The 48,518-nt window shown below is 71.7% G+C and carries 52 protein-coding genes and 1 tRNA gene; 28 read left to right on the top strand and 25 right to left on the bottom strand.

Features of this window, described 5'->3' with window-relative positions:
• Positions 1 to 633 precede the first annotated feature (633 nt).
• A complete protein-coding gene (locus tag QSK10_RS30165) occupies positions 634 to 1,827 on the bottom strand; it encodes an FAD-dependent oxidoreductase (protein ID WP_285666774.1) in 1,194 nt (397 codons plus the stop codon).
• Positions 1,824 to 2,411 carry a PadR family transcriptional regulator gene (locus QSK10_RS30160; RefSeq protein ID WP_285666773.1) on the bottom strand — a complete coding sequence of 196 codons (588 nt, stop codon included), beginning with the start codon at positions 2,409 to 2,411 and terminating at the stop codon, positions 1,824 to 1,826. Before QSK10_RS30160 ends, QSK10_RS30165 begins: the two co-directional genes overlap by 4 nt.
• Positions 2,412 to 2,714: 303 nt before the next feature.
• On the opposite strand from QSK10_RS30160, the gene cpt reads away from it, so the two are divergent.
• Positions 2,715 to 3,260: a chloramphenicol phosphotransferase CPT gene (gene cpt, locus QSK10_RS30155; RefSeq protein WP_285666772.1), complete on the top strand. Its 546-nt coding sequence runs from the start codon at positions 2,715 to 2,717 to the stop codon at positions 3,258 to 3,260.
• A gap of 496 nt (positions 3,261 to 3,756) precedes the next feature.
• On the opposite strand, the gene serS is transcribed toward cpt, so the two are convergent.
• On the bottom strand, positions 3,757 to 5,013 hold the full coding sequence (gene serS / locus QSK10_RS30150) for a serine--tRNA ligase (protein ID WP_285666771.1): 1,257 nt from the start codon (positions 5,011 to 5,013) through the stop codon (positions 3,757 to 3,759).
• A 59-nt stretch (positions 5,014 to 5,072) separates the two neighbouring features.
• On the opposite strand from serS, the gene QSK10_RS30145 reads away from it, so the two are divergent.
• Positions 5,073 to 5,420, top strand: a complete 348-nt coding sequence (locus QSK10_RS30145) for a metallopeptidase family protein (RefSeq protein ID WP_285666903.1) — start codon at positions 5,073 to 5,075, stop codon at positions 5,418 to 5,420.
• A 139-nt stretch (positions 5,421 to 5,559) separates the two neighbouring features.
• Here the strand turns inward: QSK10_RS30145 and QSK10_RS30140 are convergent, their stop codons facing one another.
• Positions 5,560 to 6,003 (bottom strand): VOC family protein, encoded by a 444-nt coding sequence (locus tag QSK10_RS30140; protein WP_285666770.1) that lies wholly within the window; start codon positions 6,001 to 6,003, stop codon positions 5,560 to 5,562.
• Between the two features lie 109 nt (positions 6,004 to 6,112).
• Positions 6,113 to 6,598 carry a cupin domain-containing protein gene (locus tag QSK10_RS30135; protein ID WP_285666769.1) on the bottom strand — a complete coding sequence of 162 codons (486 nt, stop codon included), beginning with the start codon at positions 6,596 to 6,598 and terminating at the stop codon, positions 6,113 to 6,115.
• A gap of 115 nt (positions 6,599 to 6,713) precedes the next feature.
• Here QSK10_RS30135 and QSK10_RS30130 point away from each other — a divergent pair, with 115 nt between their 5' ends.
• On the top strand, positions 6,714 to 7,277 hold the full coding sequence (locus QSK10_RS30130; protein WP_285666768.1) for a TetR/AcrR family transcriptional regulator: 564 nt from the start codon (positions 6,714 to 6,716) through the stop codon (positions 7,275 to 7,277).
• 1,058 nt (positions 7,278 to 8,335) lie between these two features.
• On the opposite strand, the gene QSK10_RS30125 is transcribed toward QSK10_RS30130, so the two are convergent.
• Complete coding sequence (locus QSK10_RS30125; protein ID WP_285666767.1) at positions 8,336 to 8,983, bottom strand: trimeric intracellular cation channel family protein; 648 nt, start codon at positions 8,981 to 8,983, stop codon at positions 8,336 to 8,338.
• 399 nt (positions 8,984 to 9,382) lie between these two features.
• Between QSK10_RS30125 and QSK10_RS30120 the strand changes: the two genes are divergently transcribed.
• Positions 9,383 to 10,786, top strand: coding sequence for a peptidoglycan DD-metalloendopeptidase family protein (locus QSK10_RS30120; RefSeq protein ID WP_285666766.1), 1,404 nt, complete (start codon positions 9,383 to 9,385; stop codon positions 10,784 to 10,786).
• 121 nt (positions 10,787 to 10,907) lie between these two features.
• On the opposite strand, the gene QSK10_RS30115 is transcribed toward QSK10_RS30120, so the two are convergent.
• A complete protein-coding gene (locus tag QSK10_RS30115) occupies positions 10,908 to 11,456 on the bottom strand; it encodes a GyrI-like domain-containing protein (protein WP_285666765.1) in 549 nt (182 codons plus the stop codon).
• Between the two features lie 4 nt (positions 11,457 to 11,460).
• A complete protein-coding gene (locus tag QSK10_RS30110) occupies positions 11,461 to 12,570 on the bottom strand; it encodes a MerR family transcriptional regulator (protein WP_285666764.1) in 1,110 nt (369 codons plus the stop codon).
• 53 nt (positions 12,571 to 12,623) lie between these two features.
• On the opposite strand from QSK10_RS30110, the gene QSK10_RS30105 reads away from it, so the two are divergent.
• A complete protein-coding gene (locus tag QSK10_RS30105; RefSeq protein ID WP_285666762.1) occupies positions 12,624 to 13,418 on the top strand; it encodes an enoyl-CoA hydratase-related protein in 795 nt (264 codons plus the stop codon).
• A gap of 11 nt (positions 13,419 to 13,429) precedes the next feature.
• A complete protein-coding gene (locus QSK10_RS30100) occupies positions 13,430 to 14,059 on the top strand; it encodes a bacterial proteasome activator family protein (RefSeq protein WP_285666761.1) in 630 nt (209 codons plus the stop codon).
• A gap of 1,478 nt (positions 14,060 to 15,537) precedes the next feature.
• On the opposite strand, the gene QSK10_RS30095 is transcribed toward QSK10_RS30100, so the two are convergent.
• Entirely contained in the window at positions 15,538 to 16,488 is a 951-nt protein-coding gene (locus QSK10_RS30095; protein ID WP_285666759.1) for an alpha/beta fold hydrolase, read from the bottom strand.
• A 527-nt stretch (positions 16,489 to 17,015) separates the two neighbouring features.
• On the opposite strand from QSK10_RS30095, the gene QSK10_RS30090 reads away from it, so the two are divergent.
• The 6 genes from QSK10_RS30090 (at position 17,016) to QSK10_RS30065 (ending at position 21,107) form a co-directional block, all read left to right on the top strand.
• Entirely contained in the window at positions 17,016 to 17,162 is a 147-nt protein-coding gene (locus tag QSK10_RS30090; RefSeq protein ID WP_285666758.1) for a hypothetical protein, read from the top strand.
• A 445-nt stretch (positions 17,163 to 17,607) separates the two neighbouring features.
• On the top strand, positions 17,608 to 18,075 hold the full coding sequence (locus QSK10_RS30085) for an ASCH domain-containing protein (RefSeq protein ID WP_285666756.1): 468 nt from the start codon (positions 17,608 to 17,610) through the stop codon (positions 18,073 to 18,075).
• A gap of 21 nt (positions 18,076 to 18,096) precedes the next feature.
• Complete coding sequence (locus tag QSK10_RS30080) at positions 18,097 to 18,906, top strand: HAD family hydrolase (RefSeq protein WP_285666754.1); 810 nt, start codon at positions 18,097 to 18,099, stop codon at positions 18,904 to 18,906.
• Positions 18,907 to 19,201: 295 nt separating this feature from the next.
• Positions 19,202 to 20,017 (top strand): HAD family hydrolase, encoded by an 816-nt coding sequence (locus QSK10_RS30075; protein WP_285666752.1) that lies wholly within the window; start codon positions 19,202 to 19,204, stop codon positions 20,015 to 20,017.
• Positions 20,018 to 20,818: an HAD family hydrolase gene (locus tag QSK10_RS30070; RefSeq protein ID WP_285666750.1), complete on the top strand. Its 801-nt coding sequence runs from the start codon at positions 20,018 to 20,020 to the stop codon at positions 20,816 to 20,818.
• 28 nt (positions 20,819 to 20,846) lie between these two features.
• Positions 20,847 to 21,107 (top strand): hypothetical protein, encoded by a 261-nt coding sequence (locus tag QSK10_RS30065; protein WP_285666749.1) that lies wholly within the window; start codon positions 20,847 to 20,849, stop codon positions 21,105 to 21,107.
• A 689-nt stretch (positions 21,108 to 21,796) separates the two neighbouring features.
• Here the strand turns inward: QSK10_RS30065 and QSK10_RS30060 are convergent.
• Genes QSK10_RS30060 through QSK10_RS30050 form a run of 3 tightly spaced genes read right to left on the bottom strand, consistent with a single transcriptional unit; the run spans position 21,797 to position 24,153 of the window.
• Positions 21,797 to 22,732 carry an alpha/beta hydrolase gene (locus QSK10_RS30060; RefSeq protein WP_285666748.1) on the bottom strand — a complete coding sequence of 312 codons (936 nt, stop codon included), beginning with the start codon at positions 22,730 to 22,732 and terminating at the stop codon, positions 21,797 to 21,799.
• A gap of 24 nt (positions 22,733 to 22,756) precedes the next feature.
• A complete protein-coding gene (yidD, locus tag QSK10_RS30055; RefSeq protein ID WP_285666747.1) occupies positions 22,757 to 23,347 on the bottom strand; it encodes a membrane protein insertion efficiency factor YidD in 591 nt (196 codons plus the stop codon).
• Complete coding sequence (locus QSK10_RS30050; RefSeq protein ID WP_285666746.1) at positions 23,344 to 24,153, bottom strand: DUF1028 domain-containing protein; 810 nt, start codon at positions 24,151 to 24,153, stop codon at positions 23,344 to 23,346. The genes yidD and QSK10_RS30050 overlap by 4 nt, the downstream gene beginning before the upstream one ends.
• Positions 24,154 to 24,325: 172 nt before the next feature.
• On the opposite strand from QSK10_RS30050, the gene QSK10_RS30045 reads away from it, so the two are divergent.
• Both QSK10_RS30045 and QSK10_RS30040 read left to right on the top strand, forming a co-directional pair.
• Positions 24,326 to 25,786 carry an N-acetylmuramidase domain-containing protein gene (locus QSK10_RS30045; protein WP_285666745.1) on the top strand — a complete coding sequence of 487 codons (1,461 nt, stop codon included), beginning with the start codon at positions 24,326 to 24,328 and terminating at the stop codon, positions 25,784 to 25,786.
• Positions 25,787 to 25,900: 114 nt separating this feature from the next.
• Positions 25,901 to 26,287 (top strand): hypothetical protein, encoded by a 387-nt coding sequence (locus QSK10_RS30040; RefSeq protein ID WP_285666744.1) that lies wholly within the window; start codon positions 25,901 to 25,903, stop codon positions 26,285 to 26,287.
• Here QSK10_RS30040 and QSK10_RS30035 read toward each other — a convergent pair.
• A complete protein-coding gene (locus QSK10_RS30035; RefSeq protein WP_285666743.1) occupies positions 26,284 to 26,649 on the bottom strand; it encodes a DoxX family protein in 366 nt (121 codons plus the stop codon). The genes QSK10_RS30040 and QSK10_RS30035 overlap by 4 nt on opposite strands.
• Before the next feature lie 92 nt (positions 26,650 to 26,741).
• Here QSK10_RS30035 and QSK10_RS30030 point away from each other — a divergent pair, with 92 nt between their 5' ends.
• Positions 26,742 to 27,560, top strand: coding sequence for a sigma-70 family RNA polymerase sigma factor (locus QSK10_RS30030; protein WP_285666741.1), 819 nt, complete (start codon positions 26,742 to 26,744; stop codon positions 27,558 to 27,560).
• On the opposite strand, the gene QSK10_RS30025 is transcribed toward QSK10_RS30030, so the two are convergent.
• Genes QSK10_RS30025 through QSK10_RS30015 form a run of 3 tightly spaced genes read right to left on the bottom strand, consistent with a single transcriptional unit; the run spans position 27,557 to position 30,125 of the window.
• Positions 27,557 to 28,429 (bottom strand): formylglycine-generating enzyme family protein, encoded by an 873-nt coding sequence (locus tag QSK10_RS30025; protein WP_490246405.1) that lies wholly within the window; start codon positions 28,427 to 28,429, stop codon positions 27,557 to 27,559. The two genes, QSK10_RS30030 and QSK10_RS30025, sit on opposite strands and share 4 nt — an antisense overlap.
• A complete protein-coding gene (gene galE, locus QSK10_RS30020; protein WP_285666740.1) occupies positions 28,426 to 29,388 on the bottom strand; it encodes a UDP-glucose 4-epimerase GalE in 963 nt (320 codons plus the stop codon). Before galE ends, QSK10_RS30025 begins: the two co-directional genes overlap by 4 nt.
• A complete protein-coding gene (locus QSK10_RS30015) occupies positions 29,385 to 30,125 on the bottom strand; it encodes a CDP-alcohol phosphatidyltransferase family protein (protein WP_285666739.1) in 741 nt (246 codons plus the stop codon). The genes galE and QSK10_RS30015 overlap by 4 nt, the downstream gene beginning before the upstream one ends.
• A 211-nt stretch (positions 30,126 to 30,336) precedes the next feature.
• Here QSK10_RS30015 and QSK10_RS30010 point away from each other — a divergent pair, with 211 nt between their 5' ends.
• The 3 genes from QSK10_RS30010 (at position 30,337) to arfB (ending at position 32,906) form a co-directional block, all read left to right on the top strand.
• Positions 30,337 to 30,747 (top strand): CBS domain-containing protein, encoded by a 411-nt coding sequence (locus QSK10_RS30010; protein WP_285666737.1) that lies wholly within the window; start codon positions 30,337 to 30,339, stop codon positions 30,745 to 30,747.
• A gap of 148 nt (positions 30,748 to 30,895) precedes the next feature.
• Complete coding sequence (locus QSK10_RS30005) at positions 30,896 to 32,398, top strand: glutamate-cysteine ligase family protein (protein WP_285666736.1); 1,503 nt, start codon at positions 30,896 to 30,898, stop codon at positions 32,396 to 32,398.
• An 85-nt stretch (positions 32,399 to 32,483) separates the two neighbouring features.
• Positions 32,484 to 32,906 (top strand): alternative ribosome rescue aminoacyl-tRNA hydrolase ArfB, encoded by a 423-nt coding sequence (gene arfB, locus QSK10_RS30000; RefSeq protein WP_285666735.1) that lies wholly within the window; start codon positions 32,484 to 32,486, stop codon positions 32,904 to 32,906.
• A 20-nt stretch (positions 32,907 to 32,926) separates the two neighbouring features.
• Here arfB and QSK10_RS29995 read toward each other — a convergent pair whose 3' ends face one another.
• Positions 32,927 to 33,553: an FMN-dependent NADH-azoreductase gene (locus tag QSK10_RS29995; protein ID WP_285666734.1), complete on the bottom strand. Its 627-nt coding sequence runs from the start codon at positions 33,551 to 33,553 to the stop codon at positions 32,927 to 32,929.
• Between the two features lie 125 nt (positions 33,554 to 33,678).
• Positions 33,679 to 34,023, bottom strand: coding sequence for a hypothetical protein (locus tag QSK10_RS29990; RefSeq protein WP_285666733.1), 345 nt, complete (start codon positions 34,021 to 34,023; stop codon positions 33,679 to 33,681).
• A gap of 130 nt (positions 34,024 to 34,153) precedes the next feature.
• Here QSK10_RS29990 and QSK10_RS29985 point away from each other — a divergent pair, with 130 nt between their 5' ends.
• Together QSK10_RS29985 and QSK10_RS29980 are read left to right on the top strand one after the other, a co-directional pair.
• Positions 34,154 to 35,281: a hypothetical protein gene (locus QSK10_RS29985; protein ID WP_285666732.1), complete on the top strand. Its 1,128-nt coding sequence runs from the start codon at positions 34,154 to 34,156 to the stop codon at positions 35,279 to 35,281.
• Between the two features lie 40 nt (positions 35,282 to 35,321).
• Positions 35,322 to 36,203, top strand: coding sequence for a GNAT family N-acetyltransferase (locus QSK10_RS29980; protein ID WP_285666731.1), 882 nt, complete (start codon positions 35,322 to 35,324; stop codon positions 36,201 to 36,203).
• On the opposite strand, the gene QSK10_RS29975 is transcribed toward QSK10_RS29980, so the two are convergent.
• Positions 36,200 to 36,931, bottom strand: a complete 732-nt coding sequence (locus QSK10_RS29975; protein WP_285666730.1) for a PIG-L deacetylase family protein — start codon at positions 36,929 to 36,931, stop codon at positions 36,200 to 36,202. The genes QSK10_RS29980 and QSK10_RS29975 overlap by 4 nt on opposite strands.
• Positions 36,932 to 37,053: 122 nt before the next feature.
• Between QSK10_RS29975 and QSK10_RS29970 the strand changes: the two genes are divergently transcribed.
• Positions 37,054 to 38,037, top strand: a complete 984-nt coding sequence (locus QSK10_RS29970; RefSeq protein WP_285666728.1) for a serine hydrolase — start codon at positions 37,054 to 37,056, stop codon at positions 38,035 to 38,037.
• A 51-nt stretch (positions 38,038 to 38,088) separates the two neighbouring features.
• Here the strand turns inward: QSK10_RS29970 and QSK10_RS29965 are convergent, their stop codons facing one another.
• A complete protein-coding gene (locus tag QSK10_RS29965; RefSeq protein ID WP_285666726.1) occupies positions 38,089 to 38,502 on the bottom strand; it encodes a hypothetical protein in 414 nt (137 codons plus the stop codon).
• Between the two features lie 88 nt (positions 38,503 to 38,590).
• On the opposite strand from QSK10_RS29965, the gene QSK10_RS29960 reads away from it, so the two are divergent.
• On the top strand, positions 38,591 to 39,025 hold the full coding sequence (locus tag QSK10_RS29960) for a MarR family winged helix-turn-helix transcriptional regulator (RefSeq protein ID WP_285666724.1): 435 nt from the start codon (positions 38,591 to 38,593) through the stop codon (positions 39,023 to 39,025).
• Here the strand turns inward: QSK10_RS29960 and QSK10_RS29955 are convergent.
• Together QSK10_RS29955 and QSK10_RS29950 are read right to left on the bottom strand one after the other, a co-directional pair.
• A complete protein-coding gene (locus tag QSK10_RS29955) occupies positions 39,014 to 39,955 on the bottom strand; it encodes an RNA polymerase sigma-70 factor (protein WP_285666722.1) in 942 nt (313 codons plus the stop codon). The genes QSK10_RS29960 and QSK10_RS29955 overlap by 12 nt on opposite strands.
• 84 nt (positions 39,956 to 40,039) lie before the next feature.
• Positions 40,040 to 41,035 (bottom strand): NADP-dependent oxidoreductase, encoded by a 996-nt coding sequence (locus QSK10_RS29950; protein WP_285666721.1) that lies wholly within the window; start codon positions 41,033 to 41,035, stop codon positions 40,040 to 40,042.
• 103 nt (positions 41,036 to 41,138) lie between these two features.
• On the opposite strand from QSK10_RS29950, the gene QSK10_RS29945 reads away from it, so the two are divergent.
• On the top strand, positions 41,139 to 42,017 hold the full coding sequence (locus tag QSK10_RS29945; RefSeq protein WP_285666720.1) for a LysR family transcriptional regulator: 879 nt from the start codon (positions 41,139 to 41,141) through the stop codon (positions 42,015 to 42,017).
• On the opposite strand, the gene QSK10_RS29940 is transcribed toward QSK10_RS29945, so the two are convergent.
• Both QSK10_RS29940 and QSK10_RS29935 read right to left on the bottom strand, forming a co-directional pair.
• On the bottom strand, positions 42,010 to 43,059 hold the full coding sequence (locus QSK10_RS29940; protein ID WP_285666719.1) for a winged helix DNA-binding domain-containing protein: 1,050 nt from the start codon (positions 43,057 to 43,059) through the stop codon (positions 42,010 to 42,012). The two genes, QSK10_RS29945 and QSK10_RS29940, sit on opposite strands and share 8 nt — an antisense overlap.
• A gap of 38 nt (positions 43,060 to 43,097) precedes the next feature.
• Entirely contained in the window at positions 43,098 to 43,274 is a 177-nt protein-coding gene (locus tag QSK10_RS29935; protein ID WP_285666718.1) for a hypothetical protein, read from the bottom strand.
• A 110-nt stretch (positions 43,275 to 43,384) separates the two neighbouring features.
• Between QSK10_RS29935 and QSK10_RS29930 the strand changes: the two genes are divergently transcribed.
• Both QSK10_RS29930 and QSK10_RS29925 read left to right on the top strand, forming a co-directional pair.
• Complete coding sequence (locus QSK10_RS29930; RefSeq protein ID WP_285666717.1) at positions 43,385 to 44,524, top strand: sensor histidine kinase; 1,140 nt, start codon at positions 43,385 to 43,387, stop codon at positions 44,522 to 44,524.
• Entirely contained in the window at positions 44,521 to 45,132 is a 612-nt protein-coding gene (locus QSK10_RS29925) for a response regulator transcription factor (protein WP_285666716.1), read from the top strand. The genes QSK10_RS29930 and QSK10_RS29925 overlap by 4 nt, the downstream gene beginning before the upstream one ends.
• 410 nt (positions 45,133 to 45,542) lie before the next feature.
• Here QSK10_RS29925 and QSK10_RS29920 read toward each other — a convergent pair.
• Positions 45,543 to 45,628 (bottom strand) — tRNA-Leu (locus tag QSK10_RS29920).
• 310 nt (positions 45,629 to 45,938) lie between these two features.
• Here QSK10_RS29920 and QSK10_RS29915 point away from each other — a divergent pair.
• The 3 genes from QSK10_RS29915 to QSK10_RS29905 are packed head-to-tail and all read left to right on the top strand — an operon-like array spanning position 45,939 to position 48,472.
• A complete protein-coding gene (locus QSK10_RS29915) occupies positions 45,939 to 46,670 on the top strand; it encodes an FHA domain-containing protein (RefSeq protein WP_285666715.1) in 732 nt (243 codons plus the stop codon).
• 15 nt (positions 46,671 to 46,685) lie between these two features.
• A complete protein-coding gene (locus QSK10_RS29910; RefSeq protein WP_285666714.1) occupies positions 46,686 to 47,153 on the top strand; it encodes an FHA domain-containing protein FhaB/FipA in 468 nt (155 codons plus the stop codon).
• On the top strand, positions 47,150 to 48,472 hold the full coding sequence (locus tag QSK10_RS29905) for a PP2C family protein-serine/threonine phosphatase (RefSeq protein ID WP_285666713.1): 1,323 nt from the start codon (positions 47,150 to 47,152) through the stop codon (positions 48,470 to 48,472). The genes QSK10_RS29910 and QSK10_RS29905 overlap by 4 nt, the downstream gene beginning before the upstream one ends.
• Positions 48,473 to 48,518 lie beyond the last annotated feature (46 nt).

Genomic DNA, 48,518 nt, shown 5'->3' with positions numbered 1-48,518 from the left:
CACCACTCACGCGGGCCGCCGCCGAGGATCTGCTCACCCTGGCCCATCCCGCATGCGCTGGACCGGAGCCAGGGCCGGATCCCGGCAACCACGTCTCACCACTCACGCGGGCCGCCGCCGAGGATCTGCTCACCCTGGCCCATCCCGCATGCGCTGGACCGGAGCCAGGGCCGGATCCCGGCAACCACGTCTCACCACTCACGCGGGCCGCCGCCGAGGATCTGGTCACCGTGCCCCATCGCTCATGCGCTGGGCCGGGGCCGGGGCCCGCGCCACGCCACACGCGCGGGCAGCCGCCGAGGATCTGCTCACCGTGGCCCATCGCTCATGCGCTGGACCGGGGCCAGGTCGCCGCGCTTCGCCGTTCGCGCGCTCCGTCGCCCGGCCGTACTCGGCGCGGTGGGCGGAGGTTCGGTGTACTCGAAGCACTCCGACCGCCCCGGGGATGTGCCGGCCTGCTGTCGGCCTCATGCGTCATCCCCACTCGCACGCCAGAGGGCATGGCACACGGCCGGGCCGTCCCCGTCCCCGCCCGCGTCCCCGTCCCCGCCACAGCTGAGCCGCGTGGCTTCGGCGCCTCCATCCCGAGCCCACCAGGCCGGGCCCGCCCCCGCCGAGCTCCACCCCGTCCCCCTAAACCCCCGCCACCGCCGGCGCCTCGAAGTCCACCGTGTGCTCGAACTGCCAGGTGAACCGCTTCGGGTCCGCCCGGCGCATCAGCGGCGGCATCACCAGGTCGCGGATCACGCGCGCCACCGGCCCGGCCGCCTTGTTCTGGTTGGTGCGGGCGGCCATGGCGATGATCCGCTCGACGCGCTCGCGCCGCATCCGCTCGAACACCGGGAACGCCCGCTCGTAGGGCAGGTCGCGGAGGCAGCGGGCGATCATCACCGCCGACTCCGCCGCCAGCGACGCGCCCTGACCCGAGCTCGGGGACGTCGCGTGCGCGGCGTCCCCGATGAGCACCACGCGTCCCTTGTGCCAGGTGGGGACGGTCGGGACGTCCTCCAGCGCGCCGGTGACGAGAAGGTCCTCCGGCCGGGTGCGGCGGACGAGTTCGGGCCCGGGCGTGCGGTCGTCGGCGACCGCGGCGGCGAGGTGCCTCAGCCACTCCGCGGGCGGCACGGCCTTCGCCTCGGCGGCCGACATCGGCCGCTTCCACGGCAGGTTGATGAAGTAGCCCGCCTCGCCGTCCTCGGTGACCGACCAGCCCAGGAACGCGCGCTTCCCGAAGGCCATGTGCATCTTGCGGCGGGTGGAGTCCAGGCCCTCCCCGGGCACGCGCGCGCCGAACCCGAGCAGCCCCGAGTAGCGCGGTGCCGGCGCGTGCGGGTCGATGAGCGCGCGGACGGCCGAGCGGATCCCGTCGGCGGCGATCAGCACGTCCCCGCGCTCGGTGGTGCCGTCGGCGAACGCGGCGGTGACGCCGTCGGCGTCCTGAGTGAGCCCGGTCAGGCGCTTGCCGTGGACGATGGGGACGCCGCGCTCGGCGGCGGTGTCGTAGAGCAGGCGGTACAGGTCGGTGCGCCACAGCATCCGCTGCTTGGGGAGGTCCGGCGGCGGGGCGAACTCGCCGAGGACCTTGCCCGTCCAGCTCAGCATCACGAAGGCGTCCATGTCCTCCGCGATGGGTTCGATGTCGATGCCGACGGCCGCTAAGGCCTCGCGCCCGTTCGGGGCGAAGCCGAGCGCGCCGCCCACGCCGTCGGCGGTGGCGTCGTAGGCCTCGAAGACGGCCGCGTCGATGCCGGCGCGTTCGAGGGCGATGCCCGCGACGGGCCCGGCGATGCCGCCGCCGATGACCAGGGCTTTCATGCTGCGGTTCATGGGTTGTCTCCTTGGTGAAAGGCGACCCAGGGCGCGGCCCAGCCGCGCTCGGGATCGGTGATGCGTTGAATGAGGCCTTCGACGAAGGCGATCTCGGTGCGGACCTGCGCCAGGCGGTACTCCTCCTCGATCGTGAAGAGGGGGTGCGTGCCGCTGCCGTCGATCAGGCCCTGGATCTCGGTTTCGGAGCGCCCCAGCGCGGCGAGCCGATCGGTGAGCAGCTCGACCACCTCGTCCGGTGGCAGCACGCCGATCAGGGACAGCGCGGTGACGAAGCGCGGGTACTCGAAGACGGGTTCGCCGACGAGCTCGGCGAGCCAGTCGTGGAGTTCGGCGCGGCCGATGTCGGTGAGTTCGTAGGTAGTGCGCTCGGGCCGCGCGCCCTCCCGCGTGACCGCGAGCGGACGGATGAGCCCGGCCTTGTCCAGCTGCTTGAAGACCATGTAGAGGGAGCCGTGATTGAACTTGATGCTGCGCGCGTCGTCGTGATCCCGGAGGGTCGTGGACAGCTCGTAGGGATGCATCGGCCGCTGAACGAGATAGGAGAGGACGGCTAGGGCGAGCGGGTTGGTGGGGCGGGACATGTCGGCCTCCCTGAATGGCCACTATGGATTATTCATGAATGACTAGTCAGCGTCAACTAATCGCCAACGACTAGTTGAGATGGGTTGGTCAGGACGGGTTTGGTCAGGACGGGCTGCTCGGTACCGATTGGCCAGCACTGATCAGTTGGCGTGGGTTGGTTGGCATGGGTTGATCAGCATGGACCGGTTGACGCGGACTGTGTCCGACCACGATCGCCGACACGCTGGTGCGACGCCGAAGCGGGCCGTGCGCGCACCGCAAATCGGTTCCGGGCGAGGAGAGCCGGGCCCTAGGGTGACGCGGTGACCAAACGGGTGATCATCCTCAACGGCGGATCCAGCTCCGGGAAGACCGGACTCTCCCGCTGCCTCCAGGCGGTGCTCCCCGAGCCCTGGCTGGCGACCGGCATCGACGCGTTCATCGACTCGCTCCCGGCCTCGATGGAGGGATCGGGCGACGGGATCGACGTCGACGCCGAAGGTGGCGTGAGCGTGGGCCCCGACTTCCGCCGCCTGGAAGCGGGCTGGATGGCCGGAGTCGCCGCGACCGCCCGCGCCGGAACCCCCGTGATCATCGACGACGTGTTCCTGAGCGGTGTGGAATCGCAGCGCAGATGGCGCGAGGTCCTGGAAGAGGCGGAACTCGACGCGCTCTGGGTGGGCGTGCGCTGCGCCCCGGAGATCGCGGCCGGACGCGAGATCGCCCGCGGCGACAGGCAACGAGGGATGGCCGTCCAGCAGGCGGAGATGGTCCACCGGGGCGTGGAGTACGACATCGAGGTCGACACGGGCGAGAACGAGTCGATCGAATGCGCCCGGATGATCGCGGAGCACCTCGGCCAGAATTAGTGCGGTGGGCGAGCGGTGGGCGAGCAGTGGACTCGCTCGCGCACAGGTTGCCGAACGCAAGTGAAGCAAAGCGTGCCGGTAGCCGGATCGCAGCGCAGGTCAGGAAGTGTGCTCCCCGCACGTGCGGGGGTGAGCCGTCCTTCGAGTACTGCTTCAGCCCGGGGTACACGTGCTCCCCGCGCGTGCGGGGGTGAGCCGAGTTCGTGCTCCCTGCTCTGGTCTCCGAATACGTGCTCCCCGCGCGTGCGGGGGTGAGCCCTGGTATCCCGAGTACACCCGGGAGGTGCTGCAGTGCTCCCCGCGCGTGCGGGGGTGAGCCAGGGTCCGCGTCCTGGGCCTCGTCGAAGGCGATGTGGTCCCGCGTATGCGCGGGGTGAGCCCGCGTGTGCAGGGGTGTCGTTGGCGTTCTCGACACGCTCCCCGCACATCCGGGCACGAAAACGGCGACCCGCCGAAGCGGGCCGCCGCTGCACATCCAACCGGCGTCCAAACGCCCTTAAGCGACCGGCTCCAGCACGTCCTTCCCCACGAACGGCCGCAGCGCCTCCGGCACCACGACCGAGCCGTCCTCCTGCTGGTGGTTCTCCAGGATCGCCACGATCCAGCGGGTCGTCGCGAGGGTGCCGTTGAGGGTCGCCGCGATCTGCGAGCGTTCCTCCTCGTCCCGGTAACGAACATTCAGCCTGCGCGCCTGGAAGGTCGTGCAGTTCGACGACGAGGTCAGCTCGCGGTACCGCTCCTGCGAGGGGAACCACGCCTCGATGTCGAACTTGCGCGCCGCCGAGGTCCCGAGGTCTCCGGCGGCGGTCTCGATCACCCGGTAGGGGACCTCGATCGCGGCCATCATCTCCTCCTCCATGCGCAGCATGCGGAGGTGCTCGGCCTGGGCGTCCTCGGGCTTGCAGAAGGAGAACATCTCCACCTTGTCGAACTGGTGGACGCGGATGATGCCGCGCGTGTCCTTGCCGTGGCTGCCGGCCTCGCGGCGGAAGCACGAGGACCAGCCGGCGTAGCGCTTGGGCGCGTTCAGGTCCAGGATCTCGCCCGAGTGGTACGCGGCGAGCGAGACCTCGGAGGTCCCGACGAGGTACTGGTCGTCGCGCTCCAGGTAGTAGACCTCGGTGGCGTGCTCGCCGAGGTAACCGGTGCCCTCCATCGACTCCGGGCGCACGAGGACGGGGGTGATCATCGGCGTGAGCCCGTTGGCGAGGGCGCGCTGGATCGCCAGGTTCAGCAGCCCGAGCTGCAGCATCGCGCCCTGGCCGGTGAGGAAGAAGAACCGCGAGCCGGAGACCTTCGCCCCGCGCTCCATGTCGATGGCGCCGAGGAGCTCGCCGAGCTCCAGGTGGTCGCGGACCTTGTCGAGCTTGCGGGGCTCGCCGACGTTGCGCAGGACCACGAAGTCGTCCTCGCCGCCGGGCGGGACGCCGTCCTCGACGATGTTGGGGACGGCCATCTGCGCGGCCTTGACGGCGTCGCCGGTCTCGGTGACGAGGGCTTCGGCGGCCTTCACGTCGGCGGACAGCTGCTTGGTGCGGGCGAGGAGTTCGGCCTTCTCGTCGCCCTTGGCGGCGGCGACCTGCTTGCCGAGCGTCTTCTGCCCGGCGCGCAGCTCCTCGTACGCGTGCAGCGCGCGGCGGTGGGCGGCGTCGGCGTCGATCAGCGCGTCCACGGAGGACTCGGACGCACCGCGGAGACGCTGGCTGGCGCGGATCAGGTCCGGGTTCTCGCGGAGAATGCGCAGATCAATCATGCGGACAGGGTATCGAGGCGGATTTCGCGAGTGCATCCGAGTTAACTGGTGTCGTGGCCGTGGAGATGGATCGCGAGAGGTTCGAGGAACTCGTCGCCGACGCGCTGGACGAGATCCCCGACAAGCTGTGGCGAATGATGCGCAACGTGGCGATAGTCGTCGAGGACGAATCGCCGCCCGGCGGACCCGAACTCCTCGGCCTCTACGAGGGAGTCGCCCTCACCAACCGGGGCTGGGACTACGGCGGAGTCCTGCCCGACAAGATCACCATCTTCCGCAACCCGATCCTGCGCATCTGCGAGACCGACGAGGACGTCGTCGAAGAGGTCGCGGTGACGGTGGTCCACGAGATCGCCCACCACTTCGGCATCGACGACGAGCACCTGCACGAGCTGGGGTGGGGGTAGCGGCCGGAGGGCTTCGGGGTGGACGGTGTGGTGGGCGTCCGGAACCGGATTCCGGTTCCGGACACGCGCCTCATCCGTGGACCACCCCGGCCCGGCCACCCGCACGACCCGGCCCCGCGAACGCGACCCGGCCCCCAACTCACTCCCGGCGCAGTTCCTCCGCGAGCATCACGATGATCCCCTCGGGGCCGCGCACGTAGCACATCTTGAAGACGTCCTCGTAGACCACGAGCTCCCCGACGAGCTCGATTCCGCGCTCCCGCAGCCCGGCCACTGCCGTGTCCACGTCGTCGACGACGAACGCGAGGCGGCGGATGCCGTGCGTGTTCGGCGGGGCGTTCCGGTCGTCGCCGAGGGTCTCGGGGTGGTGGAACCGCATGAGCTCCAGACGTCCATGGCCGTCGAGGGTCTCCAGCATCGCGATCTCCACGCGGACGCCGTCGAGGCCGACGATGCGGTCGACCCAGTCGGCTTCGATGAGGTCCCCGCCGAGGCGTTTGAGGCCGAGGCCCACGAAGAATTCGGTCACCGCGGCGAGGTCGTCGACCACGATGCCCACGTTCTCCAGGCGCTGAATCGTCATGCCGGTCCTCCTGTGCCGGGACGTGCCCGGCGTCCTCGGCCGACCTCGGCCGGTCGCGCCGGGCGGGACTTCGCACATCATGCCCGCCCGGCGATCCACAAAGGAGCGACTACGCCGTTCCCACCGGCTCCTCCTCGCCGGGGACGAGGTAGCGCATGCCGTACTTCGCGCCGATCTCGTTGAGCCGGACGGGATCGAAGGCGCCACCGGCGGTCACCGGACCGGCCTCCACCAGGTCCTCGACGAAGCACTCCCAGCCGCCGGGGGAACTCACCTGGATCACCCGCGGCGGACGCTCCCCCGCGCTGCGGAGCGCGTGGAGCTCCCCCTTGGGCAGGAACACCGACTCCCCGGCGCGGACGATGTGAACCTCGCCGCCGTACTCGGCGGCCAGCTCGCCCTCCAGGACGTACACGTATTCGTCGGCCCACTCGTGCCGGTGCATCGGGATCGGCCGCGCGACCGTAACTTCGAGGAGTGAGAACCTCCCCTCGACGTCATCGGCGCGCACCTTCACCGCGAAGGCCGGTGGGACCTTGACGCGCCCGGGGCGGACCTCGCCCGTCCGCAGCAGGGTGAAACGATTCTCGGACATATGCCCGCACTCCCGTCGTCAGACGGAACCGGATTCCGGTTCCAGACCCTAAACGGAACCGGAATCCGGTTCCGTTTCCGCTTCGAACCGTACTCCCCCGGAGGACAGATCCGCCATGCCCCGCTCCGACGCCTCGCGCAACCGTGAAGCCGTGCTCGCCTCCGCGCGGGCCCTTTTCAGCGCCGTCGGCCCCGACGTGCAGATGCCCGAGATCGCCAAAGCCGCGGGTGTCGGCGTCGGGACGGTCTACCGGCACTTCCCCAGCCGCGACGCGCTCATCGACGCCGCCGCCGACGCGCGATTCGCCGAGATCGAGGAGTACGCCCGCGCGTATCACCTCGGCCCCGGGGACGGCCTGATCCGCTACCTGTTCCACGTCGGCGCGATCCTGGCCGAGGACCGGGGACTGTCGCGCGCGATCGAATCCCGCCACGGCACCACCGAGCCGAAGGGCCCGGCGCGCGAGGCGCTGGAGAAGGTCGTCCGCGCCATGCTGGAGATCGCCCAGGAAACGGGTGAGATCCGCCTCGACACCCCGCTGTCGGACATCGACCTCGTCCTCGCGGGACTCTCCGCCGTCATCCGCTGGGGCGGCGACTGGCAGCGCTACCTCGCGATCGCCGTGCGGGGACTGCGTCCCCCGGCACCGGACGCGTACGAGGCCGAAGAGGAGCTTTAGGACGGACACCCGACACCGCCCGGTCGGGACCGGGCCGCTCGCGCGTGTCGGCGAGGTGGTCGACGGGCTGCCGGTGAGCGGGCGGGTATCGGGCGCGGCGACCGCCCGGGGCGGCGCCGGGCTGCTCGCGCGTGCCGGGAGGATGGTCGGCGGGCGGCCGGTGGGCAGGCAACGGGCCGCTCGGCGCGTGCCGGGAGGGCGGGCGGCCGGTGGGCGGGCATCGGGCTCGGTCGGCGGTGACGTTCGAGTGGTTGCTGATTAGTCGATGGCGATTAGTCGGCCCATCGCAGGGCGGTTCGGGACGCGGGATCACGTGGGCACTCGCAACGCGAAACGGAACCGGATTCGGAATCCGCTTCCGGCTTCCTCGGCGGACTGAGGGGCCATCGAGCTCACGGGCCGTCGGACTGACGGGCTGACGGGCTGACGGGCTGACGGGCCATCAGGTCGGTTGACACGTGCGAGCGAGCTGCGGGCGAGAGCTGCGGGCGGAACCGGATTCCGCTTCCGGATCAGCGATCGAGCCGTACTGCGGGCGGTGTACGGGTGGGCGAGCGGGCGTACGCGCGGTTAGGGCGGCGACCGCACCAGCGTTGGCCAACGCGATCCAAGCCGGGCCGATCCGGGCCAGATCGGGGCAGGTCAGCGGGGAGACAGGGCCCCGGTGGTGTCGAAGCCGTGGGTGATCCGAACCGGGCCCGCGAGGGACGCCGATGGCGCGGTGTTCACCGCGATCCCGACGTGGGGATCGCGGGCGTGAGCCGGGGCGCGGGCACCGAGGGCGTTGGCAAGGCCCCGGGAACCACAGGCGTGAGCTGGGATCGCGGGCGTGAGCAGGGGATGCGGGGACCACGGATGTGAGCGGCATCGCGGGTGTCGAGGCCGTCGAGGGCGGGTACGGGGACGCGCGGATCGTGGGCGTGAGCCGGGACGCGGTCGTCGGGGGCATCGGGCGCATCGAGGCCGTCGAGGCCGTCGAGGGCACAAGCACGAACGCGTTGCGCCCGACCACCCCCGAAGCCGCGCCCCCTCGTCCCACCGCCAGCGGCGGGCACGCCTCACCCCGGCGGCCGCCGCGTCCCCCAGGCCACCGGCGCCCGCCACGCGAAGCGCACCGCCAGCATCCGCAGCGCGAACACCGTTCCGGCCACGATCAGCGCGTTCCACGGCCGCAGCCACCCCGCCGCCGCCATCGCCACCACCGCGAGGGCTCCTCCGAACGCGGGCACCGAGTAGAGCGTCTCCTCCGCGCGGACCAGGCGCGGCACCTCGGCGGCGATCAGGTCGCGCATGACGCCTCCGCCGACGGCGGTGAGCACGCCGAGCAGCGCCGCCGACAGTGGACCGAGTCCGGCCAGCAGGGCCTTGATCGTCCCGGTCACGCAGAAGAGCGCCATCCCGGCCGCGTCGAACCACGTGAACACCGTCATCAGCCGCGACAGCGCCGGATGCAGGAAGAACGTCACCGCCGCCGCCACGAACGGCGTCGCCAGGTACCCCAGGTCCGCGAACGCCGCCGGGGACTGGTTGAGCACCAGGTCCCGCAGGACGCCGCCGCCCAGCGCGGTCACCAGCGCCAGCACCGCTATCCCCACGGCGTCGAAGCCGCGCCGGATCGCCAGCAGCGCTCCCGTCACCGCGAACACGAAGATGCCCACGATTTCCGCGACGTGCTGGGACGCGGGGTGGAACAGGTCGGTGGTCACCCGAGGAGTCTTCCCGATCGGCACCCGCCCAGTTCAGGGAGCCGGTGGTCCGCTCCGGGGCGCCGGGACGTGGACGGCGTGGTCCGGCCGGGTCGGGGACGGTCGCGCGGTTCAAGCGATCACCCACGAGCCCGGCCGAAAGCGGCTGGCCGGACACGGGTGAGGCGACCGTTGGGCATCAAACGTCGGCCGTTGGGCGTCACCCGTCCGGTGTCGAGCGTCCGGCGTCCGCAAAACCTTCCCGATCGGGCACACCTCCCTTCCCCCGAGCCATCGGCGGCGGTTTCCGGCAACCGAACGGGTCCACCCGTGCGTCACTTAGTAGTCCGCCGCTCTTCGGATCGGTGTGTCAGGCTTCATCCTCACGACAGCCTTCTTCCGACCGCCCGAGGAGAGAGCGTGCCCCGAAAGTCCCGTGCCCCGTTCGCGATCATCCCCGCCGTGCTGGCCGCCGTCCTGTTCGTGCCACCAGCGGCGAACGCCACCGGTGACCGGCCCGCCTTCCAGCTCCCGTTCGACTGCGGGCAGACGTGGACGGCCAACACGTACAACGGCCACAAACCCAACAGCAACAGCCTCGACCTGACCCTCAAGGGCGCGCCGAGCGCGGGTCAGCCGATCCTGGCCTCCGCCGCCGGCCGGGTCACGTTCGCGGGCTGGGACAACGGCGGCGGCTGGATGGTGAACGTCGCCCACGAGAACGGCTGGGGCACGTCCTATCTGCACATGATCGAGCGCCCGGACGTCACCGTCGGCCAGGAGGTCGCGCAGGGCGCGGTCCTGGGCCACGTGGGCTCCACCGGCGACTCCTCCGGCCCGCACCTGCACTACCAGCAGTGGGCCGGATCCCCGTCCAACACCGTCTCCTCGGTCATCGACGGCCTGAGCCTGTCGGTGTGGGTGGGGCACGGGCAGGAGCTGACCTCCCGCAACTGCGACGGCGGCAGCGGTGTCGGCACCGACGCCGACGTGCCCGGTCTGTCGTTCACGCCGGACGGGAAGTCGCTGTTCATCTCGGCGCGCACCAAGGACGGCCAGATCGGCGTCACGAACTCCTCGGCGACGCGCATCGCGCCCTGGTACCCCGTCGGCGGCTGGATGGCGTCCGGACCGGCGACGGCGTGGACGCCGTCCGGCTCGGCGTTCTACACCGCCGCGCAGGGCACCGACGGGACCGTGTGGGTCAACGACTGGAACGCCGCGAGCGGCAACTCCGGCTGGTACTCGATCGGCGGGGAGGCCGCCTCGGCGCCCGCGATCGCCTGGTCGCCCGACGGGAAGCGCCTGACGGTGGCCGCGCGCGGCGCCGACGGGACGATCCGGTTGCGCGAGTGGACCGAGAAGGACAAGTGGGGCGAGTGGCGGACCGTCGGCGAGCGCGCGGCGTCCGGCGCGGACCTGGCGTGGTCGCCGGACGGGAAGTCGCTCACCGTCGCCGTCCGCCGGGCCGACGGGAAGGTGTGGGCGGCGTCGGCGAAGGACGGCAAGGACTTCGGGGACTGGAAGTCGGCCGGGGGCGAGACGACGTCGGCGCCCTCGATCGTGTGGGCGCCGGACGGGAAGACGCTGCACGTGGCCGCGCGCGGCAAGGACGGCGCGGTGTGGATCACCGACTGGTCGCCGAACGAGGACGGGACGTGGGTCTCGATCGGCGGCGAGGCCGTCGGCGCGCCTTCGCTGGCGTGGTCGGAGGCGACGAAGAGCCTGCACCTGGCGGTGCGCGGGACCGACGGCGGTGTCTGGGTCAACGACACCGGCGACGGGACGACGTGGAACGGCTGGTACTCGGTGGGCGCGCCCTAGGGCGTGCCGCGATGACGTGATCGGACGACCCGGGTCGTCCCGGAACGCCCTGGCCCGTCATGGATCGGGGTGTTCCGGGGCGGCCCGGTCGCTTTCGGCCACTGTGGACTCCGGGCGGGCTTCAGGCGTCCCTGGAGACCGGGTACCGGAGGATCGTGCGCTGCTTGGCGGGGTCCACTCTGCGGAAGTCGGACAGGTAGACCTCGTGGTGGAGTCCGGACACGCGCAGGCCCTGCTCGGCGATCCAGGCCATCAGGCGCTCAACGGTGGACAGTTCTTCGCTGAACGGGCCGACGTGGAGGATCTGGGCGACCGTGCCCTCCGCCCAGCGTTCGTGCCGGACGCCGCCGATCGGGCCCTGCTTGGCGGCGGTTTCGAGGGCGCGCGCGGCGAGCTCGGCGTCCACATCGGACGGCAGCTCGATCATGATGGTCCACTTCCAGTCGGCGCGATCGCCTTGGTGGTCGCCCTGCCAGAGACCGGAGAGCGGGCGGACCTTCTCCTTGACCGGGCGGAGCGCGCGGACGGCGTACGCGCAGCGGTACAGCGCGCCTACGGCGGTGGCGAACTCCTCGGACGCGGGGGCGCCGACGCCATCGACCATCAGGTACGGGGCCTCGGGGACGTCGGCCAGGGATGGTTTCGCGGTGGCCTTGTAGGGGTCGGTCATGGGGCTACTCCTCGGTGCGGTTCGGGTCTGGTGCGGGAGTCGGTTCTGGCCTGGAGTTCGGGTCCTCCACGGGGATGACGACGCGGGTGATCAGCTCCTCGGGCGCGGCTTCGCCCGGGGTGACCAGGTAGGACTCCCGCGCCGGGCCCACCGGCCGCAGTCCGCGCTCGTGGATCCACGACAGGACGGCGTAGTAGGCCAGGGACAGCTGGTTGTACGGGCCGTGGTGGAGGGTCACGGCCGCACGGGTGGCGGGGAGGACGAGGGGCGCGGGGGTGGGGCGGACCGGGCCGGATGGACCGGAAGCGGAATCCGGTTCCGCCAGGTGCGACCCGCGACCGGGAGGGCCGAAACCCGAAACGGAACCGGAATCGGAATCCGGTTCCACCCCGGTCGCCCGGACCTCACACCCGAGCGCCCCGCCCGCCTGCGACCCGTCGGCGAGCCCGTGGGGCGAACCGGGGCCGAACGTGGGATCGGGGTCAGCGGCATAGCCGGAACCGGATTCCGGTTCCACCGGCCACCCTCTCCATCCGGAACCGGATTCCGGTTCTGTCACCCCCGGGCCCGCCGCCGCCCCTTCCACCCGCTCCGCGCCCACCGTCACCGTCATGCCGTCGGCGATGTCCAGCGGGAACAGTCCCCACATCGGCGGCCGCCAGGCGTGGGTGCGGCCGAGGAGCGTCCCGATGAGGTGCCCGACGGTCGCGCCCAGTCCGTCCACGGTCGTGGTGCCCGACTCGAAGGCCAGGATGAGCGCGGGCTCGTCCACCAGCGTGATCTCGTGCGTCGCACCGGAGGCCAGGCGGGTCAGGACGGCCAGGCGCTCGCGGTCGCGTTCGATGCGGGCGGCGAGCCGGTCGCGTTCGGTGGTCAGCGCGACGGTGGGGTCCGGGGCGGCCAGGACCGCGCGGATGCCGGGCAGGGGCACGTCCGCCTCGCGCAGCAGCGCGATGGTCAGTGCGTCCCTGGCCTGGGCGCGCGTGTAATAGCGGTAGCCGGTGAAGGCGTCCACGCGCGCGGGTGTCAGCAGGCCCAGCTCGTCGTAGTGCCGCAGCTGCTTCACGCTCAGCCGGCACAGCCGCGCGAACCGCCCGATGGTCAACTCGTCCACGCCCCAACGATGGACCCTCCCATCGTGGCCGAGTCCAGGAATACTCAAGTCCCATGCAGCCATCGGAATTCAGCGACGTCCGCTACGAGGTCCGCGACGCGACCGCGTGGGTGACGATCGACCGGCCGGAGCGGATGAACTCCTTCCGCGGGCGGACCGTCGACGAACTGATCAGCGCCTTCAAACACGCCTGGGCCGACAAGGAGGTCGGCGCCATCGTCCTCACCGGCGCCGGCGAGCGCGCGTTCTGCGCGGGCGGGGACGTCAAAGAGCGCGCCGAGACAGGCTCCTACGGGCCCACCGAGTGGGGAACCTTCGAGATCGAGCGGCTGCACCGGATCATCCGGGACGTGCCGAAGCCGGTCATCGCGTCGGTGAACGGCGTCGCGGTCGGCGGCGGGCACGTCCTGCACGTGCTGTGCGACCTGACGGTCGCCGCCGAGCACGCCCGGTTCGGCCAGTCGGGTCCCCGGGTGGGCAGCTTCGACGCCGGATTCGGCTCGGCGTACCTGGCGCGCGTGATCGGCGAGAAGCGCGCCCGGCAGCTGTGGTTCACGTGCGAGCTGATCGACGCGGCGACCGCGCTGAACTGGGGACTCGTCAACGAGGTCGTACCCGGTCCGGACCTGGCGGACACGACCGCCGCGTGGGCGGCGAAGATCAACGCGCTATCCCCGACCGCGCTACGCTTCCTGAAGCATTCGTTCAACGCCGACACGGATCACCTGGGCGGACTGTCACACGTGGCGTTCGACGGCCTGGAGGTGTTCAGCCACACCGACGAGGCCGCCGAGGGGGCCAGGGCCTTCGCGGAGAAGCGCGCGCCGGACTACCGACCGTACAGGTGAGGGAGACACGCATGACCGACACTGAGCCGGAGATCGAGCCCCGCGACGAAACCTCCGAGCCCGAGGCCAAGCCCCGCACGGTGGTCGTGGTCGGGCCCGACGGGCAACCCATCGGCACCATGCCCGTCGGCGGCGATGTGGACGACGAAGACCACGAGGACCCCGCGAAGCTCGTCGAACAGCCCGCGAAGGTCATGCGCGTCGGCTCGATGATCAAGCAGCTCCTGGAGGAGGTGCGCGCCGCCCCGCTGGACGAGGCCGGTCGCCGCCGCCTGAAGGAGATCCACGCGAAGTCGATCGCCGAACTTGAGGACGGCCTCGCCCCCGAGCTCCGCGAGGAGCTGGAGCGCCTCTCCCTGCCCTTCGCCGAGGACGAGACGCCGTCGGAGTCGGAGCTGCGCATCGCGCAGGCCCAGCTGGTGGGCTGGCTGGAGGGCCTCTTCCACGGCATCCAGGCCGCGCTCGTCGCCCAGCAGATGGCGGCGCGCATGCAGCTGGAGCAGATGCGCCGGACGATGCCCGCCCTCCCCGGCGGCCCCGCCGTCGTGCAGGGACAGCTCCCGGCCGGACTCCAGGCGGCCCTGGCCGCGACGTCGAAGCAGGAAGACGACGAGGACAAGGGGCACGGGCAGTACCTGTAGCCCGGGCGCTTGAGTCGGGTGCCCGGTTCGCGGACCTGATCCGGGCGCCGGTCAGACACCTGCCATGTACCGGTCAGGCACCGGTCAGGCTCCTAGTGCGACCACCGGGCATGGACGCCCGACTCCGGACGACCCTGCCCTACCCGGCCGAGCCTGCCCGCGGGTGACCGGCCCGGGTCGCCACTCGACAAGGACGTGGTCATTCCCGGCGCCAACAGCGCCCGGCGGGTGACCCGCCCGGGTCGCCACCCGCCAGCCGGCGGGGGTTCGGCGAGTCCGGTGACGAACGACGAGAACGGCGGCGAGCGCGACTCGCCGCCGTTTCTTCGTGTCGCCGCCGCTTCTTCTTGCCGACGGTGGATTGCGCGCGGGACGGACGGCTGACCCGGCGGCCCTGTGGCCCGGCAGCCGGACGGCCGGACGGCCGGTTGGGCCGTTTCCCGGGTGCACGGCCGGTTGGCGCGAAACGCCTCGCCATAACGCGAACATCCCGCGAGCGGTTCATCGAACCCGGAACACCGCCGTTCATCGACCGGCTCGCTCGTGTGATCGACGACCGGGCGGGCGGCACCGATAGAGGGAGCTGCGGGCATCGGGTTCTCCGAACGGGCACACCGCCGCGCTCGCCGGTCCACGCACTTGGATCCGGCGGAACGGGACCGACGGTCGAGGCCGGACCGGGAGCCCGCTCGACTCGCGGAAGGCGGTGCACCGCTCGGGACGCACCGCGGCAGGGCCGAGATCGCGGGCTCTCACCCCGGCGAACCACCGGCCGAACGGCCGGGGACGTGGAGCGGCGGAGAAGCGGCCGAGTGAGTGCGGGGCGGCAGGCGAACGAGAGGTGAGCGGGCCGACCGGCAGGCGGGCTGGCAGGTCGACGGGTGGACTGGTCGGCGGCGGGCAGCGCGTGGCGACCGGGACGTCGGCAGATGAGGCGGGAGGGCCGTCGGAGAAGCGGGCCGACAAGTCCCGGGGCAGGCGGTTGGGGTGAGCGGGCGGGTGGGGCGGTGAGGCGGGAGGGCGGTCGGAGAAGCAGGCGGGCGAGTCCTGGGGCGAGCGGTTGGGGCGGGCGAGCGGGTGGGGCAAGTGGGGTGTGGGCGGGTGGGGCCGTGATGCGAGTGCGGCGGGAGAGCGGTCGGAGAAGCGAGCCGACAAGTCCCGGGGCAATCAGTTGGGGCGGGCGGGCGGGTGGGCACGTGGGCGGGTGAACAGGCGGGAGAGCGGGGCCGGAGGCGGAATCCGGTTCCGGTTCCGGTTCCGCTTCGGTCGCCCGGCGAGCCGAAAAGCCAGCGGTGAAAGCCGAATCTCCCGGCCCTCCGCGATCGGCCGGAAACGCCGCCGCGCCACGGGTCCGAACGGACATCCGTGGCGCGGCGGCTCTCTCCCGGGGTCGTGGTGGCGATCCCGGTCAGCTCTGAGTGGTCAACCCTGTCTGATCAGCTCTGATCGGTCGGTTCTGATTGCTCGGCTCGGTTCGGTCAGGCGGCGTTGACCTGGGTGACGATGTCGCGGATCGCCTCGATGATCGTGTCGGCGCGTTCGGTGATCAGCTGGCTGTGGTTGGCGTCGGTGAGGACGCGGTGCTCGCCGTGCGGGACGGAGTCGGCGAGGGCCTGGTAGAGGTTCGTCTTGCCGTCGTGGATGGCCTGGAGGGTCTCCTCGGACATGAGGGCGGCCTGGTTGGGGTCGACGGCGAGGGGGGTGAGGGCGATCAGGGGGACGTCGGGGAAGCCCGGTCCGGCCTTCAGCTCGGCGACGAGGGGCGTCATGGTGCCGCGCTCGGCGTGGCCGACCTGGACCCACGTCTCGCTCTGGTGGTAGTCGACGACGGCGTCGCGGAGGTCCGCGGGGTAGTCGGCGTAGGTCTCGGCCACGAAGTCGCGGATGAACGGCAGTGCCTGGCGCAGCTGCTCGACGGGCGGGGCCATGCGCTCACCGGCGGCGATGCTCGCCTCCTCGGGCATGTAGTCGTCCCAGTCGCTGTGGAAGGCGTCCAGCCAGACCAGGCCGGCGACCTCATCGGGGAACAGCTGGGCGAAACGCTGCGCGTAGGCGCCACCGAGGGAGTGGGCCACCAGGACGTACGGGGCCGGGATGTCCTGGGCGTGCAGCAGGTCCCGCAGCTCGGTCGCAACGTCCTCCGCCGAACGCGGCAACGGCATGGAGTCGCTGTAGCCACTGCCGCCGCGGTCGTAGATCACCGCGGTGGTGAACTCGGCGACCCGGCGCTGCAGGCCGTAGTAGTTCAAGCCGATCGCGCTGGCGCCGGGGAGGAAGACCACGGCGGGACCGCCCTCGCCCTCTCGGTGGACGAACACGCGGCGGCCGTCGATCTCGGCGAAAGCACCCAGCGGCGGGGCGCTCGACCCGAAGGTGGGGGCGGTGGGAGTGGTGGAGTCGGTGGCCGGGGAGGTCTGGTTCTCAGTCATGCGGCAACTATCGGTGGGGGTCCTGACACGGACCTGTCCCGGGCCTGTCACGGACCCTGACACGAGATCGGGACGGGGACCGGGACTCGCACGGAGGTCGTTTCGGCTGCTCACCGGGCCGTGGGAGGCGATTCGGGCGCGTTGGACGGGGTGAAGCGACGGGTGGGGCCAAGCGGCAGGGCGGGGTGAAGCGGCGGAGCCGGGTGCGGAGCAGGGTGGAGCAGCGGAGCCCGGTGCAGGGCGGGGTGCGGGGTGTGGAGTGCGCGGTGCGGGACGAGAGGGGACCCCAGGACCAGGACGCCGACCGTCGCCCCCCCCCCCCCCCCCCCCCCCCCCCGTGAAGTCGGCCGGAAACGGAATCCGCTTCCGGAAGGCGGACGGTGGTCAAGGACAAGGCGCCGACCGCTCTTGAGGGAGGCCGGGAACGCTCGCCCGGACACGCCACGATGCCATCACCTGCTCCCCCGGGGTCGACGGCGACGTGCTCACGCGAACCGATGAGGTGGCGGAGGCCAGGGGTGGGTGAGGTGAGCGAAGCGATGGGAGCCGAGGGCGGCGAGGTGGCGGAAGCCGGGGTGAGCGAGGCGGGCGAGATGGAGGAAGCCAGGGCGGGCGAGGTGGCGGAGACCGGACTGGGCAAGCCGGGTGAGGCGGAGGGACCTGGGGGTGGGTGAGGTGGCGGACGCCGGAGTGGGCGAACCGGGTGAAGCGGAGGGAACCGCGGTGGGTGTGGCGATGGGAACCGGAGTGGGCAGGAGCCTGGGGCGGGTGAGACGTAAGGAACCTGGGGTGGGCGAGGCGGAGAGAGCCGGGGCGGGCAAGACGGCGGGACCGGGTTGGGCAAGAAGTTGGGCAAGAAGCAGAGAAGGCGAGTGACACCACGCGAAACTCACGGAACCGGAACCGGAAGCGGAATCCGGTTCCGACTCCGACCCCCTCGCCCCTCCCTCACCCACCGTCACCACCCCTCCAGCCACCCGTCCCCATCCCGGAAGCGGAATCCGGTTCCGCACACGTTCCAACCACCCACCGGCGCACAGGTGCCCCGTTTCCCCCGGCTCCGCGCGTTCCCGCACACCATCGCGCAGCGCGTGAGCGTTCACGGTCTACCGTTGCACTATGTCGTCCACCACAACTGCATCTCCCGCATCCACGAGCGCGTCCGGGAAACCCGCGCATCCCGTCATCGAGTTCTCCTGGCCCGGCCCGCTCCGCGACAGGCTGGTCGCCGCGGTCCTGGACGGCTCGAAGACCTCCACCACCTCGCTCCTCCAGGGTTACGCCGCGACGGGTACGGAGCCGCGGCAGGTCGGTGACCGGTCGGTGGTGATCGATTCGCACGGGGTTCCCGTGGCGATCATCGAGACCATGTCGATCCGCTTCACCGATCTGGCCAATGTGGACCTTCCGCACTGCATCGACGAGGGCGAGGGGCACATGTCGGTCGCCGAGTGGCGGGCGGCGCACGAGATCGACTGGCACTCCACCGAGCAGCGGCTGGAGTTCGGCGATCCGGCGTTCACCGTCGACGAGGACACCCCGCTGGTCCTGGAGCATTTCCGGCTCGTGGCCGATCTCCGCGCGTAGCCCCGTGCCTACGATTGGTCGATGACCCCTCGCCTCATCGCCATCGACCTCGACGGCACCGTCATCTTCCCGGGCGGCTTCCACGGGCCGGCGTCGGACGCGACGCTCGCCGCGCTGGACGCCGCCCGCCGCGCCGGGGTCCCGGTCGTGGTCGTGACGGCGCGGACGATGGTCGACTCGCGGCGCGCGGTCGAGGCGCTGGGCCTGGGTCCCGGGCCGCACGTGTACACCGAGGGCGCGGTCGTCACCGACGCGCGGGGACGCGTCTCGCACCGCGCCGAGATGGAACCCGGCGCGGCCATCGAGGGCTACCTGCGCACCCCCGGCGCCACGTTCGCGCTCGAACACGACGCCGAGGGCTGGCTCACGTGCCCCGACTACCCGCACGTGTACGACACCGTGTGGCTGGGACGCGCCTCCCACGAGCAGCTGGGACGCACGCCCGGCACGGTGCTGGGCGTGCGCGTCGACTGCGACGGGACCTACGGCGAAGCCGACCTGTGCCCCCACTCGGAGGCCGCCACGGCCCTCGCCGAGCTCGACCCGTCCCGCTATCGCGCCCACGTCGGCCGCAACGGCTGGACGGCGGTGGTCGCCGCGGGCAACGACAAGGCGACCGGGCTCGCGCGCGTGGCCAAGGAGCTGGGCGTCGACGCGTCCGGCGTCATCGCGTTCGGGGACTCCCTGAACGACCTCCCGATGATCGAATGGGCGGGCATCGGCGTCGCGATGGGGCAGGGACGCGAGGAGCTCAAGGCCGTCGCGCAGGAGGTCGCGCCCCCGATCGGCGAGGACGGCGTGGCGGCCGTGCTGGGCCGCTGGTTCGACTAGCGCGAACTAGTCAGCTGTGACCATGCGCACGCCACCCGGCCGGATCGCGGTGACCTGACGCGGTCGCGCGCTCGCCGCGTCCCCGCCATCGCCGATCGCCCGGCCCACCCGAATCGGCCGTGCGGCGGCATTGCCGGACACTTCGCGGGGCCCGGACCGCGTCCACGGCGCCGCGCGGACCGTCCCTCGCGGCGCTGAACACGGTTGTCACGTGGGCGGAAGTTCCCCCGACCGTGGCGCACACAACGCCCGAATGATCTATGCCCGTTAACCCGCGTGTCGGTAATGTCTAGTGATGGACAGGCCGAAACTCGTCGTCATCGATCTCGACGGCACCGTCGTGGGGCACTCCTCCGCCCACACCCGGCCCTCTGCGGCGACCATCACCGCCCTGAAGGCCGTGCGCGCGGCCGGTGTCCCCGTGGCCGTCGCCACCGGGCGCGCACTCTGGAGCACCCTGCGGACCATGGACGACCTCCAGCTCACCGACGGGCTGCACGTCGTCTCGCACGGGGCGGTCGTCTACGACCTCGCCGCCCGCGCCACCGCCCACCGCATCCTCATGGACCCCGCCGCCGCGATCAGCGCCTACCGCGCCGCCGATCCCGAGGTCACCTTCGCCGTCGAGTACGGCGCCGACGGCTGGGTCACCACCACCGACTTCCCCCGCGACTTCGAGTCGGTGTGGCTGCACACCCTCTCCCTCGACGAGCTGGCCGCGATGCCCACCTCGCGGCTCGTGGCGCGCGTCCCCAGCCAGAACCCCTACGGCGCCGGACCCCGCTGCCCCCGCGCCCAGGCCGCCACCGACGGCGCCCGCCTGGACGTGTCGATCTACCACGCCGAGGTCGGCTTCAACGGCTGGGTGGACGTCGGTCCCGCCCACACCACCAAGGCCAGCGGCCTCGACCTCGTCGCCGCGCACTACGGAGTGACCGCCGCCGAGACCATCGTCTTCGGCGACTCCGCCAACGACCTGCCCATGTTCGCCTGGGCCGGTCACGCAGTGGCGATGGGGCAGGCCGCCCCGTCGATCAAGGACGCCGCGCACGAAGTCACCTCCACAGTGGACGACGACGGCGTGGCCCGGGTTCTGGCGAGGTGGTTCTGAATGCGCACACCGAAACTCGTCGCGACCGACATGGACGGCACCGTCCTCCTCCCCGATGAGACCACCAGCCCGCGGACGAAGGCAGCGCTAGCCCGGCTGAACGACCTCGGCGTCCCCCTCGTCGGCATCACCGGCCGCGGCCCCCGCCTGCTGGCCATGTCCCACGCCGAGATCCCTCAGGCCGCCTACCTCGTCATGGGACAAGGCGCGCAAGTCTTCCACCTCAACGGAAACGGCCCCGAACGCCTCCTCGGCGCCTCCCTCGGCGGCACCGTCCTCGCCGACGTCGTGTCCACACTGGAGGACGAAGTCGGACCGCTCGAACTGGTCGTCGAAGGCCTGGAGGACAGCCCCCTCGTCGCCGACCCCGTCCCGAACGACTGGCCCTGGCGCATCCAGCTCAACCCCGTCACCCGCGCCGAAGCACTCGCGACCCCCGCCCTGAAAGCCTTCGTCCGCAGCCGAACCGCCCACATCGACGTCGTCTACACCGCCGCCAAACGCCTCATCCCCCCGAGCACCTGCATGCTCACCGAAGCCGGCATCGGCTACGTGGAACTCTGCCCACCCGGCCACGACAAAGGCACCGGACTCGCCTTCGTAGCGGAAAGACTGGGAGTAGCGGCCGAAGACGTCCTCGTCTTCGGCGACGCCCGCAACGACCTCCCGATGTTCGCCTGGGCCGGACGATCAGTGGCAATGGGCAACGCCCACCCCGAAGTGAAAGCCGCCGCGACCGACCACACGGAATCGAACCTGGAGGACGGAGTTGCGCGCTTCCTGGAGAAGATCTTCGGCTGACGTCATCGCCGACTGCCTCCACGCAACAGTGCACGGCCCATACTTCACCGACACCGAGTTCAGCACGCTCATGGCCCTCACCCGCGAGGAAATGGCCGCGATCAGCACGGCATGGCCCGTGCTGGCGCACATCCGCGACGCCGACGCCGAAGCGGGCGTGACGAACGCACTGGTGCACCTGCTGAACTACCCGCACGGACAGGAGAAGCTCCCGGCGTGGGAAGAGGACATCCAGGACGCGCTGGCGTGGTGGCAATCGGGGAAGCGGCCGGAGAAGCGCGGGGACTAGGCCAGCCGGGCGGGCAGGACGGGACCGGGCGAGTTGACCGGCGGGCGACGAGGGCAAGACCCGGGCCACCCACATAGCCCGTGCACGAAGCCCGCCCGAAGACAGGGCTGAGACGCGGGGCAGAGCCGGGTGCGATGCGTAGCCTCGTGCGGCTTGAAGCCGGGCGAAGCGACTGGCTGGCAACGGGGTCAAAACCCGGGTGGGGACGAGAGCTTGTTGTTTTAGAGCCGGGCTGAAGACAAGCCGGTGACGCACGACAACACGGGCCCGGGACCAGCTTGTGCGGGGGCTGTCTCGGGATAGGAGAGGTGGATCCTCCGTCGGTCGGCCAGACGTGTTCTTGGAACGAGGGTTCCCGGGGTGTCAAGACAGCTCTTCCGTCTTGACACCCCGGGGTTCCTCGTTCAGCGTCGTACCAGCCGGCCAGAGGAGGAGACGCCTCCCGAGAGAGGTCCGGCGTCCAGGGGCCGCACCCCTGGTCAGGTCCTAGGGCTGAAAGCCCTGACCAGACGGCGACCGTGACATAGCGCCGACGTGGCGAATAAAGGACGGTCGATCCGCGGGGGAAGGCGAGAAGCCAGACGGCCCGCGCTCGGACTGAGGGTGATGGGAGAGGTGGCGCAACAGGGGCTGGGCCTGGCGGGCGGCAGCGCTCTCGGGTCCCTACTCCTAAATCTCCCCCCAAAACCCTAAAAACGCTCGTCAAGCCACTCGCCGAGCTCCTTGAACAAGCGGGTACGGGCAGCCTCACCGGACAACGCCAGATCATGCATGCCATCCGGGATCCGCACGACCGTCACGTCGGGTCCGAGGCGGGGCGCGAGGGCGGCGATGACGTCGGCGTCGAGGACGGCGTCGGCGCGCTGCGCCTGCGGGGACCAGCCGGGCTCTTTGTAGGACGCGGTGGAGGCGGCGGCCAGGATCGGCACGTCGATGCGCAGCCCGCGCCGGACCTTCGCCTGGGCCTTGACCACGCCGCCGAGCCATCCCATGTGGACGGGGAGGCCGGTGACGGGCTTCCAGTCGAGGGAGAAGTCCCATTCGCCGTGGTGGTCCTTGTGCAGCGAGATGGCGTTGACGCCCGATAGCGGGACCGGGACGCGCATCTTCGGCGACAGCTTGCCCAGCAGCGGGGAGAACACGCGTCCCACGGCGCGGGTCAGTGGGGGCGCGTTGAGGGCGAGGAAGGGGCTGTTCAGGAACATGCCGTGGATGAGGCCGCGCCCGCGCACCGAGTCGGCCCAAACGGCCGCCGCGAGCGCGCCGGTGGAGTGGGCGTTGATCACGAGTTTCTCGTGGCGGGCGCGGATGCGGCGGACCGCCTGCTCCAGTTCCGGGTAGTACTCCTCGATCGAGGACATGAAGTACGGCGTCTGGCCGGGCCGCAGGGAGCGTCCGGAGCGGCGCAGGTCGACGGCGTAGAAGGCGAAGCCGCGGTCGCGGTAGAAGTCGGCGACGTGCGGGTGGAAGAAGTAGTCGACGAACCCGTGGACGTAGAGGACCGCCGGGCCCGAGGGGGGGTTGTCGGCGCGCTCGACGAGGGTGGCGACGAGTTCGCCCTCGGCGTCACGGCCGAGGGGGATGGTCTCGGCGCGGTAGTCGGGGCCCAGGTGATCGGTTTCCACACGTCATTCTTACCCCTCGGTAACTCACGGCGGGGGATCTTGGGTGCCTCGCGGCACGTCGCGTGTGCAGCGGCGGACGCGGGCCAGCGCGAGCCGGGCGCCGGTGGCCAGGCCGTGGCGTTCGACGACGGCGAGGCCGTAGGCGCTGCAGGTGGGGACGTAGCGGCAGCGCGGGCGGGTCCGGCGCGACCAGCGGCGGTAGAGGGTGATCGCGGACCGGCCCAGGCGGGCGGCCATGGGTCCGCTGCCGCCGAAGCGGGCGGCCAGGCTCAGGGGGACGGCGATCGCGGTGCCGCCGGAGCAGCCTTCGATGTGGCAGCCGTATTCGCCGCAGGAGGTGTTGTCGCAGGTCTGCTCGTCGCAGGCGTCGTCGGCGCAGGCGTTCAGGTCGAGATCGCAGCCGCCGCCCTTCCCGGGCTCCGGCGCGGGGTTCTCCGCGCCGCCCTGGGCGGCGGGCGTACCGATGTCGCCGCCGGATTCGCCGGTGTCGGGACCGCCGCCGCCCACGTCGACGCGCCGGGGGCGCAGCCAGAGGAGCCACGCCGTGATCATCGCCGCGACGGCGGCTAAGGGCGCGCCGATCGCCAGGCCGAGGCGCCATCCGCGCTTCATCATCCGCGCAGCTGCTCTAGGAGGAGGGGGTCGATCTTGCCGGGCACCAGGCGCTCCTCGAAGTTCTCGATGCCGGCCCAGGTGTCCAGCGCGCCCTCGCCGGTGAAGCCCTTGGCGGCCAGCAGCGCGGCGACCTCTCCGGCCAGCTCGCCGGTCAGGTCCAGCAGGGTGTCGGGGTCGGCGCGGTCGAAGAGCAGGCGGTGGACGCGCAGGAGCCGCGCGAGTTCGGCGACGGGCTCGGGGTGGTCGTCGACGCGCAGGTCGACGGCGACGTCGCTGGCGCCGCCGAGGCCGAGGCCGCGTCCGACGACGTAGACCGAGGCCGACTGCTTGCCGCGGCGGTCGCCGCCCGCCTCGTCACCGGCGGTGAGGGCGGCCAGGAGGCGCTCGGCGAAGGGGAGTTCGGGGTTGTCGCGCCAGGCGGCGGCCATGCCGGCGACGACCTCGGGCCCGGTGAGCAGGTTGCCCTGGACGGCGAAGTCGTCCCCGGCCTCGCCACCGGCCCAGTCGAGGCATTCGGCGCCGGTGAAGGTGGCCGCGGTGTCGGTGCCGACGACGCCGAGCTGGCGGTGGTCGCGGCCGCCGTCGGAGGCGACGAGCCCGGCGATGGTCTCGGCGGCGGGCGTGCCGGTGGCCAGGAACGCCAGGGCCTGCGGGCGGAAGGCGAGGTTGGCGTGCGCCTGGGAGGCAACGGCGCCGACTCCGGCCTCGGCGGCGGGGGCGACCGCGCCGACGGCGAGGAACTTGGAGGCGACGGCGACGCCGTGCATGGTCCCGTCGGCCGAGCGGGCGACGATGGAGAAGGTCATGCGGGGAGGATAGGCGGCCGTCGCGACCCGTGCCGCCCGCGCGGGCAAACCGCGAATGCGCCTTCGGGCAACGGCGGAGGACGGCTCGGCCGCCCCGGCGTCCTTTATGGACACTCTCGGCCGGTCGATCATGGTCAAGGGGACGGGAACTATCGCTTTTCGAGGTGACGCGATGACGATGAGACGACGTGAGTTCGCCCCGGTCCGCGAGCACCGGGAACCCGCGCCGCCCTCGCATCGCCCCAGCGCCGAGACCGTTCCCGCTCGTGATCCGCTGGTCCCGGGGACCACCGATGAGCTGATCCAGTTGCAGGCCACCGCCGGGAACGAGGCGGTCACCGGGCTGGTCGCGCAGCGCGCGGGCGGCAAGGGCAAGGGGAAGGCCAAGAAGAAGGCGCCCCCGGTGGACGCGCGCGTCGAGCACGTGAAGACCGCGGTGAAGGACGGCCGCTTCGCCGACGGGGAGCAGCAGCTCGCCGCGGGCGAGTACGGCCCGGCCCGGCCGGGTGGGGCGTTCTGGATGCTCAATGGCCTCAGTCCCGACGACCTGTACAAGGTGTCCACGGGTGTGGGCAAGGACGTGCGCGCCAAGCTCATCGAGCACATCGCCGAGGCCGACGGCAAGTACAACCGGGCGCGCCTGGAGTCGGGCATCCGCGCGGCGATGGAGGCGGAGAAGACCGCCGGATCGGGCACGGTGAGCCTGATCGACGCGCTGACGGTGGCCGGGGACGGCTCGTTCGCGCCGGTGTGGGCGCTGCTGACCGGCAAGTCGCGTCCGGCGCTGATCGGGGTCCTGCGGCTGCTGCCGCGCGACCTGCTGGTCAAGTTGCAGGGCAAGCTATCCGAGGCGCCCGCGGCCGACTCGGCCAAGCTCACCGACGCCATCGGCGACCTCGTGGGCACCGGGACGGACATGAAGTCCACCGACGTCATCGACCTCGAAGGGCTCAAGGGCCTGGACCGGCAGATGGCCGGGATCTACAACCAGCGCGGGCATCTGATCGCCGAGCAGGCCACCGCGCTGACGATCCCCTCGCACGCCGCCGCCGGGATCATGAAGGTCGAGTCGGGCGGCGCCACGTTCAACGCGGCCACCGACAAGACCATCATCCGCTTCGAGAACCACGTGTTCTGGAAGTACTGGGGCAAGGCGAACAAGGACAGTTTCAACGCGCACTTCGACTTCGAGCGCACCGCCGGCGGGAAGCCCTTCCACGGGCACAAGTGGCGGGAGTCGGCGACCGGCGAGTGGTCGGACTTCCACGGCGACCAGGAGGCGGAGTGGCGGGTGATCGCGTTCGCGGCGTCCCTCGGCGGGCAGGAGAACGCGTACAAGAGCGCGTCCTGGGGCGCCGGGCAGGTCATGGGCTTCAACCACTCCACCGTCGGCTTCAACACGGCGGTGGAGATGGCGGCCCAGTACAACAAGTCCGAGCGCAGCCAGATCACCGGCATCTTCGAGTACATCCGCGAGAACAACCTGGCCCAGGCCGTGCGGGACGCCGATTACGCGACCGTGGCGGCCGGGTACAACGGATCCGGGCAGAAGGCCACCTACGCGGCCCTCATCAAGGCGGCGGCCGACGCCTACCAGAAAGTGACGAAGGGGAAGACGCACGTGGTCAACTGACCCGCGCGGCCTCTTCGTCGAAGGACGGTGGAGGCGGCCCGGCACCCGTCAGCCCGGGCCGCCTCCACCGCGGACCTTCCCGAAGCGCGCCTTACGCCCGTAGCATCGGGAACCGTGCTGAATTTCCAGGCGGAAGCGGCCGAAGCGACCCCACTCTCCCTCATCTTCGCCCTCCTCACACTGCTCATCGCGGTGGCCGGGCTCGTGATCGGCTGCATCGCCCTGATGCGCACCAACCGGCGGCCCGCGCCCGCCGCTCCCATGTGGACGCCGCCACCCGCCGGTCCGTGGACGCTGACCCGCCTGCCGGGCGGCGCGCTCATGCTGGTCAACACCTCCGGCGCGCACGCCCACGCGGTCACCGTCCCGGGCGCGGTCTTCGAGGTCGTCGAGGCGGGCGCCGGACGGACGGTCGCCCCCGAGGCCGGTGGCGGCCTGACCGTCCGCTGGCGCGACGCCCCCAGCGCGCAGGAGCGCTGGGTGACGCTGCCCCCGGCCTAGAACCGGCACACCGCGATCGTCACCAGCAGCGCGAAGTACACCGCGTTGGCGATGATGTGCTTGTACTCGCCGCGCCGGTACATGACCGCACCCGCGCCGACCATGAGCGCCGCGAGGCAGCTCGCCGCGATCGGCGTCAGGACCGGCGCGATCCCCGTCGCGGCGGGCAGCACCAGGCCGAGGCTCCCGAGGACCTCGGCCGTCCCCAGGACCTTGATGAACCACGCCGGGAAGTCCCCGGCCCAGCCCGCGCCGGGCTTGGCCATCAGCTTCTGACGCGACGAGACCAGCTTGAGCGCCCCCGAGAACAGGAACGCGGCGGCGACCAGGGCGGTCACGACCCAGATGGCCGTATTGATCAAGGGAGTAGTGTTCACGCGATCCTCCACGGGTTGCGCGGGCCGTTTCGGCCCGTCACCCCCATGACGGAACGGGCGCGGAGAAGGTAACAACGATGTCGGCCGAGGTCTTCGAGCAGCAACGCGACCGCCTGACCGCGATCGCGCTCCGGATGCTCGGCACGCGCGCCGACGCCGAGGACGCCGTGCAGGAGACCTGGCTGCGGCTGGCCCGGCAGGACGCCTCCGCCATCGGGAACCTGCCCGCGTGGCTGACCACCGTCGTCGGGCGGGTGTGCCTGGACGCGCTGCGCTCGCGGGCCTCGCACCCGGCCGCTCCCCTGGAGGGCGTGGACGCGGCCACCGGCGAGGCCGTCGAGGACGACGCGGTGCGCGCCGAGTCGGTGGGGCTGGCCATGGGCGTGGTCCTGGACGCGCTGGCGCCCACCGAGCGGATGGCCTTCGTCCTGCACGACATGTTCGCGGTGCCCTTCGAGGAGGTCGGGCACATCGTCGGAAAGTCCACGGCGGCGACGAAGATGCTGACCAGCCGGGCGCGGCGGAAGGTCCGCGAACTCGACCGTCCACAGGAGAGGGTTGAGCACCGCGAGGTGGTCGACGCGTTCCTGGCCGCCTCCCGCGAGGGCGACTTCGAGGGACTGCTGCGGCTGCTGGACCCCGATGTCGTCCTGCACGAGCACATGCCGCGCGGTGTCGTGGTGAAGCTGGGCGCGACCGAGATCGCCGCGCGGGCGGTGCGCGGGGCCCGCATGGCCTTCGTGGTCTGGCCGGCGCTGGTGGACGGCGTGCCCGGCCTGGTGGCCTGGACCCTCGACGGGCGGCCGCTGGCGACCGTGACCTACACCGTCGAGAGTGGACGGATCACGCGCATCGACTCGATCGTCAATCCGGCGCGGCTGCGCGGGCTCGCCTAAACGGCGCAGCGGAATCCCGTGTTGCCGCTGGAGGAATCCGGCGTGTTCGAGGTCCTCGCGGCCACCCGGTAGCGGTCGCAGTACGACTCGTGGCACAGGTAGGACCCGCCGCGCACCACCCGCGAGTCGCCGCGATCGGCGGTCCCGGCGGCGGTCCAGGTGTCGGCGCACCATTCCCAGACGTTGCCCGCCATCTGGTAGAGCCCGTACCCGTTGGGCGGGAAGGTCTTCACCGGCGCGGTGCCGAGGAAGCCGTCCTCGCGGGTGTTGAGGCGCGGGAAGCGGCCCTGCCAGATGTTGGCGCGGTGCCGCCCGCGCGGGGTGAGCTCGTCGCCCCAGGGGTAGCGCGCGCCGACGAGTCCGCCGCGGGCCGCCGCCTCCCACTCGGTCTCGGTGGGCAGGCGCTTGCCCGCCCAGGACGCGTAGGCGGCGGCGTCGAACCAGGACACGTGCGTCACCGGATGGTTGGCCACGGCCTGACTGGCCGGGCCGCCGGGGTGCCGCCAGGACGCCCCGCGCACCGGGAACCACCACGGCGTCTCGGGCACGCGGGCGTCCAGCACCTCGGCCTCGTGGTGGACCAGCAGGTGGAACACGTACGACCAGCCCTCGGTCTCGGCCGTGGTGAGGTAACCGGTGGCCTTGGCGAAGGTGGCGAACTTGGCCACGGTGACGGCGGTGGCGTCCAGGTGGAAGCCGTCCAGCGCGACCGCGCGCACGGGTCCCTCGGCGTCGGCGGGGTAACCGCCGTCCCCGCCGAGGAGGTACTCCCCGGCGGGCACGGCGACCATGCCCTTCAGGTCCGGTTCGCGCGCGGGGAAGGAGATCTCGTCCCCGGCGCCCGAGCCGGACGGCGCGCAGCAGTTCACGCCCGCCAGGCCGCCCACGCGTCGGCGACCATCTCGCGCAGGTCGTGGCGGGCGGTCCAGCCCAGGTCGCGGCGGATCTTGTCCACGCCGGCGACACCGCGCGCCGGGTCGCCGGGACGGCGGTCGACGACCTCGTGCGGCACCGGCAGGCCGGTGACCTCGCGGACGGCGCCGAGCACCTCCAGCACCGAGGAACCCTTGCCCGTCCCCACGTTGTAGACCTCGCCCACGCTGCCCGCCGCGACGGCGTCCAGGTGGTCCACGGCGACCACGTGCGCGTCGGCGAGGTCGGCGATGTGGATGTAGTCGCGGATGCCCGAGCCGTCGGGCGTCGGGAAGTCGCCGCCGGTGACCTGGACGGTCTCGCCGCGGTCGATGGCGCGGAACACGATCGGGATGAGGTTTCCGACGGAGGTGTCGCGCAGCTCGGGCGAGTCGGCGCCGACGACGTTGAAGTAGCGCAGGGCGATCCAGGAGAACCCGTGGGTCTTGGACGTGAAGCGCAGGAGCCGCTCGCCGATCAGCTTCGTCTCGCCGTAGACCGAGATCGGGTCGACCACGAGGTCCTCGACGAGGAACTCCTCGGGCGCCAGTCCGTAGAGGGCGGCGGTGGAGGAGAAGACGACGCGCTCGACGCCGGTCTCGGCGATCGCGCCCACGATGGACACCAGTCCGCCGACGTTGTCGCGGTAGTACTCGACCGGGATCTTCATCGACTCCGGGACCGACTTGCGGGCGGCGAAGTGCAGGACGCCGGTGACGCCGTGCTCCTTGATCGCCGCGACGACCGCGGCCTGGTCCTTGACGTCGCCCACGACCAGCGGGACGCCCTCGGGCACGCGGGAGACCAGCCCGGTGCTCAGGTCGTCGAAGACGACGACGTTGGTGCCCTTGGCGTGCAGCCGCTTGACCGCGTGCGCGCCGATGTACCCCGCCCCACCTGTGACCAGCCAGGTCATGCGTCCTCCTCGGACTTGATCTCGGGAGCCTTCAGACTATCCAGGGTGGTCTTGGCGATCAGCGCGGCCAGGAACAGCCCGTTGACGGCGGTGAAGAACACCACCACCCAGACGGTCAGATTCGGGACGAACGCGATGACCAGGGTGATCGCGGTGACGACGGCGCCGTAGTCGCGGATCAGCTTGACGAGCCCGACGATGAGGGACTCACTCGCGATGAGCGAGTCGCCGTCGCCGCTCTTGCCCATGACGGAGGTGACCAGGTTGGTCATCCACAGCCCGGCGAAGGCGGCCACCAGCCAGGTCGGCGTCCAGTCGGTGTAGGCCACGGCCACCGAGGCGGTCGCGGCGGTCACCGCGGTCTGCTGGGCGATGTCGGCGAGGATGTCCAGGCGCGCGCCGGCCGGAGAGGAGCGCCCGGTGACGCGGGCGAGCATGCCGTCGGCGCAGTCCAGGGAGTAGGCGAACTGCCACACCGCCAGCGCGAGCAGGCCCATGAGCGCCGCCGGAACCCGTCCGTCGGCCATCACCGGGGCCAGCGCGATGAGCGCGGCCGACATGGCCAGCCCGCACACGAGGTTGATGAGGGTGACCGCCGAGGGCGCCAGGCCGAGGCGGTGCGCGACGACGGCGCAGACCGAGCCGATCCGCTGGTTCACGAACTGCGTGAACAGCCCGCCGCGCCGGTTGACGGCCAGGAAGTCGGCGGCGCGTGGCTTGGTGAGAGGAGTCGTCATGCGCGTTCGTGCTCCTTTGAACCGGTGGTTCCGCGTGAGGGCGCACACAGCGTACTCAAGATGACGAAAACACCAACGGAGCCGGTCAAGGCCTTGATGGGGCGGTTCGTTTTGCGCCACTATGACCATAGTGCTCGGTACGAGCACCGGTGATGCCTGGTGTTCGCCGTGGTGCGAGCACCGTTGACACCTACCCATGGAGGTGGCCGTCATGCAGGTCCGCAACGCGATGAGCACCAAGGTCCTGTCGATCGGGCCCGACCACACGCTGAGGCAGGCGGCGGCGCTCATGGCGCAGCGGCGGGTCGGCGCGGCGGTCGTTATCGATCCCGACTCGGCGGGTATAGGCATTCTGACCGAACGGGACATTCTCAACGCGATCGGCGCGGGACTGGATCCCGATGTGGAGCGCACCGCCTCGCACCTGACGCGGGACCTGGTGTTCGCCCCACCGTCGTGGACGCTGCACGAGGCGGCCTCGGCGATGGTCCGGGGCGGCTTCCGCCACCTGATCATCATCGACGGCGACGAGCCGGCGGGAGTGCTCTCGGTGCGCGACATCGTGAGGGTGTGGTCACACGCGATCACGGCCAACCCGAACGTGACACAACCCATGCACTGAGCACGAATGTGACGCCCTGTATAGACATCCGTCTATATTTTGACAGCGGACAGTTCTGAGGGTGTCCACCCGCCTAGCGTGCGGTAGCCATGATGTAACAACCGCTGGAGCGGTTGTTTCCCGATGCGCCGCACGCTGGGGAGGGCAGATGGGCGATCAAGTGCGTCAGCGGACGTACACGCACGCGGATCTGCGCAGTTACCGATCGAAACTGCGCAGGTGCCTGTCCACTTTGGGCCTCATGCTCGACAGTGGACGATTCGACGACGGTGAGCTGTTAACCGGCGTCGAGCTGGAGATCAACCTCGTCGACGACGCCGGAAGAGCGTCCCTGAAGAACGCGGAGGTCCTGGCCTATCTCGCCGAGTCGGACGCCTACAGCGAAGTGGCCGTCCAGCCCGAGCTCGGCCAGTTCAACCTGGAACTGAACCTCGACCCGCGCTCCATCGCCGGGAACGGCTTCTCCGCCTACGAGCAGGACCTGCGGTTCATGCTCCACGAGGTGGACGAACGGGCCCGCAAGACCGGCTCCACGCTCGTCCTGGTCGGCACGCTGCCAACGCTGCGGCACGCCGACGCGACCGAGGACAGCCTGTCCACGAACCTGCGGTACCGGATGCTCAATGACTCGATCATCGCCGCCCGGGGCGATGACATCGAACTCGACATCCAGGGCGTCGAGCGGTTGCGCGTGTACACCGACTCGATCGCGCCGGAGGCGGCCAACACCTCCGTGCAGTTCCACATCCAGACCCCGCCGTCCCAGTTCGCCGCCTACTACAACGCCTCGCAGGCGCTGGCCGGCGCGCAACTGGTGGTCGGGGCCAACGCGCCCTACCTGTTCGACACGCGGCTGTGGGCCGAGACCCGCATCGCGCTGTTCGAGCAGGCCACCGACACCCGCAGCCGCGAATTGAAGGCGCAGGGCGTCCGCCCGCGCGTCTGGTTCGGCGAGCGGTGGGCGCACTCCGTCCTCGACCTGTTCGAGGAGAACCTCCGCTACTTCCCACCACTGCTGCCCGAGTCGCACGCGGAGGACCCATTCGACGTCTGGCGCGCGGGAGGCGTCCCGAAGCTCACCGAACTGCGCCTGCACAACGGGACCGTCTACCGCTGGAACCGGCCCGTCTACGACGTCGGCGCCAACGGGCTGCCGCACCTGCGGGTGGAGAACCGGGTGCTCCCGGCCGGTCCCACCGTCATCGACGTGCTGGCCAACATGGCCTTCTACATGGGAGCGGTGCGGGTCCTGGCCGAGAGCGACCATCCGGTGTGGACGCGGATGCCGTTCGGCGTGGCCGAGCAGAACCTCCAGGCCGCCGCCCGCGACGGGATCGCCGCGCGGCAGTGGTGGCCCGGTCTCGGCGAGGTGGACGGCGTCCGGCTCGTCGACGAGGTCCTGCTGCCGCTGGCGCACGACGGGCTCGACCGCTTCGGCGTCGACCCGGCCGAGCGCGACCGGCTCCTCGGCGTCATCGAGGCGCGCTGCCGCACCCGCGTCAACGGCGCGGCCTGGCAGGTCGCCACCGTCCGGCACCTGGAGGAGAAGCGCTCCCACAACCGGACCGAGGCGCTGCGCGGGATGCTGAAGCAGTACGTCCGCAACGCCGCGACCCAGGCTCCGGTGCACCAGTGGGACGCCGCGGCTTGACCCGGAGCCACCGCTTAATCCGATGACCGCGCGGCGGGCTCTTCGTACGATGGGGATGAATCGTCCCCACGTTCAGGAGCCCGCCGTGCTGTCCGCAGTCCGCGTCACCGACGCCATCGTGATCCCCGAGGGGGATCTGCGCTGGCGCTTCTCGCGGTCCTCGGGACCCGGCGGCCAGGGCGTCAACACCGCCGACAGCCGCGTCGAGCTCAGCTTCGACCTGGCCGGCTCGACGCTGTTCCCGCCACTGCTCAAGGAACGCGCGCTGGAGCGGCTGGCCGCGAAGCTGGTCGACGGCGTCCTGACCATCGCCGCCTCCGAGCACCGCGCGCAGCTGCGCAACCGCGAGGCCGCCGCGATGCGCCTGGCGCAGGCCCTGCGCGAGGCCGTGGCACCACCGCCGCGCAAACGGCGCCCGACGAAGCCGAGCCGGGGCTCGGTGGAGCGGCGGCTGGCGGCGAAGAAGCGGCGCGGTGACGTGAAGCGGGGACGGCGGGGCGACGAGTAGTCCCGTGCCGGGACAGGGCTCTAGAAGCCCTTGGCCAGTTCGCGGGCGCGGGCGTCGACGTCGGCGCGGGCGGCGTCCCAGTCGCCGGTGACGGTGGGGTGGAAGCCGATCTCGGTGACGTCGTCGATGCCGGTCCAGTGCAGCCAGTCGGTGAAGTAGGGCGACATGAAGTTCGTCCCGAACGATGGCGGCAGTCCCGGCGCCCAGACCGCGCTGGTGGACAGCACGGCGGCCTTCTTGCCGCGTCCGGCGAGCAGGCCGGTGTAGCCCTTCTCGGCGTCGAAGCCGAAGACCCACCCGGGCTGGCTGACCACGTCTATGAACTGCTTCACGACGTAGGGCACCGAGTGGTTCCACATCGGCAGGCTGAACAGGAGCCGGTCGGCGGCGTCGAAGCGCTCGAAGACGCGGCGGGCCGCGTTCCACGCCTCGCCCTCCTCGCCCTGCGGTTCGGCGCCCGAGAAGACGGTCATCTTGGCCTTCGCGCCGACGGCGAAGCCGGGCAGGGAACCGTCCCAGAGGTCCCAGTGCTCGATCGTGTCGCCGGGGTGGGCGTCGCGGTAGGCGTCGAGGAAGACCTCGGCGACGCGCAGGGACTCGGCGTCAGTGCCGCGTGGGGAACCGGAGATGTGCAGGAGCTTGGACATGACTCTCCCGGGGAGTAGGCGGACCATGGTCCGGATGACTCCCGCAAATATACGGACCACAGTCCGTTTCGGCAAGCCTCCGGATCCACCGGGAGATCACATCGGGGCTCCGATCCCTCGCGGACTCAGTGCCGGGGCGGGCTCCCCGGTCGGTAGAGCAGCTCCAGGATCGAGCGCGCCGTCTGGATCCACGTCTCCAGGAAGTCCTGCGAGGGCGGGTCGCTGCGCGGGGGCAGCTCGGTGAGCAGGCCCCGGAAGAGCGGGTGGGCCGCCATCGGCTCGTCCCACTGGTCTTGCTGCATCGGATAGGCGGACTGCTGATGGGACGCCGGCTCGTAGCGCTCCCGGAAGTCGCGCGGGTCGCGGGGACGGCGCGGGTCGGGCGGCATGAGGCCGAGCAGCTGGTCGCCGTCCATCCCCTGTGGACCGTCGTGCGTCACCGACTGTGCGTTCTCCGGAACTCTGTTCACCTTTACCATGGTGCCGGACGCGGAGGGTAATAACGAGCAATTCGGATGTGTGTCGCAAAACCGACGGCCAACCCTATGCTTCCTTTAAGCAGGGTGGCGCGCGCCACGTCCGTCCCAATACCCTGCGGCCATGGCCAGATACGCCTGGGGACGCACGCTCCTCACCGCCTTCGGCACCGCCGCCGTGATCGGGCTCGCCCAGCTCGGCGCCGCCTACGGGCTCACCATCGTGGACTGGCGCCAGGACACCGCCGGACTGTGGTCGGCCAACATGGCCTGGACCACCTGGCTCGCCGCCATCTCGGCGATCGCCGGGGCCCTCGCCGGGGCCCGCACCGGCGAGTCCATCGCCACCCGGATCGCCGCCGTGCTCGCCGCGGGCGTCGGCGCGTCCGTCATCGGGCCGCTCATGGCGCTGCCCGCGCGGGAACCCGGCGCGCACGGGCTGCCGGGCACGCCGTTCCTCGCCGTCGGCATCGGCGTCGCCACCGGCATGGCGCTGGCGCTGATCGCGATGGCCGCGCGGCCGGTCGCGTGGAGCCTCATGGCGTCCACCGGGCTGGTGTGGCTGCTGGCGCTGCTGTCGGCGTTCGCGCCGATCGGGGACCGCTCGGTGCCCTCCGGGCAGCTCGGCGTGTGGGGCACGTGGGCCGGGGTGACCGGCGCGCTCGGCAAGCGCGGGCTCGCGCTGGCGCCGCCGCTGATCATCGGCTCGCTGCTCATCGGCGTCATCGTCGCCTGGATCGCCAGCGCCGGTGGGCGCGGGCACCGGGTCGCGGCCGCCTCGGGCGTGGCCGGTCCGCTGCTGGTGACGGTGGCGTACATGGTCGCCGGGCCCGGCACGGGTTCCACGGTCGACTCCATGTCGGCGTTCCTGATCGGCCCCTACGCCGCCCTCGCCGGGCTCATCGGTTCCCTCACCGTCTCGGCCCTGCGCAAAGAGAAGAGCGAGCCCGTGCCCACCGACGACAAGGAATACCCGCTGCCCCGCCGGGACGCCGAGGACACCGTCTACGAGCGCATCCCCTCCCCCTCGACGCCGCCCGATCCCTACATCGACGACTACACGAAGGCGCTCGACGAGGTCGACTCGTCCTTCGCGCCCAAGGACGAGCCGCAGCCCGCCCGCGAGGGCGAGGACGTCCCGGCGCCGCCGCCGATGCCGCCCTCCGACGAGACCGAGAGCTGGGTCAGCGAACTCAAGACCGATTCCACAAAGAGCGTGCCGACGAAGCGCACCCGCAGGCCCAAGGAATAACGAGAGGCGGACACGGGGTCCGGCCTGCGACGATGCGCCCATGGCGCTTCGTGAATCCACCCCCGCAGACCTCCCCGCGATGGCGGAGATCTGGACCGAGGTCTACCCGCACCTGATCACCACGCCCGAGTCCCTCGCCGCCCGCGACGCTCCCGGACGCCGCCTGTACCGGCTCGTCTGGGAGGAGGACGGCGAGATCCTGGCCACCGGCGGCGCCGGTCTCGACACCCACATCTCCACCCCGGACGCCTGGTACCAGTTCATCCTGGTCGCCCCCGCCCACCAGAAGAAGGGCATCGGGACGGCGTTCCAGGAGACCATCGACGCCCACCTGCGCGAGGTCGGGGCCGCGCAGGTCTCCGTCCGCAGCATCTGGGAGCACGGCTTCGCCTTCGCCGAGAAGACCGGCTTCGCCCACACCCGCACCGAGCGGATCTCCCGCCTCGACCTCGCCGGGCTGCCACAGACGCCGGAACTGCCCGAGGGCGTCACCGTCCAGTCGATCAACGAGATCGACCTGCGGCTGGCCTACGAGATGGAACTCGCCACGGTCAACGACGTCCCCGGCGACGACCCGTGGAAGGTCCCGCCCTTCGAGGAGTGGGTGAAGGACTTCGACGAGCCGCGCTTCGACAAGGACGCCTCGATCCTGCTGGTCGAGGACGGTCGCGCCATCGCGCTGGCCTACCTCGACCGCGGCGACGTGCGCGTGTGGTCGGGCTACACCGCCGTCCACCCGGACGCGCGCGGGCGCGGCCTGGGACGCCTGGCCAAGCTCGTCGCGCTGAACCGCGCGAAGGCGTCCGGCGCCACCACGGCGTTCACGAACAACGACGCGACGAACGCGCCGATGCTCGCGGTGAACGTCGGCCTGGGCTACCGGCCGCACTTCGAGCAGCGGGCCTACCTGCGCAGGCTCTAACCCAGGGAGATCAGTTCGAAGGGGGTGGCGAGTTCGCAGCCGAAGCGCTCGCCGCCGCCCTTCCCGACCATGGTCAGGAACTGGCGGGCGTAGGCCTCGGGCGCCTGGTCGGACAGGGCGCCGATGTAGGCCTTGTGCTCGGCGAGGGAGGCGATGGCCCGCTCCAGCGTGCCGGTGATGTCGACGGCGTGCGTGGACTGCGGGGAGTTGGCCAGCGCGACCCAGCGCACGCCCTGCCACGGCTGGTGGCCCTCGTCGATGAGCTCGGTGTGGATCCAGCGGTTGCCGGAGTCGAAGGCGGCGTCGAGGACGGAGTCGCCGACGGCCCGGTGGTCGGCGCTGTTCCAGCTGCCGGGCTGCCAGTGGTCGCGGCGGTTCAGGGTGATGATCAGCTCGGGCTTGTGGCGGCGGATGACGCGGGTGAGGTCGCGGCGCAGCTCGATCCCGGCCTGGATGAGGCCGTCCTTGTGGTCGAGGAACTCCACCGTGGACACGCCGACGGCGGCGGCGCTGGCGATCTGCTCGGCCTCGCGGACCGGCGCGCACTCCTCGGGCGACATGCCGTCGATCCCGGCCTCGCCGCGCGAGACCATCACGTAGGCGACCTCTTTGCCCTGCGCGGTCCAGGCCGCCACGGCGCCGCCCGCGCCGTACTCCATGTCGTCGGGGTGCGCCACGATGGCCAGCGCGCGGGTCCAGTCCTCGGGCATGGGCTGCAAGTCGGTCATGGGCTGGAGCCTAGACGAGTTGCGCGGGACACTCTTACGGATGCGGGGATCCGAAAGGTTCGCATGGATTCCGGTGATCTCCATCCTTGGTGGACGATCGCCGTGTCCCTACCTTGCTTCCCATGCCCGTCAACAGAAGAAGTGCCCTCGCTCTCGGTCTCGGCGGTGCGGCGGCGGCCGTGCTCGGGACCGCCGCTCCCGCTGCGGCCTCCGCCGACTCCGCCCCCGCCTCGGTCCAGGACGCGTTCGCCGCGCAGACCTCGCGCGCCGGTGGCACGTGGTACGTGAAGGTCCTGCGGGCCGACGGGGCGGGCGGGTTCGCGCCGGTGCTGTCGCTGCGGCAGCACGACATCGTCTACGGCGCCTCGGTGCAGAAGCTGGCGGTGGCCGCCACGGTGCTGGACAAGGTCGACCGGGGCCTGCTGTCGCTGTCGCAGAAGGTGACGCTGGACGCCGGGACGGTCCTGGACGGCTCGGGCCTCTACTTCCACCAGACGGTGTGGGGCGACCAGATCACCGTGGCGGGTTTCCTGACCGCGATGCTGCTGGTCTCGGACAACACGGCGGTGCGGCTGTGCGGTGCGCTGGTGCCGACGGCCGAGATCAACGAGATCCTGGCGGCGAAGGGCTTCACGCACACGCGGGTGGAGCCGGGTTCGACGCCGAACCGGTTCTTCCTGGGCACCACCACGCCGCATGAGATGACCGATCTGCTGGCGCGGCTGGCGAACAAGACGCTGCTGTCGCCGGCGTCCTGCGAGTTCATGCTGGGGATCCTGCGCGGCGGCAGCGGCTACCACGACGGCGTGCGGCGGGACATGTCCTCCGATGAGCGCGACCGGGTGGCCACCAAGCACGGCGCCTTCGACGACGCCCGGCACGAGGCGGGGATCATGTTCGACGCCACCGGCGCCCCGGCGGCGGTCTACGGCTTCTTCGCCGACGGCATGGAGGCCGACGCGGAGAACTACGGCGGCACGCACCCGGCGGTGCGGGCGCACGCGCTGCTGGGCCGGGTCCTATTCGACCGCTACGCCCGGGAGCGGGTGGCCAATCCGGCCGCGCGGACGGCGTCGCGGCCGTTCCGCCCGTACAACGGGAACTGACACGACTTACGGGCGCGGCCTTCACGGCCGCGCCCGTCGGTGTCCGTGGCCTCAGCGGCGGCGCAGCCAGATGAGGGAGACGAAGTGCATGGCCGCGCCGAGGGCGGCGCCGGCCATCATGCCGGGGATGCCGTGGGTGGCGCCGACGACGATGTCGCCGAGCTGGGCGGCTCCGGCGACGACGGCCAGCACGGTGACGGTCTTGCGGGTGCGCAGGGCCGGGGTCAGCAGGACCACCCACATGACGATGCCGAGGGGGATCGCGCGGGCGGCGTAGGCCCCGGCGTAGAAGGTCACCCAGTCGGTGATCTGGTCGGCGCCGAAGACGCCGGGGTTCACCAGGCCCAGGACGGCGGAGATGGTGGCGGTGGCCGCGCCCAGGAGGTTGAGGCCGATCACGGTGCGGCGGGCGGCGGTGGGGAGGGCGTCGACGCGGTCGGTGGCAGCGGGGGTTGCGGACTGCATGGCGGGGCTCCATCACTCGTGGCGGTGAATCGTTCTCACACAGAATGATTCATAGCCTGAATGATGTCAAGCCTGTAGGATGAAGCTCGTGAATGATGTTGCCGCCGGAGCGCTCTCCGCCACCGCCGCCTTCCAGCTCGGGACCGTCGGCGCGATCACCACCGACCGGTACACGCGGGCGATCGCCCCCTTGAAGCCCAAGCAGGCGGGCATCCTGCTGGTGCTGTCGCTGTTCGAGGGCATGTCGCAGCAGGACCTGGCGCGCAAGATGGGCGTCGCGCCCAGCCTGCTGGTCGGGCTGCTGGACGAGCTCCAGGACATGGGCGCCGTCCGCCGCGAACGCGACGAGCACGACCGCCGCCGCCAGATCGTGGTCCTCACCGAGGCCGGGCGCGAGCTCTACGGCACGTGCGCCGCCGCCGCGAAGGCCATGGACGAGGAGCTGCTCAAGGACGTCGCCGACCCCGAGGCCTTCCGCGCGGGCCTGCGCCAGATCGCCGCCGGGATGGGCCTACCCGTCTAGCCGCCGCTTGCGGAACGCCTCGTCCTTGAGGGCCCAGGTGTCGGCGGGCTCGCCGAGGTGGCCGAGCTTGTCGGGGTTGACCACGCTGCGCACGGCCTGGACGCGCCCGTCGTAGATGTCGAGCACCAGCGTGCCGGCGATCAGCCCGCCGGGCGCGCGGAAGATCACGCCCGGCTGCCCGTTGACCACGGTCTCCTCCAAGACCACGTCCACGCTGGTGGCCTGCGGCCCGAACGCGGCCAGCACGCGCGCGACCTTGTCGGCGCCGCGGACCGGGTTGGCCAGGTTCGGGGCCTTGCCGCCGCCGTCGCCGACCATCTGCACCTCGGCGGCCAGCAGCTCGCGGAGCGCGCCCACGTCACCGGCGCGGAAGGCCTCGAAGAAGCGCACGGCGAGCTCGTCGCGCTCGCGCCGGTCGGGTTCGAAGCGGGGGCGGCCCTCGTCCATGTGGCGGCGGGCGCGGACGGCGAGCTGGCGGCAGGCGGCCTCGGATCGCTCGACGGTCCGGGCGATCTCGGCGAAGCCGAAGCCGAAGACCTCGCGCAGCACGAACACCGCGCGCTCCAGCGGGCTCAGCCGCTCCAGCAGGACCAGCGCCGCCATGGACACCGAGTCGGCGAGTTCGGCGGAGCGCTCGGGGTCCTGGTAGGGGTCGGTGAGCAGCGGTTCGGGGAACCAGGGGCCGACGTACTCCTCGCGGCGGACGCGCGCCGAGCGCAGGACGTCGATGGACACGCGCGTGACGACGGCCGAGAGGAACGCCTTCGGTGAGTCCGGGCGGGTCTCGGTGGTCTCGTAGCGCAGCCAGGTCTCCTGCACGGCGTCCTCGGCCTCGGTGACGCTGCCGAGGATGCGGTAGGCGATGGAGAAGAGGAGCGGGCGGAGGCTCTCGAAGGTCTCCGCCGCAAAGTTCCCGGTCTGTTCGCTCATCGCCGCTCCTCGGTGCCGGTCCGCGCCATCGTTCCCGAGACGATCGGGGCGGACCGGCTGTGACATCGCCGGGTGTGATCGCGGCTACTCGCGGCCGGTGCCGACGATCATCTTGCCGATGTTCTTACCCGACAGGACCCCGATGAACGCCTCGACGATGTTCTCGATGCCCTCGACGACGGTCTCGGCGGGCACGGCGGCGCCGGAGCGCAGGTGCGGGACGAGGAACTCCTCCAGCTCCTCCTGCACGTGACGGTAGTCGCGGACCAGGAAGCCCTCCAGGCGGATGGACTTGCCGACGATGTCGTAGAGGTTGTAGGGGGCGGCGGGCGGGTTGGCGGGGTCGTTGTACTGGGCGATCGCGCCGCACCAGGCCACGCGCCCGTGGGGCTTGAGGACGTCGATGGCCGCGGCGAGATGGTCGCCGCCGACGTTGTCGAAGAAGACGTCGATGCCCTCGGGGGCGGCCTCGCGCAGCCGCTCGGTGACGCCGTCGTGGTAGTCGAAGGCGGCGTCGAAGCCGAAGTCCTCGACCAGGCGGCGGGCCTTCTCGGGGGAGCCGGTGCTGCCGATGACGCGCCCGGCGCCCATGAGCCTGGCGAGGACGCCGACGGCGGTGCCGACGCCACCGGCGGCGGCCGAGACGAACACGGTCTCGCCGGGCTGGATCTTGGCGATGCGGGTCAGGCCGACGTAGGCGGACAGCCCGGTCCCGCCCAGCAGGCTCAGGCGGGTGCGCAGGGGGACGCCCTCCCAGCCCGGCAGGAGGCTGTACTCGCCCTCGCTCACCAGGGCGTGGGTGCGCCAGCCGTGCCGGTGGAAGACCAGGTCACCGGGGTGGAGGCCGTCCAGGCGGGAGGACACCACGCGGCCGAGCGCGCGTCCCTCCAGCGGCTGGTGCAGCGGGTCCTCCTCCATGACCTCCCGGTGGTAGGGGTCGACGGAGAGGTACAGGTTCTCCACGAGGGCGGTGCCCTCGGTGGTCTCGGGGAGCGGGCCGGACACAAGGGCGAAGTCGTCGGGAGAGGGCAGTCCGGGGGCGGGGCGGCGGACCTGGTGCACGGTGATCGCGGTCGTCATGGACGTATTCCTACGTCCGCGAGCGCCTCCCCATACAGACATCGGCGTCGATGGAACCGGCGCTTGCATGAATCGCGCTCATGGTGCGAGCTAGATTGGCCGGGTGAGCCTCGCCCCGAACGGACTGCACTTCAATGAGCTTCGCGTCCTGGTCACCGTGGCCGACGCCAGGGGCTTCGGCGCGGCCGGGCAGCGCCTCGGCCTGACCCAGTCCGCCGTCTCCCACTCCGTGCGCACCGCCGAGCGCAAACTCGGCGCGGTCCTGTTCGACCGGGGACGCCACGGCGCGACGCCCACCGAACCCGGCGAGCGCGCCGTCGCGCAGGCCCGGCAGATCCTGCGGCTGCTGGACGGCATGCCCGGCGAGGTCCGCGCGGCCGTCTCCGGCGAGGTGACCGGCACCCTGCGGATCGCCTCGTTCCGCAGCGCCGCCGCGCAGGTCCTGCCCGGGGTCCTGGAGCGGCTGCGCTCGCGGTACCCGGACCTGGCCGCGCAGGTGGCCATCGTGCCCGAGCTGGGCGCGGGCACCGCCGGTGAGGTCGCCGCCGGTCGCGCCGACCTGGGCATCGCCACCTTGAACGAGGGTAACCACGACCTGCCGAAGGGTCTGCTGACCGGGACGATCCTGGAGGAGCGGTACGTGCTGGTCCACCCGCGCGGCGCCGAGCCGCGCGAGCTGCGGCTGATCGACTGGCCGGAGAACTGCTCGTCCTACACCCGCGACTGGTGGTCGCGGCAGGACTGGCTGCCCCGCGCCACGGTGACCGCCGAGGACGACGGGGTCGTGCTGTCGATGGTGGCGGCGGGGATGGGCATGGCGGTGGTCCCGGAGCTGTCGATGCCGGGCGCGCCCGCGGGCCTGGTGGCCCGCGATCTCGGCGCCGACGGCCCGACCCGGCGGGTGGGGTACGTGACGACGCCGGGCGCGGCGGCCACGGCGGGCGTGCGGGCGCTGATCCGGGAGCTGCGCGCGGTCAGGTGAAGCGGACCTCGCCGTCCTCGACGTCCATGAAGGACAGCAGGGCGGTGGCCTCGGCCTCGATGTCGGCGCGGGTCCCGGCGGGCAGGTGCCGCAGGGAGATCACCTCGAAGACGCGCTTGCCGCTCAGCCGCCACATCGCCGCGACCCGGCCGTCCACCAGGATCGTGGGGGCGATGACCGCGCCCACGCACACCTTGGCGCGCACGTCGTCGTCCATGACCCGGCGCCGGTCGGCGAAGGAGACCATGAGCTGGTCGAAGTCGGGCAGGATCCGCACCGGCAGCGGCAGGTCGGCGTCCGGCAGGTCCAGCTCGGGCAGGTCGTAGAGGACGCGCCCGTCACTCGCCGCATAGGTGCGCAAGCCCATGACCGGCAGGACCTCGCTCAGGCGCGTCAGCCCCGACCAGGCCTGCACGTCCTTGACCGTGGCGGGCCCGAAGGCGGCCAGGTAGCGGCGGACGAGGTCGGCCACCGGCGCGGTCGTGAGGGGACGCCCCAGCCACTCCTCGGCGAGGACCATCGGGACGGCCCGCCCGGAGTTCCACACGCCCGAGGGCGGCGGGTGCAGCAGCGCCACCAGGAACTGCGCGGCGTAGGCCATGGCGATCCGGTCCGTCCCGGGCCAGCGCTCCAGCAGCGCGTCCCGCAGCTGCGGACGGGTCAGGCTGCGCCCGGCGAGGATCTCGCGGACGGCCTCCGCCAGCTCGTCCTTGCCGATCGCGGCCAGGTCCCTGGTGAACCGCCCGCCGAGGGAACCGCCGATCAGCGGCCGCATCCACGCGTAGTCGTCACCGGTGACCAGGTGCTGCGTGCCGCGGAACAGCGTCCCCCGCACCACCGAGCGCTCGTGCAGCGCGCCGGTCAGCTCGTCGCGGGAGAAGCCGCGCAGCCGCGCCCACAGCGCCAGGTAGGGCGAGTTGGGTTCCTGCCCCTGGAGACCGGCCAGGTGCCCGATCGCCGCGACCGCGCCCATGGGGGCGCGGCCGGTGAGCAACTGCCGGTGGAGGGTGGCGCGGGTGAGCACGCGGTCGGTCAAGGCCATGCGCTCACGCTAACGAGGATTGCGGACGGATCGAGTCCTCAATCCCTGGGGCGCACGAAAACGCCCCACAGCGCCCACAGCGCGCCCATCGCGAGCGCGCCGACGACGGCGAAGCCGCCCATCCAGGTCACGTCGAAATAGGCCAGCGCGGCCACGCTCACGCCGTAGACGATGGACAGGGCGACGAGGATCTTGCCGGAGGTCTTACGGTCCATACCGCCAGGCTCCGCCGGTCGCCGCCCGCCTGGTAGTCCACCGTGGACGGATTCCCGGGTGCGACTGTCGGCGGATGGCGCGCGCGGCCCGGCGCGGCGATACTGTCGCCATGTCCGAGGCGAACGCCTGGCATCGCGGCATCGGCGGCTGGCACCTGGTCTTCACCGCGCTCGCCGCCCTGACCGCCGTCCTCATCGTCTTCGACCCGGACGCCGGGTCACTCCGCAAGGCGATCGCGCTGGGCGTGCTCGCCGCGATCGCCGCCGCCTACCTCGCCCTCGGCTCCCGTGCCCTCGGCAGGGACGACGCCGCGCGCGGACTGGCCTACATCGCGCTGGCGCTGCCGCTGACCGTCGGGCTGTTCGCGCTCACCAGCATCGGCTCCATCCTCTTCTTCCTGCTGTACCCGCACATCTGGGCGCTGCTGCCCACCCGCCGGGCGCTCATCGCCTCGGCGCTGGCGGCCTCCGGGACCGCCGCCACGCTCATCCGGCAGAGCGGCGCCGACCTGTGGGCCGCCACCGGCATCGGCCTGGCCTCCCTGTTCAGCGCGTGGCTGCTGGGTACCTGGATCAACCGCATCGTCCGGCAGAGCGAGGAACGCGCCCGCCTCATCGCCGAGCTCGACACCGCCCGCACCCGCCTGGCCGAGGCCGCGCGCGAGACGGGCGTCCTCGCCGAGCGGCAGCGCCTGGCCCGCGACATCCACGACACCGTCGCCCAGGGGCTCGCCGCGATCATCATGCTGCTGGACGTGGCCGCCGACGACGTCCGCGAACGCCCCGACGCCGCCGTCGAGCGCATCCGCCGCGCGCACCGCACCGCCGCCGAGAACCTCGCCGAGGCGCGCGCCCTCGTCGCCGCCCTGCGCCCGCCGGACCTGCGCGACTCCCTCGGGGAGGCGCTGCGGCTGGTCCTGGCCCGGCACGAGCACGCGAGCCTCGCGGTGACCGGGGAGGCGCGGCCCCTGGAGACGCACGCCGAGGTCGCGATCCTGCGGACCACGCAGGAGGCCCTGGCCAACGCCGCCCGCCACGCCGGCGCCACCCGGACGCGCGTCGAGCTGGAGTACGGCGAGGCCGTCGTGCGGCTGGTCGTCCGCGACGACGGCTGCGGCTTCACCCGCGACGCGCCCCAGGGCAACGGGCTGTGGGGGATGCGCGAGCGCTTCGCCGAGCTGGCCGGGTCCCTGTCGGTGGAGTCGGCGCCCGGCCACGGCACGGTCGTGCGGGGAGAGCTGCCGCTGTGACCGTGACCGTGGTCATCGCCGACGACCATCCGATCGTCCGCGAGGGGCTGCGCGCGGTCCTGGAGGCCGAGGGCGTCGAGGTCCTCGGCGAGGCCGGGGACGGCGGGGAGGCCGTCCGGCTGGCCGAGGCGCTGCGGCCCTCGGTGGTGCTGATGGACCTGCGCATGCCCGGCATGGACGGTGTGGAGGCGACCGCCCGCATCACCGCCGGGGCCTGGGCCACCGTGCTGATCCTGACCACCTACGACACCGACGCCGACGTCGCCCGCGCGGTGGCCGCGGGAGCCACCGGCTACCTGCTCAAGGACACGCCCCGCCGCGCCCTGGCCGACGCGGTCGCGGCCGCCGCCCGGGGCGAGACGGTGCTGGCCGAGGGCGTGGCGGCCCGCCTGGTGGCGCACGTGCGGGCCCGCGGCCTCTCGCCGCGCGAGCTGGAGGTCCTGCGCGCGGTGGCGCGGGGACTGTCCAACCCGGAGATCGGCCGCGAGCTGTTCATCGGCGAGGCCACCGTGAAGAGCCACCTGACCAGTGTCTTCGCCAAGCTCGGCGTCAAGGACCGCACGGCGGCGGTGATGGCGGCCATGGAGAAAGGAGTACTGGGGCCCTAGGGTCCCAGGGCTCTAGGGCCGCAGGGCCGAAGCGGCCTCGGCCACGCGCGACGGTCGAGGCTCGCGGGAGACCCTGCTCGCCCGCCTCTCTTCCCCGCCCCGGCACCACGAGTTCGACCCGCCCGGCGCGACGGGCACGGCCCTGCTCCCCGCGTGGCACCCCCGCATCGTGAGCGGACCTCGACCCGCCCGGCGCGACGGGCGCGGCCTTGCCCCGTCCCCACGCGCCTCTCTTCCCCCCGCGTGGCACCAGCCCCTCGCACCGCGAGCGGGCTTCGATCCCCCGGCATGACGAGCGCCACACTCCGTTCTCAAGACCGTGACGGGCGGGCGCGGACTGCCGGAAACGGCACTGCGAGACACAGAACGCGGGCAAGCAAAAACCCGCCGGTCCTAAGACCGGCGGGCGATGGTGGGGAAGGGGGGAGTTGAACCCCCACGTCCTTTCGGACACACGGACCTGAACCGTGCGCGTCTGCCATTCCGCCACTTCCCCAGAAGTGGACTTCCCCGCCTTGGCGGTGAAGCGAGATGAACTCTAACAGCCTCCCCGGGGCGGCTCCAACCGGGTATCCGGTCAGGGGCCGCTACCAAGATCGGGGCGCGAAAAACAGGGCCGTCCCGGCGACCGGGCCCGGCCGCCGGAAGTCTAACCTGGCCAGCGAGGCGGTCCCGAGGGCAGACCCGACACAATGCGCGCCACCTGCGTAAAAGCCGCGAAAGAGTAGCACGAACCGTACGCTTGCCCCCGCCCCGTGTGACAGCGCCCGATACCATCAAGGCCTAGGACACGACAGGAGGAGCCGGTGAGCGTTCTGCAACGCTTTGAGAAGCGGTTGGAGGGCATGTTCGAGGGTGCCTTCGCCAAGATGTTCAAAGGCGTTGTTCACCCGGTCGAGGTGGCCAGCGCCATGCAGCGCGAGGCCGAGGCGCACAAGGCGATCCTCGCCGGGGGACGCACCCTGGTTCCCAACCGCTACGTGATCGACCTGTCCCCGGCCGACCACGACCGGCTCGCGCCCTACGCCGCAGCGCTGGCGCAGGAGCTGGCGCAGTCGCAGGCCGAGTACATCGGTGAGCACGGGTGGACCGTCTACGGCGACGTCATCGTCGAGGTGGAGCGCGGCGGCGGGCTCGACACGGGCATGTTCCGGGTGACCGCCGAGGTGTCCACCGGGGACGGACCGCCTCCGCCCCCCGGGTACGGCCCCGACCAGGGCTACGGGCAGCAGCCCGGCATGCCGATGGGGACCCCGGCCGGCGCGAAGCTGATCTCCGGTGACGGACGCCAGTACGCGATCGCCATGGGCCAGACCACCATCGGGCGCGGCGAGCAGGCGCAGATCCGGCTCCCCGACGTCGGAATAAGCCGCCGGCACGCGCGCGTCGACTACGACGGCAACCAGGTTCTGGTCACCGACCTCGGCTCCACCAACGGCACCCTCGTCAACGGGCAGCGGATCACGACCGTGGCCATCCGGCTCGGCGACGTGATCCAGCTCGGCACCACCTCCCTGACCCTTCACCTGGATCAGTAGAGCGGAGACCAGGACGTGCCCGAGATCGTCTTCACGGTCACCCGTTTCGGCTTCCTGTTGCTCCTGTGGGTCTTCGTCTTCGCCGTCGTGCGCACGATCCGCAACGACGCCTACGCGGCCAGCCGCGCGGGGAAGGTCGTGGCCGCGCCCCCGTCGGTCGGGTCACCGCCCGGCGGGCGGCGGGCGCCTCGCGTCGCGCGCCACCTCGTGGTGACCGGCGGCGAGCTGAAGGGACGATCCATCCTCCTCGAAGGCGCGCCCATCACCATGGGCCGCGCGCCCGACTCCACTCTGGTCATCACCGATGACTACGCGTCCAGCCGCCACGCGCGCCTGGTGCCGCGGGAGGGCGAGTGGTACCTGGAGGACCTCAACTCGACCAACGGCACATACCTGGATCGCGCTAAGGTCAGCGGACCAACTCCCGTTCCCCTCGGTGTTCCGATCCGGATCGGCCGCACCAGTTTCGAGCTGCGCCCATGACATTGACTCTGCGATACGCCGCGAAATCCGATCGCGGCCTGATTCGCGACGGCAACCAGGACTCGGTGTACGCCGGACCGAGGCTGTTGGCCGTCGCCGACGGCATGGGCGGCATGGCCGCCGGTGACGTCGCCAGCAACATCGCCATCGCCACTCTGTCCACCCTGGACGAGGACGTGCCGCGAGGCAATCTCGCCGACGCGCTCTCCGACGCCGCGCTTGAGGCCAACGACCGCATCCGCGCGACCGTCGACGAGAACCCGCACATGGAGGGCATGGGCACGACCCTGGTCGCCTTCCTGTTCGGCGGCTCCACCATCGGCATGATCAACATCGGGGACTCCCGAGCCTACCGCTACCGCGGCGGGATCCTCACCCAGATCACGCGTGACGACACCTACGTCCAGATGCTCGTGGACGAAGGCCGCATCACCCCGGAGGAGGCGTCGGTCCACCCGCAGCGCTCGCTGATCATGCGCGCGCTCGGCACCGGCGAACTGGACCCCGTCGCCGAGACCTTCGACCCGCACCCCGGCGACCGCTACCTCCTGTGCTCCGACGGGCTCTCCGGCGTGGTCAGCGACGAGACGATCGCGCAGACCCTCCGCGAGTTCGCCGACCCCGGCGAGGCCACCGAACGGCTCGTGCAGCTCGCGCTGCGCGGCGGCGGCCCCGACAACATCACCGTGATCGTCGCCGACGTCACCGACGCCGACATCGTCGAGGGACGCCCCATCGTGGGCGGCGCCGCCGCGCGCGACCGCGGAAGCGTCACCTCCGCCGACCCGTCCTCGCCCGCCGCCCGCGCGGCCGCCGCGCGCGCCGCCACCGGCGGCCCCCGCGACGAGGCCGCCGTGGAGGACGACGACAACGAGCCGCCCCGGCGCTCCAAGCGGCGCACTCTGCTGTGGACGCTCGTCGTCGTGCTCGCCCTGGGCGTCCTGGCCACCGGCGGCTACCTGTACGTGCAGTCCCAGTACTACGTGGGCGCGGCCCCCTCCGGGCACGTGGCGATCTTCCGGGGCGTCCCCGGCACGATCGCGGGCCTGTCCTTCTCCAAGCTCGAAATGGAGAGCGCCACCCGCGTCGCCGACCTCAACGAGGTCGCGCGCGCCAACGTGGAGAAGGGCATCAGCGCCGACAGCCTGACCAAGGCGCGGGAGATCCTGGCCGAGCTCACCTCGACCGACCCGAGCAACACCAACCTGCTCCCGCTGTGCCCGACGTCCTCGCCCTCCTCGGGAACGTCGTCGCCCTCGCCGGACCCGTCGGCCTCGGCCCCGCCGCCCACGCAAGAGAACTGCCGACACGGTGATTAGTTCCGTCGTCCCGGGCCTGGACCCCGGTGGGTTCCGCGTGCCACGG

It is taken from the genome of Actinorhabdospora filicis (assembly GCF_030269765.1).
Classification (GTDB): Bacteria; Actinomycetota; Actinomycetes; order Mycobacteriales; family Micromonosporaceae; genus Actinorhabdospora; species Actinorhabdospora filicis.
Note: the sequence above shows the minus strand (reverse complement) of the source record. Positions and strands in the feature narration are given on the sequence as shown.

Bases quoted from the DNA above. Each gene is read 5' to 3' on its own strand.
- QSK10_RS30165 (WP_285666774.1), bottom strand. From the start codon at position 1,827: ATGAACCGCAGCATGAAAGCCCTGGTCATCGGCGGCGGCATCGCCGGG.
- QSK10_RS30160 (WP_285666773.1), bottom strand. From the start codon at position 2,411: ATGTCCCGCCCCACCAACCCGCTCGCCCTAGCCGTCCTCTCCTATCTC.
- serS (WP_285666771.1), bottom strand. From the start codon at position 5,013: ATGATTGATCTGCGCATTCTCCGCGAGAACCCGGACCTGATCCGCGCC.
- QSK10_RS30140 (WP_285666770.1), bottom strand. From the start codon at position 6,003: ATGACGATTCAGCGCCTGGAGAACGTGGGCATCGTGGTCGACGACCTC.
- QSK10_RS30135 (WP_285666769.1), bottom strand. From the start codon at position 6,598: ATGTCCGAGAATCGTTTCACCCTGCTGCGGACGGGCGAGGTCCGCCCC.
- QSK10_RS30130 (WP_285666768.1), top strand. From the start codon at position 6,714: ATGCCCCGCTCCGACGCCTCGCGCAACCGTGAAGCCGTGCTCGCCTCC.
- QSK10_RS30115 (WP_285666765.1), bottom strand. From the start codon at position 11,456: ATGACCGACCCCTACAAGGCCACCGCGAAACCATCCCTGGCCGACGTC.
- QSK10_RS30105 (WP_285666762.1), top strand. From the start codon at position 12,624: ATGCAGCCATCGGAATTCAGCGACGTCCGCTACGAGGTCCGCGACGCG.
- QSK10_RS30100 (WP_285666761.1), top strand. From the start codon at position 13,430: ATGACCGACACTGAGCCGGAGATCGAGCCCCGCGACGAAACCTCCGAG.
- QSK10_RS30095 (WP_285666759.1), bottom strand. From the start codon at position 16,488: ATGACTGAGAACCAGACCTCCCCGGCCACCGACTCCACCACTCCCACC.
- QSK10_RS30085 (WP_285666756.1), top strand. From the start codon at position 17,608: ATGTCGTCCACCACAACTGCATCTCCCGCATCCACGAGCGCGTCCGGG.
- QSK10_RS30080 (WP_285666754.1), top strand. From the start codon at position 18,097: ATGACCCCTCGCCTCATCGCCATCGACCTCGACGGCACCGTCATCTTC.
- QSK10_RS30075 (WP_285666752.1), top strand. From the start codon at position 19,202: ATGGACAGGCCGAAACTCGTCGTCATCGATCTCGACGGCACCGTCGTG.
- QSK10_RS30070 (WP_285666750.1), top strand. From the start codon at position 20,018: ATGCGCACACCGAAACTCGTCGCGACCGACATGGACGGCACCGTCCTC.
- yidD (WP_285666747.1), bottom strand. From the start codon at position 23,347: ATGATGAAGCGCGGATGGCGCCTCGGCCTGGCGATCGGCGCGCCCTTA.
- QSK10_RS30050 (WP_285666746.1), bottom strand. From the start codon at position 24,153: ATGACCTTCTCCATCGTCGCCCGCTCGGCCGACGGGACCATGCACGGC.
- QSK10_RS30045 (WP_285666745.1), top strand. From the start codon at position 24,326: ATGACGATGAGACGACGTGAGTTCGCCCCGGTCCGCGAGCACCGGGAA.
- QSK10_RS30030 (WP_285666741.1), top strand. From the start codon at position 26,742: ATGTCGGCCGAGGTCTTCGAGCAGCAACGCGACCGCCTGACCGCGATC.
- galE (WP_285666740.1), bottom strand. From the start codon at position 29,388: ATGACCTGGCTGGTCACAGGTGGGGCGGGGTACATCGGCGCGCACGCG.
- QSK10_RS30015 (WP_285666739.1), bottom strand. From the start codon at position 30,125: ATGACGACTCCTCTCACCAAGCCACGCGCCGCCGACTTCCTGGCCGTC.
- QSK10_RS30010 (WP_285666737.1), top strand. From the start codon at position 30,337: ATGCAGGTCCGCAACGCGATGAGCACCAAGGTCCTGTCGATCGGGCCC.
- QSK10_RS30005 (WP_285666736.1), top strand. From the start codon at position 30,896: ATGGGCGATCAAGTGCGTCAGCGGACGTACACGCACGCGGATCTGCGC.
- QSK10_RS29995 (WP_285666734.1), bottom strand. From the start codon at position 33,553: ATGTCCAAGCTCCTGCACATCTCCGGTTCCCCACGCGGCACTGACGCC.
- QSK10_RS29985 (WP_285666732.1), top strand. From the start codon at position 34,154: ATGGCCAGATACGCCTGGGGACGCACGCTCCTCACCGCCTTCGGCACC.
- QSK10_RS29980 (WP_285666731.1), top strand. From the start codon at position 35,322: ATGGCGCTTCGTGAATCCACCCCCGCAGACCTCCCCGCGATGGCGGAG.
- QSK10_RS29975 (WP_285666730.1), bottom strand. From the start codon at position 36,931: ATGACCGACTTGCAGCCCATGCCCGAGGACTGGACCCGCGCGCTGGCC.
- QSK10_RS29970 (WP_285666728.1), top strand. From the start codon at position 37,054: ATGCCCGTCAACAGAAGAAGTGCCCTCGCTCTCGGTCTCGGCGGTGCG.
- QSK10_RS29965 (WP_285666726.1), bottom strand. From the start codon at position 38,502: ATGCAGTCCGCAACCCCCGCTGCCACCGACCGCGTCGACGCCCTCCCC.
- QSK10_RS29955 (WP_285666722.1), bottom strand. From the start codon at position 39,955: ATGAGCGAACAGACCGGGAACTTTGCGGCGGAGACCTTCGAGAGCCTC.
- QSK10_RS29950 (WP_285666721.1), bottom strand. From the start codon at position 41,035: ATGACGACCGCGATCACCGTGCACCAGGTCCGCCGCCCCGCCCCCGGA.
- QSK10_RS29940 (WP_285666719.1), bottom strand. From the start codon at position 43,059: ATGGCCTTGACCGACCGCGTGCTCACCCGCGCCACCCTCCACCGGCAG.
- QSK10_RS29935 (WP_285666718.1), bottom strand. From the start codon at position 43,274: ATGGACCGTAAGACCTCCGGCAAGATCCTCGTCGCCCTGTCCATCGTC.
- QSK10_RS29930 (WP_285666717.1), top strand. From the start codon at position 43,385: ATGTCCGAGGCGAACGCCTGGCATCGCGGCATCGGCGGCTGGCACCTG.
- QSK10_RS29905 (WP_285666713.1), top strand. From the start codon at position 47,150: ATGACATTGACTCTGCGATACGCCGCGAAATCCGATCGCGGCCTGATT.